This window comes from Agromyces sp. NPDC055658 (genome assembly GCF_053618155.1).
In genome coordinates this window covers 1-57,671 of the sequence record NZ_JBSHHD010000008.1, presented here as the reverse complement: position 1 = coordinate 57,671, position 57,671 = coordinate 1, and the positions used below count along the sequence as shown (strand labels likewise).

The 57,671-nt window shown below is 67.7% G+C and carries 48 protein-coding genes and 2 tRNA genes (1 of these 50 running past the window's edge); 20 read left to right on the top strand and 30 right to left on the bottom strand.

Annotation, left to right across the window (positions count from 1 at the left end; translation table 11 throughout):
• From ACWGPE_RS05700 to ACWGPE_RS05685, 4 genes are all read right to left on the bottom strand, one after another.
• Nucleotides 1-596 carry the 5' portion of a sugar ABC transporter permease gene (locus ACWGPE_RS05700; protein WP_452048312.1) on the bottom strand. The gene continues 355 nt to the left of window position 1, outside the view, so the window shows 596 of its 951 coding nt (coding positions 1-596); the start codon lies at nucleotides 594-596; its stop codon lies beyond the left edge, outside the window.
• Nucleotides 596-2,197 (bottom strand): ABC transporter permease subunit, encoded by a 1,602-nt coding sequence (locus ACWGPE_RS05695; protein ID WP_452048311.1) that lies wholly within the window; start codon nucleotides 2,195-2,197, stop codon nucleotides 596-598. Before ACWGPE_RS05695 ends, ACWGPE_RS05700 begins: the two co-directional genes overlap by 1 nt.
• 90 nt (nucleotides 2,198-2,287) lie before the next feature.
• Nucleotides 2,288-3,535 (bottom strand): sugar ABC transporter substrate-binding protein, encoded by a 1,248-nt coding sequence (locus ACWGPE_RS05690; RefSeq protein WP_452048310.1) that lies wholly within the window; start codon nucleotides 3,533-3,535, stop codon nucleotides 2,288-2,290.
• Between the two features lie 146 nt (nucleotides 3,536-3,681).
• Nucleotides 3,682-4,485, bottom strand: coding sequence for an aminoglycoside N(3)-acetyltransferase (locus ACWGPE_RS05685; protein ID WP_452048309.1), 804 nt, complete (start codon nucleotides 4,483-4,485; stop codon nucleotides 3,682-3,684).
• A 106-nt stretch (nucleotides 4,486-4,591) separates the two neighbouring features.
• Between ACWGPE_RS05685 and ACWGPE_RS05680 the strand changes: the two genes are divergently transcribed.
• A complete protein-coding gene (locus ACWGPE_RS05680; protein WP_452048308.1) occupies nucleotides 4,592-5,443 on the top strand; it encodes an alpha/beta fold hydrolase in 852 nt (283 codons plus the stop codon).
• A gap of 239 nt (nucleotides 5,444-5,682) precedes the next feature.
• On the opposite strand, the gene ACWGPE_RS05675 is transcribed toward ACWGPE_RS05680, so the two are convergent.
• The 16 genes from ACWGPE_RS05675 to ACWGPE_RS05600 all read right to left on the bottom strand — a co-directional run bounded on the left by ACWGPE_RS05675 (nucleotide 5,683) and on the right by ACWGPE_RS05600 (nucleotide 23,327).
• Entirely contained in the window at nucleotides 5,683-6,735 is a 1,053-nt protein-coding gene (locus tag ACWGPE_RS05675; RefSeq protein ID WP_452048307.1) for a LacI family DNA-binding transcriptional regulator, read from the bottom strand.
• Entirely contained in the window at nucleotides 6,732-8,123 is a 1,392-nt protein-coding gene (locus ACWGPE_RS05670) for a glycoside hydrolase family 13 protein (RefSeq protein WP_452046060.1), read from the bottom strand. The genes ACWGPE_RS05675 and ACWGPE_RS05670 overlap by 4 nt, the downstream gene beginning before the upstream one ends.
• Nucleotides 8,123-8,944, bottom strand: a complete 822-nt coding sequence (locus ACWGPE_RS05665; RefSeq protein WP_452048306.1) for a carbohydrate ABC transporter permease — start codon at nucleotides 8,942-8,944, stop codon at nucleotides 8,123-8,125. Before ACWGPE_RS05665 ends, ACWGPE_RS05670 begins: the two co-directional genes overlap by 1 nt.
• Nucleotides 8,941-9,744, bottom strand: a complete 804-nt coding sequence (locus ACWGPE_RS05660; protein ID WP_452048305.1) for a carbohydrate ABC transporter permease — start codon at nucleotides 9,742-9,744, stop codon at nucleotides 8,941-8,943. The genes ACWGPE_RS05665 and ACWGPE_RS05660 overlap by 4 nt, the downstream gene beginning before the upstream one ends.
• Before the next feature lie 173 nt (nucleotides 9,745-9,917).
• On the bottom strand, nucleotides 9,918-11,186 hold the full coding sequence (locus tag ACWGPE_RS05655) for an ABC transporter substrate-binding protein (RefSeq protein ID WP_452048304.1): 1,269 nt from the start codon (nucleotides 11,184-11,186) through the stop codon (nucleotides 9,918-9,920).
• A gap of 25 nt (nucleotides 11,187-11,211) precedes the next feature.
• Nucleotides 11,212-12,993 carry a glycoside hydrolase family 13 protein gene (locus tag ACWGPE_RS05650; RefSeq protein WP_452048303.1) on the bottom strand — a complete coding sequence of 594 codons (1,782 nt, stop codon included), beginning with the start codon at nucleotides 12,991-12,993 and terminating at the stop codon, nucleotides 11,212-11,214.
• Nucleotides 12,994-13,119: 126 nt separating this feature from the next.
• The gene (locus tag ACWGPE_RS05645; RefSeq protein ID WP_452048302.1) at nucleotides 13,120-14,910 is read right to left on the bottom strand and encodes an alpha-amylase family glycosyl hydrolase; all 1,791 of its coding nucleotides are present in this window, start codon (nucleotides 14,908-14,910) and stop codon (nucleotides 13,120-13,122) included.
• A gap of 466 nt (nucleotides 14,911-15,376) precedes the next feature.
• Entirely contained in the window at nucleotides 15,377-15,682 is a 306-nt protein-coding gene (locus ACWGPE_RS05640) for a hypothetical protein (protein WP_452048301.1), read from the bottom strand.
• Nucleotides 15,648-16,652, bottom strand: a complete 1,005-nt coding sequence (locus ACWGPE_RS05635) for a DUF5677 domain-containing protein (RefSeq protein WP_452048300.1) — start codon at nucleotides 16,650-16,652, stop codon at nucleotides 15,648-15,650. Before ACWGPE_RS05635 ends, ACWGPE_RS05640 begins: the two co-directional genes overlap by 35 nt.
• Nucleotides 16,653-16,834: 182 nt before the next feature.
• The gene (gene dnaB, locus ACWGPE_RS05630) at nucleotides 16,835-18,208 is read right to left on the bottom strand and encodes a replicative DNA helicase (RefSeq protein ID WP_231429262.1); all 1,374 of its coding nucleotides are present in this window, start codon (nucleotides 18,206-18,208) and stop codon (nucleotides 16,835-16,837) included.
• 547 nt (nucleotides 18,209-18,755) lie between these two features.
• The gene (gene rplI, locus ACWGPE_RS05625; protein WP_231429261.1) at nucleotides 18,756-19,208 is read right to left on the bottom strand and encodes a 50S ribosomal protein L9; all 453 of its coding nucleotides are present in this window, start codon (nucleotides 19,206-19,208) and stop codon (nucleotides 18,756-18,758) included.
• A gap of 11 nt (nucleotides 19,209-19,219) precedes the next feature.
• Nucleotides 19,220-19,480: a 30S ribosomal protein S18 gene (gene rpsR, locus ACWGPE_RS05620; protein WP_231429260.1), complete on the bottom strand. Its 261-nt coding sequence runs from the start codon at nucleotides 19,478-19,480 to the stop codon at nucleotides 19,220-19,222.
• 68 nt (nucleotides 19,481-19,548) lie between these two features.
• The gene (locus tag ACWGPE_RS05615) at nucleotides 19,549-20,067 is read right to left on the bottom strand and encodes a single-stranded DNA-binding protein (protein WP_231429259.1); all 519 of its coding nucleotides are present in this window, start codon (nucleotides 20,065-20,067) and stop codon (nucleotides 19,549-19,551) included.
• Between the two features lie 5 nt (nucleotides 20,068-20,072).
• Nucleotides 20,073-20,444 (bottom strand): 30S ribosomal protein S6, encoded by a 372-nt coding sequence (rpsF, locus tag ACWGPE_RS05610; protein ID WP_275506992.1) that lies wholly within the window; start codon nucleotides 20,442-20,444, stop codon nucleotides 20,073-20,075.
• 268 nt (nucleotides 20,445-20,712) lie between these two features.
• A complete protein-coding gene (locus ACWGPE_RS05605) occupies nucleotides 20,713-21,672 on the bottom strand; it encodes a hypothetical protein (RefSeq protein ID WP_452048299.1) in 960 nt (319 codons plus the stop codon).
• A 218-nt stretch (nucleotides 21,673-21,890) separates the two neighbouring features.
• On the bottom strand, nucleotides 21,891-23,327 hold the full coding sequence (locus ACWGPE_RS05600) for a CCA tRNA nucleotidyltransferase (RefSeq protein WP_275506990.1): 1,437 nt from the start codon (nucleotides 23,325-23,327) through the stop codon (nucleotides 21,891-21,893).
• Nucleotides 23,328-23,403: 76 nt separating this feature from the next.
• Between ACWGPE_RS05600 and ACWGPE_RS05595 the strand changes: the two genes are divergently transcribed.
• From ACWGPE_RS05595 to ACWGPE_RS05570, 6 genes are all read left to right on the top strand, one after another.
• Nucleotides 23,404-25,869, top strand: a complete 2,466-nt coding sequence (locus tag ACWGPE_RS05595) for a DUF6049 family protein (protein WP_452048298.1) — start codon at nucleotides 23,404-23,406, stop codon at nucleotides 25,867-25,869.
• Complete coding sequence (gene murJ, locus ACWGPE_RS05590) at nucleotides 25,862-27,478, top strand: murein biosynthesis integral membrane protein MurJ (RefSeq protein WP_231429254.1); 1,617 nt, start codon at nucleotides 25,862-25,864, stop codon at nucleotides 27,476-27,478. Before ACWGPE_RS05595 ends, murJ begins: the two co-directional genes overlap by 8 nt.
• A gap of 142 nt (nucleotides 27,479-27,620) precedes the next feature.
• Complete coding sequence (gene trxB / locus ACWGPE_RS05585) at nucleotides 27,621-28,595, top strand: thioredoxin-disulfide reductase (protein ID WP_231429253.1); 975 nt, start codon at nucleotides 27,621-27,623, stop codon at nucleotides 28,593-28,595.
• Nucleotides 28,596-28,658: 63 nt separating this feature from the next.
• On the top strand, nucleotides 28,659-28,982 hold the full coding sequence (gene trxA, locus ACWGPE_RS05580; RefSeq protein WP_231429252.1) for a thioredoxin: 324 nt from the start codon (nucleotides 28,659-28,661) through the stop codon (nucleotides 28,980-28,982).
• Between the two features lie 142 nt (nucleotides 28,983-29,124).
• On the top strand, nucleotides 29,125-30,477 hold the full coding sequence (locus tag ACWGPE_RS05575) for an aminotransferase-like domain-containing protein (RefSeq protein ID WP_452048297.1): 1,353 nt from the start codon (nucleotides 29,125-29,127) through the stop codon (nucleotides 30,475-30,477).
• Nucleotides 30,478-30,528: 51 nt separating this feature from the next.
• Nucleotides 30,529-31,500, top strand: a complete 972-nt coding sequence (locus ACWGPE_RS05570) for a D-alanine--D-alanine ligase family protein (protein ID WP_231429250.1) — start codon at nucleotides 30,529-30,531, stop codon at nucleotides 31,498-31,500.
• A gap of 85 nt (nucleotides 31,501-31,585) precedes the next feature.
• Here ACWGPE_RS05570 and ACWGPE_RS05565 read toward each other — a convergent pair whose 3' ends face one another.
• From ACWGPE_RS05565 to rpmH, 8 genes are all read right to left on the bottom strand, one after another.
• On the bottom strand, nucleotides 31,586-32,569 hold the full coding sequence (locus tag ACWGPE_RS05565; RefSeq protein WP_231429249.1) for a ParB/RepB/Spo0J family partition protein: 984 nt from the start codon (nucleotides 32,567-32,569) through the stop codon (nucleotides 31,586-31,588).
• Nucleotides 32,569-33,462, bottom strand: a complete 894-nt coding sequence (locus tag ACWGPE_RS05560; RefSeq protein WP_275507034.1) for a ParA family protein — start codon at nucleotides 33,460-33,462, stop codon at nucleotides 32,569-32,571. The genes ACWGPE_RS05565 and ACWGPE_RS05560 overlap by 1 nt, the downstream gene beginning before the upstream one ends.
• A 4,032-nt stretch (nucleotides 33,463-37,494) precedes the next feature.
• Complete coding sequence (rsmG, locus tag ACWGPE_RS05555; RefSeq protein ID WP_275506986.1) at nucleotides 37,495-38,130, bottom strand: 16S rRNA (guanine(527)-N(7))-methyltransferase RsmG; 636 nt, start codon at nucleotides 38,128-38,130, stop codon at nucleotides 37,495-37,497.
• Between the two features lie 29 nt (nucleotides 38,131-38,159).
• Nucleotides 38,160-38,657 carry a Jag family protein gene (locus tag ACWGPE_RS05550; protein WP_231429247.1) on the bottom strand — a complete coding sequence of 166 codons (498 nt, stop codon included), beginning with the start codon at nucleotides 38,655-38,657 and terminating at the stop codon, nucleotides 38,160-38,162.
• Between the two features lie 3 nt (nucleotides 38,658-38,660).
• Nucleotides 38,661-39,629, bottom strand: coding sequence for a membrane protein insertase YidC (yidC, locus tag ACWGPE_RS05545; protein WP_231429246.1), 969 nt, complete (start codon nucleotides 39,627-39,629; stop codon nucleotides 38,661-38,663).
• A 9-nt stretch (nucleotides 39,630-39,638) separates the two neighbouring features.
• The gene (gene yidD, locus ACWGPE_RS05540; RefSeq protein WP_231429245.1) at nucleotides 39,639-40,085 is read right to left on the bottom strand and encodes a membrane protein insertion efficiency factor YidD; all 447 of its coding nucleotides are present in this window, start codon (nucleotides 40,083-40,085) and stop codon (nucleotides 39,639-39,641) included.
• Nucleotides 40,078-40,458, bottom strand: coding sequence for a ribonuclease P protein component (rnpA, locus tag ACWGPE_RS05535; RefSeq protein ID WP_231429244.1), 381 nt, complete (start codon nucleotides 40,456-40,458; stop codon nucleotides 40,078-40,080). The genes yidD and rnpA overlap by 8 nt, the downstream gene beginning before the upstream one ends.
• Before the next feature lie 7 nt (nucleotides 40,459-40,465).
• Nucleotides 40,466-40,603: a 50S ribosomal protein L34 gene (gene rpmH / locus ACWGPE_RS05530; RefSeq protein ID WP_022889115.1), complete on the bottom strand. Its 138-nt coding sequence runs from the start codon at nucleotides 40,601-40,603 to the stop codon at nucleotides 40,466-40,468.
• A 438-nt stretch (nucleotides 40,604-41,041) separates the two neighbouring features.
• Between rpmH and dnaA the strand changes: the two genes are divergently transcribed.
• The 11 genes from dnaA (at nucleotide 41,042) to ACWGPE_RS05475 (ending at nucleotide 52,399) form a co-directional block, all read left to right on the top strand.
• Nucleotides 41,042-42,463, top strand: coding sequence for a chromosomal replication initiator protein DnaA (gene dnaA, locus ACWGPE_RS05525; RefSeq protein ID WP_231429243.1), 1,422 nt, complete (start codon nucleotides 41,042-41,044; stop codon nucleotides 42,461-42,463).
• A 460-nt stretch (nucleotides 42,464-42,923) separates the two neighbouring features.
• A complete protein-coding gene (dnaN, locus tag ACWGPE_RS05520; RefSeq protein ID WP_452048296.1) occupies nucleotides 42,924-44,075 on the top strand; it encodes a DNA polymerase III subunit beta in 1,152 nt (383 codons plus the stop codon).
• A gap of 109 nt (nucleotides 44,076-44,184) precedes the next feature.
• The gene (recF, locus tag ACWGPE_RS05515; protein ID WP_452048295.1) at nucleotides 44,185-45,492 is read left to right on the top strand and encodes a DNA replication/repair protein RecF; all 1,308 of its coding nucleotides are present in this window, start codon (nucleotides 44,185-44,187) and stop codon (nucleotides 45,490-45,492) included.
• Complete coding sequence (locus ACWGPE_RS05510; RefSeq protein WP_231429240.1) at nucleotides 45,485-45,973, top strand: DUF721 domain-containing protein; 489 nt, start codon at nucleotides 45,485-45,487, stop codon at nucleotides 45,971-45,973. The genes recF and ACWGPE_RS05510 overlap by 8 nt, the downstream gene beginning before the upstream one ends.
• A 123-nt stretch (nucleotides 45,974-46,096) precedes the next feature.
• Entirely contained in the window at nucleotides 46,097-48,115 is a 2,019-nt protein-coding gene (gene gyrB / locus ACWGPE_RS05505; RefSeq protein ID WP_231429239.1) for a DNA topoisomerase (ATP-hydrolyzing) subunit B, read from the top strand.
• The gene (gyrA, locus tag ACWGPE_RS05500) at nucleotides 48,105-50,723 is read left to right on the top strand and encodes a DNA gyrase subunit A (RefSeq protein WP_231429238.1); all 2,619 of its coding nucleotides are present in this window, start codon (nucleotides 48,105-48,107) and stop codon (nucleotides 50,721-50,723) included. The genes gyrB and gyrA overlap by 11 nt, the downstream gene beginning before the upstream one ends.
• Nucleotides 50,724-50,729: 6 nt before the next feature.
• Nucleotides 50,730-51,134: a DUF3566 domain-containing protein gene (locus ACWGPE_RS05495; RefSeq protein WP_231429237.1), complete on the top strand. Its 405-nt coding sequence runs from the start codon at nucleotides 50,730-50,732 to the stop codon at nucleotides 51,132-51,134.
• A gap of 64 nt (nucleotides 51,135-51,198) precedes the next feature.
• Nucleotides 51,199-51,272 (top strand) — tRNA-Ile (locus ACWGPE_RS05490).
• Between the two features lie 42 nt (nucleotides 51,273-51,314).
• Nucleotides 51,315-51,387 (top strand) — tRNA-Ala (locus tag ACWGPE_RS05485).
• A 120-nt stretch (nucleotides 51,388-51,507) separates the two neighbouring features.
• Nucleotides 51,508-51,897, top strand: a complete 390-nt coding sequence (locus ACWGPE_RS05480; RefSeq protein WP_231429236.1) for a hypothetical protein — start codon at nucleotides 51,508-51,510, stop codon at nucleotides 51,895-51,897.
• Nucleotides 51,898-51,955: 58 nt separating this feature from the next.
• Nucleotides 51,956-52,399 carry an NUDIX hydrolase gene (locus ACWGPE_RS05475; protein ID WP_231429235.1) on the top strand — a complete coding sequence of 148 codons (444 nt, stop codon included), beginning with the start codon at nucleotides 51,956-51,958 and terminating at the stop codon, nucleotides 52,397-52,399.
• 226 nt (nucleotides 52,400-52,625) lie between these two features.
• Here the strand turns inward: ACWGPE_RS05475 and ACWGPE_RS05470 are convergent, their stop codons facing one another.
• Together ACWGPE_RS05470 and ACWGPE_RS05465 are read right to left on the bottom strand one after the other, a co-directional pair.
• Nucleotides 52,626-52,871 (bottom strand): hypothetical protein, encoded by a 246-nt coding sequence (locus ACWGPE_RS05470; RefSeq protein WP_231429234.1) that lies wholly within the window; start codon nucleotides 52,869-52,871, stop codon nucleotides 52,626-52,628.
• Between the two features lie 487 nt (nucleotides 52,872-53,358).
• Nucleotides 53,359-54,060, bottom strand: coding sequence for a TetR/AcrR family transcriptional regulator (locus ACWGPE_RS05465; RefSeq protein ID WP_231429233.1), 702 nt, complete (start codon nucleotides 54,058-54,060; stop codon nucleotides 53,359-53,361).
• A gap of 194 nt (nucleotides 54,061-54,254) precedes the next feature.
• Between ACWGPE_RS05465 and ACWGPE_RS05460 the strand changes: the two genes are divergently transcribed.
• Together ACWGPE_RS05460 and ACWGPE_RS05455 are read left to right on the top strand one after the other, a co-directional pair.
• On the top strand, nucleotides 54,255-55,961 hold the full coding sequence (locus ACWGPE_RS05460; RefSeq protein ID WP_452048294.1) for an amidohydrolase: 1,707 nt from the start codon (nucleotides 54,255-54,257) through the stop codon (nucleotides 55,959-55,961).
• A 19-nt stretch (nucleotides 55,962-55,980) separates the two neighbouring features.
• Nucleotides 55,981-57,630: an ABC transporter substrate-binding protein gene (locus ACWGPE_RS05455; RefSeq protein WP_231429231.1), complete on the top strand. Its 1,650-nt coding sequence runs from the start codon at nucleotides 55,981-55,983 to the stop codon at nucleotides 57,628-57,630.
• Nucleotides 57,631-57,671: the final 41 nt, after the last annotated feature.

Sequence of the window (57,671 nt, the reverse complement as noted above, 5' to 3'; positions counted from 1 at the left end):
CCGTACATGAGGTAGGTGTTCACGCCCAGCGCGCCGCCGAGATAGACGAGGATCAGGCCGAGCTGCGAGTCGAGCCCGATCGCCGGGAAGACGTCGCCGATCGCGGTCATCAGCAGGAAGATCGCGACGACCCCGAGCAACTGGGGGAAGAGCTGCACGATCAGGATCGTGGTGAGGCCGAATCGCCGGCCGCTGAACCGCATCCGCGAGAATGCGTACGCGGCGAGGGCGCCGAGGAAGACCGTTCCGAGTGCTGCGGCGGAGCCGATCATGATCGTGTTCGCGAACCAGGCCGCGTAGGGCTGCGTCGGGTTGGTGAACAGTGCGATGTAGTTGCCCGCGTCAATCGAGGCGAAGAGCCCGTTGGAGCCCACGAGGCTTCCGTTCGGGTTCAACGACGCCGACACGATGTAGAGGATCGGGAACACGGCGATCACGCTCGTGACGACGGCGACGAGGTACTTGGCGGCGAGCCCGAGCCGGCCGCGGCGACGCTGGGACGGTCCGACGTGCACGGCGCGCCGGCTGCCGCCGGGGTTGACCGCCGGGGAGTGGGCGGTGTCGAGCTCGAACGGGTCGGCGGTGATGGGTTCCATCAGTTCAGCTCCTCGAGGGCTTTGGTCCGCCGGAAGCCGACGATCGAGATCGCGGCCACCAGCAGGAAGATGATGATCGAGAAGGCGCTCGCCAGGCCGTAGTCGCGCCCGCTCGTCTCGCCGAACGCGACCTTGTAGACGAGGGTGATCAGGATGTCCGTGGCCCCGACGTTCATGTCGGTGGAGATGTCTTGCGGGCCGCCCTCGGTGAGCATGTAGATCACGTTGAAGTTGTTGAAGTTGAACGCGAAGGCCGCGATCATGAGCGGCGCCATCGTCACCATGAGGAGCGGCAGCTTGACGCGCCGGAAGACGGTCCACGCCCCGGCCCCGTCGACGCGTGCCGCCTCGACGTACTCCTCGGGGATCGACTGCAGCGCCCCGGTGGCGACGAGGAACATGTACGGATAGCCGAGCCAGAGGTTCACCATGAGGATGCTCACCTTGGCGAGCACGGGATCCGTCAGCCAGGGGATGTCGGCGCCGCCCAGCAGCACCTGGTTGATGAACCCGAACTGCGAGTTGAGCATCCCGCTCCAGATGAGCGCCGACAGGAAGGCCGGGAACGCGTACGGGAGGATCACGAGCACCCGGAAGGTCCGGCGGAATCGCAGCCTGGGGTCGTTGAGCAGGAGCGCGAGGAACACGCCGACGGCGAAGGTCGCCGCGACGGTGAATCCGGCGAACACGAAGGTCCAGACGATCACCTGCAGGAGCGGCCCGCGAATCGACTCCTCGGTGAAGGCCGCCACGAAGTTGGCGAAGCCGACGTCGATCTTCCAGCCGGGCATCAGCTCGACGCCCTCCTCGGACACGAAGGCACCGGTGCCTTCGTCGCGATAGACCGTCCCGGTCTCGACGTCGACGAAGGTGTCGGTCGCCTCGTCGTAGTGCATCGAGGCCGAGTAGACATAGGCCTTCGCGCCGTCAGGGGTGCGCAGCGCGCCGTCGTCGAGGTCATCGGAGAGCGGCACGCTCATCGCGGCGATCTCGGACTGCTGCTCGAGCATCTGGGAGAAGTCGAGCGTCTCGTAGCCCTGCAGTGCGACCGCGCGGCCGCCCTCGAATTCCGCGTCGTCCGCCGGTTCGAGGGGCCGCCCGTCTCCACCCACCATGGCGGTGCCGTCCTCCTCGGTCACGAGAAAGGACAGTTCGCCGAAGCGCTCGAGCACGACCATGTCGTACGCCGGCGAGTCGGGCACGCGCGACAGCGACTTCTCGATCAGCACCGAGATCGCGTCGTCCTTGTCGCCCATGTGCCCGTCGCCGTAGTTGGTGAAGGCGATGTAGCCGCTGTAGACCACGACGTAGAGCTGGAAGACCACGAGGAAGACGGTGCCGGGCACGAGGTACTTCGCCGGGAGCATTCCACGACGCAGATAGACCCAGTTGATCGCGGCTGCGGCGAGGAGCACTACGGTGACGACCAGCCACTGCTCGTCCAGTGCGAGCACGAACGCCGCGTAGAGCACGAGTGCGTCGAGAAAGCCCAGGCAGGCGATCTTGACGAGCATCGCGCCCGGGGTTCGCCGCGATCGGGGCGGAGCCGGGCGGGGTGCGGCGGCGGGCGCAGGGGGCGCCTCAGGGGTGGTGGCGGTCATGGTGCTCCATCGACGGCGGCGGCGTGGTCGGGTTCTGGTTCGGGTGGTGCTGCGGGCCGGGGCGAAGGGCAGTGCCCCGACCCGCAGCGGTCATTCCGCGATGTCGGCGGCGATGCGATCCGCCATCGTCTGCCAGGCCTCGGCCGGGTCGCCCGCGGTGTTGTTGACGAGGGCGGCCTCGGTCGCACCCCAGTAGTTCCAGACCGCGCCCATCTCGGGGATGGCCGGCATCGGCACGCCCGTGAGGCCGATCTCGCCGTACGCGCCCACGTCGGGGTTCTCAGCGGAGGCGATCTCGAAGGCCGACGTCAGCGCCGGAGGTCGCCCGCCGGCTTCGTAGAGGGCGAGCTGCACCTCTTCGCTGCCGAGGTAGTTCACGACGAACTCGTTGGCGGCGAGCGCGTTCTCGCTCTTCGCGCTGACGAAGAAGCCCTGCACGCCGACGAAGGGCGTCGGCGCCTCGGGGCCCGCCTGCGGGATCGGGTCGATGGCGTACTCGATGCCCGCCTCCTTGAAGGCCGGGAGGTTCCACGATCCCGAGAGCATGTACGGCGACTTGCCGGCCGCGAACTCGTCACGGGCGATCTCGTTCGTGATGTTGGTGTTGAGCACCCCCTCCTGGCCCCACTCGACGAGCTTCGCCGCGAACACGTCGCCGCCGGGGCTGCCGATGAGCAGGTCGTCGGGGTTGTAGCTGCCGTCGGGGTTGGTGCCGAACAGCGGAGCACCGTACGAGGTCTGCAGCGGGTAGAGGTGGTACGGGTCCGACTCGGGGCCCGAGGGGACGAGCACGGGGTACTGCGCCGCGCCGCTGGCGACCACGGCCTGCCCGGCGGCGACGAGGTCGTCCCAGCTCGCCGGGGTCGACGGCGCGAGAGCGGTGTTGCGAACGAGGGCGATGTTCTCGATCGAGACCGGCAGCCCGTAGGTCGTTCCCTCGTAGCTCATCGCACGGATCGCGACATCGGAGTAGTCGGCCGCGCTGTCGCCCAGCTCGAGCGGAGCGACCACGCCGTTCTGCACGAAGAGCCCGAGCCAATCGTGCCCGCCGACGATGACGTCGGGGCCCTTGCCGGTCGGCACCTGCTTGACGAAGTCCTCCTTCATCACATCGCCGTACTCCTTCTGCACGAGCTTCACCGTGATGCCCTTGTCCTCCTCGAACTGGGCCGCGATGTCCTTCAGCTCCTCCGCCCGGTTCGGGTCGACCCAGACCGTGAGCGTCTGCGAGCCGCCGCCCGAGTCGGACGATCCGCCGCTCGAGCATCCGGTCAGTGCCGCGGTCGCGACGAGACCGCCGACGACCAGCGCCGTGGTGGCGCGGTACTTCACCCTCATTGGTGCTGCCTTTCCGTGTGATCAACAGGCCGCAACCTTGCAAGCGCTTCCAGTATCCGTGGAATCGGGTCGCGCCGATGCGGTGAACAGCATGTTGGCAGAAGTTTGCCTGTCTTGCAAATTCTTTCAGTCGCGTGATTCGATCCTCATGATGACAGTCGCGGTTGGGCGAAATCGACCAGGCGCGCCAGCTCCATCACCCGGCATCGAGCGGCCCCGATCATCACGCTCTGCGCGCCGCCCACCCGATCGAACTCGGCGCCGATGCTCGCGAAGTGCTCGTCGTCAACGACGGGCTCGTCCCAGCCAACCCAGGTGCGTTGCCCGTCGATCAGCAGCGGCGCCCCGTTGCGCACGCGAGCCCTGTCCGGACCTGCCGCCCGGGACTCTGCCAGGTGCAGCGCCGTGCACGACTCGTAGCCGACGCCGAGGAGCACCACCGTGGCGCCAATGGCGTACAGCCGAGCAAGTGGCGAGTGCTCTCCGAACGGCTCATCCAACGCATGCTCGGCGACGATCCCTTCGGCCTCAAGCCCTTGTGCCGCAAAGGAGCGGTGGGGATGAGCACTGCGTAGAACTCCTGGCTGCGCGCGGAACAGTTCAGCGACTCGACCCATCGTTCGCGTCGGCGTCAGCGCTGGGTCGTAGGCGGGAAGGAGTTCCTTGACGCGCGCACGAGACGTATCGTCGAGCGAGGGATCATCGAGGAAGTCCGGGTCGCAGAGGTGCCAGCTCTGAGTGGGCATCACGATGGTTCCCATCGGACCAACCGCGAGACGCAGCGCTTCTATGACTGTTTGCTCACCGCCCACCACGTTTCCGAACGACGACAGTGCGCAGTGCACCAGGACCGCATCGCCCGGTCCGATCCCGAGGGGAAGGAACCCGGTCACGAGATCATCGACACCGAGAGGCTCGACATTCGGCGGAGAGTCTGCAAGATTTTTCATAGCGTGAGTGTTTCGCATCAACGCGTCGGGGGCAAGATCAAGGCTCAGGGTGCCGAGCCCACAGGACGGACGCCCGAAAGCGATTCCGATTGGGGATGAGAGTCCGGTGACGGCTATCGAGGTGGTGGATGATGTAGGTGTCGAGTACGTGCTGCGATCGCGGGGTGACCGCCTTGCGGTTGTGTTCCATGGGGGACACATGCGCGCAGAGCTGGATATCGGTCACGAGACGTTCATCGAGGCCGGCTGGTCGGTGTTGCAGCCATCGAGACCCGGCTACGGTCGCACACCGCTCAGCGCAGGACCCGACAACGCCGCGTTCGCAGATCGGATCGCTTCGCTGTGCGAACATCTGGGTTATCGAGAAGTCGTCGCGGTAGGAGTCTCTGCCGGGGGCCGAACCGCGATGACCTTCGCGGCTCGGCACCCGGAATTAGTCCACGGCCTGATATTGGAAAGCTCCACGAGCTTTCTTCCCTGGCCAGACCGATTCACCCGCGCCGTCGCAAAGATTGCCTTCCGACCTCACCTTGAACGAGGGACATGGGCAATGACGCGATTCCTCTTCAACCGGTGGCCAGCGTTCACGCTGAAGCGGATGCTGTCGTCGCTATCCACGATCCCCGCTTCCACCGCGTACCAACGATTTGATGAGACCGAGCGCACGAAGCTCGTAGATCTACTGTCCCGCATGCGGTCTGGGGAGGGCTTCGCCAACGACCTACGCATGCCCGCTGACGTCACACAGGAGGTCAGACAGCCCACGCTAATCGTTGCGAGTTGCTATGACGCAGTGGTCAGCTGGGAGCACGCGCAGTCGTTGGTAAGCCGCATCAAGGGCGCCGAGCTTGTCCTGACGAACTCGTTGAGCCACCTCATCTGGATCGGCCCCCATTCGGATGAGGAGCAACAGGCTGTAACGTCGTTCCTCGCTCGTCTGCCACAACCCGGGCTCTGAAGAGAACGCAGTCGGGAGCTCGCACCGTTGCCACACTCAGCACCGCGACGGCCATCGCTTTTGATCGCGCCCCGTTGTGCCGCGTAGACGAGCCAGGCGAAGTAGAGCTGTCGAAAAGCGACCGGCGTGAGTCCCGTATGCATCGTTAAGAGAGACTCGATCAAGCAGTCATTACAGCCTCGATCGCGAGCGGGGAGTCCTCAGCGAGGACGTCGCTCGTACTCCCGTCGGCGACCGACCTATGAGCGCCCCGGTGCGGGACCGGTTGAATCGCGCACGAGGAGCACCGTATGCAAGCGCTGATGATGATCCCGGCCGGCGCTGGCAGCAGCGATCGATTCGACGAGGTACTCCGCTGCCAGGCGGCCCTTGGTCTCGATTGGCTGCCGAATGGTGGTCAGCGAAGGTGCGGACCAGCTCGCCTCGGCGAGGTCGTCGAAGCCGGTCACCGAGACCTCTTGGGGAACGGCGACGTCCGCGTCCCGGGCTGCGTCGAGGACGCCGAGCGCGATGATGTCGCTGAAGGCGACGATCGCGGTCGGGCGTTCGGTTCGCGCCCAGAGTTGGTGGAAGGCGGCAGATCCTCCTGCGCGCGTGCACGGCACCTCGAGCACCGTGATCCCGTCGCTCTCGGGAGTCAGTCCACGCGACGCGAGAGCGGCGATCGCACCTTCCATCCGGCGAAGAACCGGGCCTCGCCAGTTCCGGTATCCACCCTCGGTTCCCGTCTCGATTGCAACGATTGCGATACGACGGTGGCCGAGGTTGAGGAGATGCCCGAGGAGTTCCTCCATGCCCTCACTGTCGTCGATCTCCACGGAGGGAACGTCGTCGTGGAGTTCGCTGTCGACGAGGACGAATGGGATGCCTCGTTGTCGGAGGGCGTTCACCTCGCCGCGATCGTGCTCGAGCCCGCTGACGATGAACCCGTCGACCGCTGCGTACGGGATCGTCTTCAGCATCGAGCCGCGCAGAGGTGGTGCGAGCAGGAGAGTGAATCCCTCGCGCTGACACGTCTGTCCGATGCCCTGAAGGAATTGTGTGTAGTAGGGGTTCTCGAGCACCTTGTCGAGCTGTTGAGGAAGGAGCAGCCCGAGACTGTCGGTGCGGCGCGTTCGAAGCATCCGTGCGGCCGGATCCCCCGAATAGCCGAGTTCGGCGGCGGCCTCGAGGATGTTCTTGACCGTGGCCTCCGCCAGCCGATTCGAGTTGTTGAATGCGAGGGAGACGGCAGTCTTCGACACGTTCGCACGGTCGGCGACGTCTTGCATGGTCACTCTGCGGTTCTTCATGGCCGTGCCTCATTCGTGGACGCGTTCAGGTAGCCGACTCCACCGGCACCGAGCACGAGGGAACCGTCCTCGGTGAGTGTCGCATCGCCGGCAACGACTCGCCACACGCGATCGGCGGCGATTTCGGGCAACGCCGCGATCGGAATGCGGGCTCCGTCCCCGCGGTGGACGATCGCGACCGCGGTAGCGCCTTCCTCTGCTCGCCTGATCATCAAGACAGTATCGCCGTTGAAGGCACGGACCTCCTGGGCTCCCCGCCGAAGAACCGGATGCTCCGCCCGCGCCCGGCTGAAGGAACGGATGCCGTCAAGGAGGTCGTGCGACCATTCCGATTCGCTCCACGGCATTGTGCCGCGGCATCCGGGATCGTTCTCTCCGGTCAACCCGATCTCGTCGCCGTAGTAGAGCATCGGAGCGCCCTCGGCGGCGAACAGCAGCGCATACGCCCGGAGCGCGGCGGGCACATTGCCATCGTGGCGAGTGAGAAGCCGCTCCGTGTCATGGCTGCCGAGCAGGTTCAGCATGCCGAAGTGGAACCCGTCGGGGATGCGGGCACGAAGGTCGTTCATTCCCCCGGCGAAGGCCGGCGCGTCAATCGTGCCATCGGCGGTGAACCCGAGGACGAGGTCGCGGAGTGTGTAGTTCATCGTGCCGTCGGCGAGGTCGCCTTGGAGCCACTCCGCCGGGTCGCGCCACTCTTCGGCGACGATGTACAACTGGTCGCCGAGGCCCTTGACGACGTCACGGAAGCCTCGCCAGAATGTGTGGTTGATGAAGTACGGGACGTCGAGGCGCCAGCCGTCGATGCCCTGTCCGATCCAATACCGTGCGACGGAATAGTGATGCGCGCGCACCTCGGGGTTGTATGCGTTCCATTTCGGCAGGTAATAGCAGCCCGAGCACGTGCGGTAGTTCGGTGTTGGATGGGGGGTGACGGGGAAGCCCTCGACCGAGAACCAGTTGACGTACTCGGATGAGGCCTCGTTCTCGACGACGTCACGGAACGCCCAATGGCCGTCGCCGCAATGGTTGAACACGGCGTCGAGCACGACCCGGATCCCGCGGTCGTGGGCGGCGTCGAGGAAGCGGCGGAAGGCGTCGAGGTCGCCGAGTCGGTGATCGATCGTGAAGTAGTCCTTCGCGTCGTACCGGTGGTTCGTGTCGGCCTCGAAGATCGGGGTGAGATAGATCGCGTTCGCGCCGACCGAGACGATGTGATCGAGATGCTCGGTGATGCCTGCGAAGTCACCGCCGAAGAAGTTCTCGCGCGTCGGTTCTGCACCCCAGGGTTCGACCCCTGGCGGGTCGAGCGTGGGGTCGCCGTTGGCGAAGCGCTCGGGGAAGATCTGGTAAAAGGTCGCGTCGGCGAGCCAGTCGGGTGTCGGCATCAGTCTTTCAATCCGGTCGAGGCGATTCCGCGCACGAGTGCGCGCTGGAAGAAGAGGAAGACGACGATGCTCGGGATCGTCGCGGTGAGGGTCCCGGCCATCAGGTAGTTCCAGCTCGTCCCGTAGCGTCCGACGAACGATGCGAGCCCGATCTGGATCGTGCGTACCTCGTCGGTGTTCGTGACGAGGAGCGGCCAGAGGAAGTCGTTCCAGGCGAAGAGGAAGCTGAAGATGCCGAGCGTGGCGAATGCCGGGGTGGACAGCGGCACGATGATTCGGAAGAACGTGCCGATGCGGCTGCATCCATCGATACGTGCCGCGTCCTCGAGTTCCAACGGGATCGAGGCGAAGTACTGGCGGAGCAGGATGATTCCGAAGACATCTGCCAGGCGGGGCACGATGAGACCGGCGTAGCTGTCGATCCAGCCGAGGTCGGCGACGATCGCGTAGGCGGGGATGATCGTCACGAATGTGGGGATCATCAGCGCGGCGAGCAGGACCACGAAGATCACGTTCTTGAACGGGAAGTCGAGCCGGGCGAACGCGTATGCCGCAAGGGCGTCGAGCACGAGATGTCCCGCCACGATCCCGACGGCCATGATGATGCTGTTCAGGTAGTACTGGCCGAAGGGTGCGGCCTCCCACGCGTGGAGGTAGTTCTCCCAATGCCATGAGGTCGGCAGGATCGAGGTGTTCGTGTACGTTTCGGCGCGGCTCTGCAGCGAGGTGGTGAACATCCAGAGGAACGGGACGACGACGAATCCCGCCCCCAGGATGAGGATGAGGTGGCGGCCGAGCGCGAGTCTGCGATGTGGATTCATCGGAGTGACGACCTTCCTGATCCCGACGCGCGCCACTGCACGAGCGTGACGCCGAGCACGAGGAACAAAGTGACGAACGCGATCGCGGTGCCGTACCCGAAGTCGCCGAGCCGGAACGCCTCCCGGTACATGAGCATGCCAAGCACCTCGGTGCCGCCCTGCGGGCCACCGCCGGTCAGCACGTAGACGAGGTCGAAGGCCTGGAAGCTGGTGATGAGCGCCTGCACGACGACGAAGAACGTCATCGGCGCAAGAAGGGGAATCGTGAGGAAGCGAAGCCGTTGGGTCAGGTTCGCCCCGTCGAGCTGCGCTGCTTCGAACACGCCTTGCGGGAGTGCTTGCAGCGCGGTCAGGTAGAGCACGGCGTTGAAGCCCAGGTTCTTCCAGACGGTGAGCAGCGTGAGGGCACCGAGCGCGAGCCAACGGTCCTGGAGCCAATTCGGCCCTTCGATACCGATCTGGGCGAGCAGCGCGTTGACCAGGCCGGCCGGATCGAGCATGTATCTCCACACGATCGCGGCGGCGACGGAGGACGTCACTGCCGGAAGGAAGTACACGCCGCGGTAAAAGCCGCGACCGCGGAGCGGTGCATCCAGGAGCAGGGCGATGGTGAGGCCCGATGCGACCGAGAGGAGGCATACGCCGACCGCGTAGATGCACGTTACGAGCAGGCTGTTCCAGAACTCGGGGTCCTGGGCGAGGCGGATGTAGTTGTCCAGGCCGACGAACTCCTTCACCGGGTCGAACCCGTTCCAGGAGGTCAGGCTGATGTAGCCGGCGGAGACGATCGGGTAGAGCACGAATACGCCGATCACCGCGAGGGCGGGCAGGAGGAAGAGAACCGCGGTGAGGATCTGCTCGCGCTCATAGCGGCGCTGCCGACGCGGTTTGTCCGTTCGGGTCGCTCGGGGGGGCCCGCCCGGGACGCTCGCGCGTCCCGGACGGGTGGTGCTAGTCATTGTCACGGATCGTGTCAGCCGTTCGCGATGACGTCGTTGACGGCCTTTTCGGCGTTGGTGAGGGCGTCCTCGACACTCGCCTGGCCGCTCAGCGCTGTCTCGATCTCCTGAGCGAAGGCGAGGGAGATCTTCGGGTACAGGGGGGTGTTCGGACGGGCGTGTGCGTCGGCCATCTGCTCGACGTACGGCAGTAGCCGCGGCTCGGTGGTGTTCACCCAGTCGAGGTAGTCGCTGCTCGTGGCCACGGAGTTCGTGACCGGGAGCATGCCCGTCGTCTCACTCCAGCTCGTGACCTGTTCGGGCTCCAGGAACCAGGCGAGGAAATCTGCGGCTGCCTTCGACTCTGCGTCTGAGTTGTCGAAGACCATCGCCTGCTCGCCGCCGAGGTTGGTCGCGGGGACTCCGTCGCTGGGGTACGGGGCCTTGCCCACCCCGAAATCGAAGGGCGGGTCCGCCGCCCAGATGCCGACCATCCACGAGCCTTCCTGCGCGGAGCCGCCCTGACCCTTCTCGAATTCGCCCCACTTGGCGTACGGGCTCACGCCGGAATCGATGAGGTCGACCCAGAACTGCAGCGCCTTCTCGCCCTCGGGCGTGTTGAACGCGGCCGCGGAGTTGTCCTCGGTGAGGAACTCGCCGCCGGCCTGCCAGAGGTTGACCTGAAAGTTCCAGGTCAGGCCCTCGCCGTTGTCGCCCGCTTGCGTGAACAGGTCGTAGCCGGGCTTGCCGGTCTTCTCGAGCACAGCCTTGCCCGCCGTCATGAGCTCCTCCCAGGTCGTCGGGGGCTGCTCCGGATCGAGGCCAGCCTCTTCGAACAGGGTCTTGTTGTACATGTAGGCGAGGTTGTTCGCCGACACCGGGACGGAGACCTGCTTTCCGTCGATCGTCCCGAAGGAGGTGAGCGCGGGGTTGATGTCAGCGATCGTGGACTCCGGAAGGAGGTCGGAGAGATCGGCGAGCGAGCCGATCTGTTCGATCTGCGGCACCCAGACGAGGTCGCCGATCGCGATGTCCGGGAGCGTCTTCGAGGTCGCCGATGCCCGAAGCTTGGTGAGGAAGTCAGCGTTCGGCACGTTCGACGTGCTGATCTTCACGTCGGGGTGGGCGGCGTTGTACTCCTCCGCCATGGCGTCGAAGGTGTCGGCGTTGGTGCCGTCCCAGTAGTGCCACACGGTGACCTCGGTCACGTCGCTACCGTCGTCTCCGGCGGCGCTGCAGCCGGCGAGTGCAAGCAGTCCGACGGCTGCGCCGATCGCGGCGATGGTGAGTGTTCTGCGGTGCATCATTGCTCCTTGGGTATGAACGGCGCTACTGCGCCACGGTGTGCAGGTTTGGTGCTTGCGAGCCGAAGCCGGCTCCGGGGGTCGCGTGGGCAGCCGCATCTGCACGCGCGGGGCTGAGCGCGAACCAAGCCGCGCTGTCGACCGGGACGACGTCGCTGCCGCCCGCGGAAGTTGCTGTGGACACGATCACGGGGCCGAAGCCCCACTCCGAGGGGATGATCGCCGGCTGGACGCCAAGGTTGACGACGCATGCCCCGCCACCTCGCGTGAATGCGAGGAACTGCGGGTCGCCGGTCTCCAGCCATGTCATTGATTCGGAACCTCTGAAGAGTTCCCGGCGCTGCCGAACGAGTCGCTGGTAGAGGTGGAGTGTCGAGTCGGGGTCGTCCTGCTGCGTGTCGGCGGCGAAGGCCTCGAACCAGTTCGGTTGGGGGAGCCACGGCGCTGCGGAACCTTGAGGGGTGAAGCCGAAGTTCGGTTCTCCGGCCGCCCACGGCAGAGGAACGCGGCATCCGTCTCGGCCGAGCTCGCGTCCAGCAGAGCGCAGCCAGATCGGATCCTGCCTCGCACTGTCGGGCAGATCGAGGACCTCGGGGAGACCGAGTTCCTCCCCTTGGTACAGGTACGCGGTCCCGGGGAGTGCGAGCAGGAGCGCCGCCGCGGCGCGTGCCCGGCGAATGCCGCGGTCGAGGTCCACTGTTCCGCGCCGGCGGGCCGCCGCGATCATGTCGGTCGGCTCCGGTGCGTCGAGCGATTGCTCCTGCCCGTACCGGGTCACCGTCCGGTGCACGTCGTGGTTCGAGAGCGTCCAGGCCGGCGCGCCACCGTCCGCCGAAGCGGTGGCCAGCCCGGTCTCGATCGCGGCACGCAGGCGAGGGCCGTCCCACGGCTGCACGAGTAGCTCGAAGCTGAACGCCTGGTGCAGCTCGTCGGGGCGGAGATAGGCGCCGAGCCGTTCGACCGACGGGACCCAGATCTCTCCGACGAAGTACTTCGGCTCGGGGTGACGGTCGCCGATCGCGCGCCATGAACGGAAGATGTCGTGCACTTCGGGTTGGTCCCACATGTCGTAGTTGTGGCCGCCCGAGCCGTCCTCGGCGCCGGGCCAGTCGGCGAGTTCGACGGATTTGACGTGTCCGTGCGCCACGTCGATCCGGAAGCCGTCCACGCCAAGTCCGAACCAGAACGTGAGCACCTCATCGAAGTATGCGGCCACCTCCGGGTTTCTCCAGTTGAAGTCCGGCTGCGCGCGGTCGAACGCGTGGAGGTACCACTGTCCGGGTCGACCGTCCGCCTCGATGATGCGCGTCCATGCTGGCCCGCCGAAGACGCTCTGCCAGTTGTTCGGCGGCTGGGCTCCGTCGGCACCCCGGCCGTCTCGGAAGATGAAGCGCTCCCGCTCTGGGCTTCCCGGGGCTGCAAGCAACGCTGCTTTGAACCAGTCGTGCTGGTCGGAACAATGGTTCGCGACCATGTCCATGAGGACCCGGATGCCACGGGCGTGCGCGTCTTCGACCAGTCGCGCGAGGTCGTCCACCTCGCCATATGCAGGATCGATCGCGAAGTAGTCGGCGATGTCGTAGCCATGGTCTCGCTGCGGCGACGCGTAGCACGGGTTCAGCCAGATGGCGTCGACACCGAGCGAGGCGAGGTCCGGGAGCGCCGACCGGATGCCGGGGAGATCTCCGATTCCGTCGCCGTTGCTGTCTCGGAAGGAGCGCACGTACACCTGGTAGACGACGGCGTCCTCCCACCAGCGTGTGGCTGTGGAGGGAGCCACGATCCGCTCCGTGCGGGATGCGTCCATGAATGGGTTCCCTGGGCCGGCGGTGTGTGCCGCGAGGGTTGGTGTCATCGGGTTGTCCTGATTCTGTTCGGGGCCGTCCGGGCGGCGTCGGTTGCGGCCACGCCGCCCGGACGGGGTCGATTGGGCCTAGAAGGTCGGATAGATGTCGATCACGTCTCCGCCGGTGCCCGAGTAGTTGCCGCCGGTCGACCAGGTGACGTCGTCGATCAGGGGCTTGAACTCGAAGGTCTCGCCGTCTGGGATGCGCTCGAGCTCGAACTCCCAGATATCGGTAGCCACGTTTCGAGCGCCGCGACCGTCCGTCCACGTGAACGGGTACTCGTCGCCGCGGATGGTGATCGAGTGGCCCAGACCGGTGTTGTAGTGCACCCGGATCTTGGTGGTGTTGCGCGCTTCAGGGCTGTACGTCGACACCGGTGTGCCGGGTGCGTAGACCTTCGTCTCGTGTTCGCCCATACTCACGGTGATCTGCTTCCCTGTCGCACCGCCGGACGTGACTGTGACCGTGTCGCTGGTGTTCATGAGGTTGGTGAGCACTGTGCCGACCGCGATCGAGCTCTCCGCTCGCAGCGGAATCGTGCGGTTCTGCGTCGTCCACGAGTTCGAGGAGATCGTGATCGCCTCGGCTCCGGTGCTGTCGACGCGACGGGAGAACCCGTACACGTTGGTGTCCGACCACATTTCCCGCTGGGTCCCGACCTGGAGAGCGGGGTAGGCCTTCTTGATGGTGGTCAACCGCTGGATGTGCTTGTACAGGTTCGACGTCTGGTCGAAACTCGTCATGTCCTTGCGATTGTCCTTGTTGGCGATCGGCACCTCGTACGGGTTGCCGTTGCCGTCGTCGGCCTGCTCGGTGCCGTAGTAGATCACGGGGATGCCGCGGCTGGTCAGGAGGAAGGTCAGCCCCGACCGGAGTCGCTGATAATTGTCGTCCGCCCAGGTGAGGAAGCGCGCCCGGTCGTGGTTGTCCAAGAACGTCTCGAGCCGGTTCGGGTTGGCATACTTGTAGTCCTGATCGAAGAGGTCACCAAGGGCGTTCATGTTCGTGTCAGCTGAGAACGCCTCCCGGACGGTGAAGAAGTATGGGAAGTCGAGCACACCCCACTCGTAGTCCTGGTATTCAGAGACGTAGTCCACGTCGCCGACGAAGACTTCGCCGAAGGTGGGCACGCCCATCTCAGTCTCGAAGTCCTCGAGCCAGGGCTTCGGCACGGAGCGTGCCGCGTCGACGCGGATGCCGTCGAAGCCGAGGTCGACCCAGTCCTTGTACGTGGTCATCAGGTAGTTGGACACCGTCGTGTTGGACTGGTCCAGGTCGTCGAGCCCGCCGAGGTCGCAATTTTCGATCTGCGTCTGCGTCTCCAGGCCGTTGAACAGGCAGTCACCGTTGTGGTGGAAATAGGAGGAGTTGTCGAGCGGGCTCGCCGGCTTGTAGGTGCTCGGCGAGTACGTCGTCGACGTCCCCGCGAGGTAGTCGGCAGTGTGGTTCGGCACCACATCGAGGATCATCTTCAGCCCCAGGCCGTGTGCCGTGTCGATGAGGGTCTGCAGCTCCGCGGTGTCGCCGAAGTGTTCATTCGGCGTCGCGAAGTCCTTCGTGAAGTAGCCGTGATAGCTCGCCTCGAGACCGTCGCGCGAGAGCGGTTGCTGCTCGGATACCGGCGAGAGCCAGATGGCCGTGACGCCGAGGTCGGCGATGTAGTCGAGCTCGTCTGTCAGCCCGGCCCAGTCGCCGCCGTGGTAGAAGCCGAGGTCGTCGGGGTCGTACTCACCAGCACCCTGGTCGTTGTTGGTGGCGTCGCCGTCCTTGAATCGGTCGACGAGCACCTGGTAGATGACGTCGCCCTCAGCGAGCGGGCCGGGGGACGGCGGCGGATCGGCGTATGCGGGAGTGGCGGCCATCGGTGCGACGAGCACGCCGCCTACGAGAGCGAAACCCGCGGCTGAGGCGATGGAGCGACGAATGCGAGCTGCTGATTGTGCCCGCGATCTGGACTTCAACATGCGTAACCATCCTGACTTCTCTGTCCGATGTGCGTCCTCGGCCGCGAAGGTGCACGTTTACTAAACCGATACAACAGCACCACGGCGCCCGCGTCAAGGACTACATCTATTTGGGCGCGTCCAGATCTGGAAGCGCTTGCTGCGGCATGCTCCCCCTGTCGGACGAGGCAGCGGATAAGGCAGCAGCTATGCAGTGCGGATCGTGTCCTCGATCCTGCTCGCAGCTGACGACTACCGCGAACCGGTGGCAATCACCGGGGCGCTCGACGAGAAGGGACCGGCAACCTCGCGGTCATCTATGACCGGTTCGTCGTCGTTGTCGACGTCGTTGAACTGACGGCACAGGGTGGCGAGATCAACGTCACCGTCCAGTTGAGCGTCAATCTGGCCGCCGCTGTTTGTCGATGAATCGGGCAGCGTGACGCACCTGTCGCAATGTCACGCCCGTGTACTTGTCGGGCCGGATCACGAGCACGGCTGGTTCGAGCCCGGCGCGCGCCAGACCTCGCATCAACGTCGAACGCACAGCCATATCGTCGATCCAGACGACGGTTTCGACGCCAGTAGCGGCGACCGTCTTGACAATCGAACGGGCTCGCCAGCCTCGATCCCAGTCGTCCTCGTCCGGCAGGTATGGGGCCTCGAATCGACTACCCAGGCGGAACGCCCTTGAACGCATCGACACCGCGCATCGCAAGATCGGCGAGGGCGGCACCGGTAAGACAGATGAGCTTGCCGAACTCATTGAGCTCCGGTTCGAACCCCATGTGCGTTGCCCCTGCGACGACTGCGATGGAGCGTAGGGTCGGTACAGCGACCGTGGGGATCTCGTCAGTCCTCGGACCAGCCAGGAGTTCGACGCCGTTGCGCAGAACCGATGTACGAACTGCTCCCGCGTCGCCGTGCACATGTCCGTGAGCGCCATGTTGCACGAGGAGTCGCATGTTGGACTGTCGCGTGAGTTCTTCGAGTCGCGTGAACGTTGGCTCCAAGTACTTCCCGTCCCGTCTGCGCTTCATCAGTGGCGTCGCCCAGGCGTACGGTCTAGCGAAGCCCATTGGCTCATCGGCCAGCGTGTGAGCTCGAGTGAGATCGGCCACAAGCGCCATACGCTCGGCGCGCTCCTCGTCTGATGGCGCGTCCGGATGAGGCTGCCGATAAAACTCCTCCAGTCGCGTGAGCTGGGTGACAATACCGTGGTCTAGGTAGCGCCTCGCGATTTGCGCGCCACCTTCAGCCACAGCAATGGCTGTCACCGCAGTCTCGTGGAGCGCCCGCCAGCGAGCGGCCGCCCCCGCAAGGTAGCCAGCGCGCAGGAGTTCACGAATCTCCCTTAGGGTCAGCGTCGCCGCACATTGGAGGAGCAACAGAGCTTCGCGCGTGTCTGAATGGGCATCCTTGAGCTCCGAACGGGGAAACATGAGCGCCGCGCTCTGCTCCATCGAGTTGATGACCGCGTCGACGACGGTCCAGCCACGAGCCCAGATATGGGAGATATCCTCGGCAAACGCCGTGTCCTTCTCTGCGCGGGCTTGACGACTCTCGCGCGCGGCACGAAGGAAGTCCTCAGCGAGCAGTGGCGCAGTCTCCATCAAGAAGGCACGCTGTCGCCTGAACTCCTCGGGCTCGTCCTCTGCCGTCAGCGCATCGTTCATATGGCCTGTAGTTCCCGACGGTGCGGATCAGTCGCGCTCCCCATCTGAGAGTCTGCCCCTTCACTGAGAACCTACATCGAGCTCACCGCCACGCTCCGCCATCTAGGTTGTCCCAATCGCCAAACGGGACAATCTACGTGGCGCTAAGACAACCTAGTCAGTCACCCGTCAAAACGGCCCGGCTACACCTGCACCATGTCGGCGAACCGCGAGAAGTGCCCGTGGAAGGCGACCGTGATCGTACGCGTCGGACCGTTTCGGTGCTTCGCCACGATCAGGTCGGCCTCGCCGGCACGGGGGCTGTCTCGCTCGTAGGCGGCCTCGCGGTGCAGCAGGATGACCATGTCGGCGTCCTGCTCGATCGAACCCGACTCGCGCAGGTCGCTGATCGCGGGCATCTTGTCGGCACGCTGCTCGGGGCCACGGTTCAGCTGCGACAGCGCGATGACCGGCACCTGCAGCTCCTTCGCGAGCAGCTTCAGCGCACGCGAGAACTCCGACACCTCTTGCTGGCGGCTCTCGACGCGCTTGCCGCTCGTCATGAGCTGCAGGTAGTCGATGACCACCATCTTGAGCCCGACGCGCTGCTTGAGCCTGCGGCACTTCGCGCGGATCTCGACGAGCGTCATGTTCGGCGAGTCGTCGATGTAGAGCGGGGCATCGTTGATGCGACCGCGGGTCGAGGCGATGGTGGTCCAGTCGCGCGAGTCGACGGTGCCCTTGCGCATGTTCTGCAGCGGCACGGATGCCTCGGCCGAGAGCAGGCGCATCGCGATCTCGCTCTTGCCCATCTCGAGGGAGAAGAACACGGCAGGCAGGTCGTTCGTGATCGCCGCAGCCCGAGCGAAGTCGAGCGCGAGCGTCGACTTTCCCATCGCGGGTCGGGCGGCGACGATGATCATCTGCCCGGGGTGGAAGCCGTTGGTCAGGTCGTCGAGATCGGCGAAGCCGGTCGGCACGCCGACCATCTTGCCGTCGGTGTGCTTCGCGGCCTCGATCTCGTCGATCGCGACGCCGATCGCGTCGGAGAGGGGCACGTAGTCTTCGGTCTCGACCGAGCCGGTGACCGAGTAGATCTCGGCCTGCGCGTTGTTGACGAGGTCGACGACCTCGCCCTCGCCCTGGTAGCCCATCTGCACGATGCGGGTGCCCGCCTCGACGAGGCGGCGCAGCAGCGCGCGTTCGGCGACGATCGAGGCGTAGAAGCCGGCGTTCGCCGCGGTCGGCACGAGGCTCGTGAGCGTGTGCAGGTACTCGACACCGCCGGCGCGCTGCAGGTCGCCCGTCTTCGTGAGCTCGTCGGTCACGGCGATGACGTCGGTCGGCTCGCCGTGCGAATAGAGCGTCAGGAGGGCGTTGAAGATGACCTCGTGCTTGGGCACGTAGAAGTCGACGCCGCGGATCGTCTCGATGACGTCGGCGACCGCGTCTTTCGAGAGCATCATGCCGCCGAGCGCGCTCTGTTCGGCGAGCAGGTCGTGCGGCGGAACGCGTTCGCCCCGTCGGGCTCCCTCGTCGTCGACCGGTTCGGCGAGCCCGATGTGCGCGATCGACAACTTGGTGACCTCCGATTCGGCTCGGGCGGGCGAGCGACCCGCGCCCGCTCTTCAGCCTCGCCGTGACCACTGACATGGACTCGGCGACCGCGAGAGAACCATCTGATCGAGGGACGCTGCTTCACGATATGGAAGGCTCGTCCACAGCACAAGCCAGCCTGTGGATAACTCTGGGGAGAATCTGGGCGAAACGCCGACCAACATGTGCACTCAGCCTGTGGACAACTGTGGAATTCTTGTGAATTACACGGGTTGAATTCTGACTTGATCAGGGATTCAAGAATTCCACACCTGTGGGGGAGAACTTCTTTTCGAGATCTTCACACACGGTTCTCCACCTGTGTACAACCATCTCAGGAAACCCGCATGCGGGGTTGCGGCCGACCATCGAACGGGTGTAGAAAACGCGACCCTTCCGACGGTCTCCGAGCGCCCCGCCACGGGGGACGCCGACGCCGTGCCGCGCCCGCCCGAGGCATCCCCGAAAACGACGAAGCGGCGGCCGGGAGCCGAAGCTCCCGACCGCCGCTCGCGATCGTTGCGAAGGCTACTTCGCGGCGACCACCTGGAGGGTGATCGTCGCGGTGAGCTCGTCGTGCAGACGAACCGTCGCCTCGTGGTCGCCGACCGACTTGATCGGCGACGGGATCTGGATCTTGCGCTTGTCGACCGTGCCGAGGCCGGCGGCCTCGACCGCAGCCGCGACGTCCGACGTCTTGACCGAGCCGAAGAGACGGCCGCCGAGGCCGGCCTTGACGGCCAGCCGGACCTTGCCCTCTTCGAGCTTGGCCTTGAGGGCCTGAGCGTCTTCGAGCGAGTGCAGCTCACGAGCGGCACGCGCCGCCTTGATCTGCTCGACCTGCTTCTCGCCACCGCGGGTCCACGGCGTGGCGAAGCCCTGGGGAACCAGGTAGTTGCGCGCGTAGCCGTTCTTGACCTCGACGACGTCGCCGGCCGTGCCGAGGCCGGTGACCTCGTGCGTGAGAATAACCTTTGCCATTGTCGTGCTCCTTAGCGGCCGGAGCCCGAGTAGGGCAGGAGGGCCATCTCGCGCGCGTTCTTCACGGCGCGGGCGATGAGGCGCTGTTCCTGCACGGAGACGCCGGTGATGCGACGGGCACGGATCTTGCCGCGCTCCGAGATGAACTTGCGAAGGGTGGCGACATCCTTGTAGTCGATGACGCCGACCTTGATGGACTTCGCGGGGGCGGCGTTCTTCGCGCCCTTGCCGCCGCGAGGCTTGCGGCGGTCGCCGCTGCTCTTTCCAGCCATTTCTGATCCTGTCTAGATGTTGCGGGTGTCGGTGGGCGGCCCGGCCGCCTCACTCACCCGCGTGAGTGTTAGAAGGGCGTCTCGTCGCCGTAGTTGGTGCCGGGGGTGTTCCACACGTCGCCGCCGCCGCCCTGAGGGGCGGAAGCCGGCGCGCTGGGAGCCCACGCGTCGTCGGACTGGCCGCCCCCGAAGGAGCCGCCGCCGCCGACCGCACCGCGGTTCGACTGCGCTCGAGTGACCTGGGCGGTCGCGTACCGGAGCGAGGGGCCGATCTCGTCGACCTCCAGCTCGATGGTGGTGCGCTTCTCGCCTTCCTTCGTCTCGTAGGAACGCTGCTTGAGACGCCCGGAAGCGATGACCCGAGAACCCTTGGTGAGCGATCCGGCGACGTGCTCGGCGAATTCACGCCAGCAGCTCGCGCGCAGGAACAGCGCTTCACCGTCCTTCCACTCGTTCGCCTGACGGTCGAACGTACGAGGAGTGGAGGCGATGGTGAAGTTGGCAACCGCCAGACCGTTCTGCGTGTAGCGCAGCTCGGGATCTGCAGTGAGGTTGCCCACCACGGTGATGATGGTCTCGCCGGCCATGGGGACTAGGCGTCCTTCTTCGCAGCGGCGGCGGCCTTCTTGGCGGCCTTCGCCTCCTGCGCCTTGGCGTACGCGGCGACCTGGGCGATCGCCTCTTCGGCGCGGAGCACCTTCGTGCGCATGACGGCCTCGCTGAGGTTCAGCTGGCGGTCGAGCTCGTTGGTGGTCGCCGACTCGGCGGTGAAGTCGACGACGGCGTAGATGCCCTCGGACTTCTTGTTGATCTCGTAGGCCAGGCGACGACGTCCCCAGATGTCGACCTTGTCGACGGTGCCGCCATCGTTACGGATGACGTTGAGGAACTTGTCAAGGCTGGGAGCAACGGTGCGCTCGTCGATCTCGGGATCGAGGATGACCATCAGCTCGTACTGGTGCATGACTAACCCACCTCCTTCGGACTCAGCGGCTACAGGATCTCTGCAGCAGGAGGGTTGTGCATACGTCGCGTCGTGGAGGCCGCGCAATGCGGCACACGGGCAACCTGTCAATGGTAACGGATGCCTCGCGCTCGCGCCATTCGAGCCCGCACCCGCACCCGCACCCGCACCCGCGAATGTTCCCGTTTCGACCGAGCGTCGCCGCGAGGGGGGTACTTCTCGGCTGGAAAGGCCACACTCGTGCGGTGCGAGCGGAAGAGCAACACCGTCACCGCCGCTCGCGGAGCGGGCGCAGCCCCGCACGGCGGAGTTCGGCGTCGAGCAGTGGGGGCCGTACGGCCGCCGTCCAGTCCCAACGGGCTCCGAACGGGCGATGATGACGCACGCGGTTCTCACGCTCCTTCTCGAGCAGCACCGCCTCGGCCGTCGTGCGCCCCTTCAGGTACTCGGGCCGAACGTACTTGCCGCGTCCGTCGAATTCGCCGAACACCCCGAACTCCGTCCAGTCGAAGTCGACGATGTCGCGACCGCCTCCTGGTCGTGGGAATGCGACCTGCAGCTCGGGTGCCGGGTAGCCGAGCAGATGCATGTTCGCGCGACTGACCGATTCACCGGGCGAGCCCGACCTGGGGTCGCCGAACGCCACGGCGATGCGCGCCGAGCGCACCCCGCGCCGCCCGGGAATCGCCTCGATCGCCTCGAGCAGGTGCTCGCGCGAGACGCCCGCGAGCGCCGGATGATGCGGATGCATCGTCGCCGCGCCGAGCGCCACGTCGACGACCGCGACCGCCGCGGCGAACGGGAGCGCCCGTACGAGGTCCACGACGGTTCGCCGGAAGCTCGTCACGAGGAACCCGTCGTGCTCGACGGTCTCCTCGTCGGCGACCGGCTCGTGGTGCCACGTGACGCCGTTCTTGCTGCGGACCCCGGAGCGCTCCGGCGCGACGAGATGGACGGCGCCGTGGTGCGGGCCGACGATCGGCAGGCCCCAGACGACGCCGGCCGACACGTTGCAGAGCACCGCATCGACTCGCCGCGTCTCGAGCACGGCGCTCACCCTCATCAGGTATCGCTCGTCGTGTCCCGCCGACCGCCACGTCTCCGAGTTCACGAAGACACCGCGGCGCAGGCGCGTGAGCTCGCCCGAACTCGCTCGCGGGTCGCGTCCTTCGAGCGCGAGCGCCCGCGTCGTGACGAGCTCTGCCCGGCGCCGGTCCGTTGAATCCACGCCGCAACGCTGGCACGAATCGCCACCTCCGCCCGCGACTGAACCCGCTCCGTGCACCGTCTGGCCGAAGCATCCGGTGTGGAGGACCAGTGACGACGACGCGTGCGCGGCGAGCGTTGCCGGGCCCGCCGAAGGTTGCCGGTCTCGCCGCCACGCTCGGTCGAAACGGTCACACTCGCGTGGCCGCCGCGCGGCGCGCGCTGCGCGCCCGGCGCCCGCTACTGCTCGCGCGCGGCCCACCAGGCGAGCAGGCGCTCGCGCGCGGCCTCCTCGCCGATCGGACCCTCGTCGAGCCGCACGTCGAGCAGGTACTTGTACGCCTCGCCGACCACCGGGCCCGGCCGGATGCCGAGCGCGGCCATGATCTGCTGGCCGTCGAGTTCGGGCCGTACCGAGGCGAGCTCCTCCTCCTCGGCGAGCCGGGCGATGCGCTCCTCGAGGTCGTCGTACGCGAATGCGAGCTGGTCGGCCTTGCGGCGATTGCGGGTCGTCACATCGGCCCGCGACAGGATGTGCAGGCGCTCGAGCTGCTCGTCCGACCCCGCGTCGCGCACGTAGCGGCGCACGGCCGAGTCCGACCACGAGGCATCCGCGTAGCCGAAGAATCGCAGGTGCAGCTCGACGAGCCGCCCGACCGCCGCAACGGTGTCGTTGTCGAACCGCAGCGCCCGCAGGCGCTTCTTCGCGAGCTTCGAGCCGACGACGTCGTGGTGGTGGAAGCTCACCGCCCCGCCCGACTCGTACCGGCGGGTGGCGGGCTTGCCGATGTCGTGCAGCAGCGCGGCGAGGCGGACGACGAGGTCGGGCGATTCGAGCACGCCGCGCGAGATCTCGTAGTCGATGGCCTGCTCGAGCACGGTGAGGCTGTGCTCGTAGACGTCCTTGTGGCGGTGGTGCTCGTCGCGTTCGAGGCGCAGCGCCGGCACCTCTGGCAGCACGCGATCGGCGAGCCCGGTGTCGACGAGCAGGCGGATGCCTCGGGCCGGCGACCTCGTCGACAGCAGTTTCGACAGCTCGTCGCGAACGCGCTCGGCCGAGATGCGGTCGATCTCGGGTGCGAGCGCCGACATCGCCGAGAGCGTGCCCTCCTCGACGTCGAAGCCGAGCTGGGCGGCGAACCGTGCGGCGCGCATCATGCGGAGCGGGTCGTCGCCGAACGACTGCTCGGGCGCGGAGGGCGTGCGCAGCACCCCGGCGAGGAGGTCTTCGATGCCGCCCGACGGGTCGACGAGCTCGAGCCGGGGCAGGCGCAGCGCGAGCGAGTTGACGGTGAAGTCGCGGCGGGTGAGGTCGCCCTCGAGCGAGTCGCCGAAGACGACCTCGGGCTTGCGCGACTCGCCGTCGTACGAGTCGGCCCGGTACGTCGTGATCTCGACGGTCTCGCCGGCGATCTTCGCGCCGATCGTGCCGAACTGGCGGCCGATGTCCCAGTGCGCCTCGGCGATCGGCTTGACGATCGCGAGGATCTCGTCGGGCGTCGCATCCGTCGTGAAGTCGAGGTCGTTCGTGGACCGCCCGAGGAAGGCGTCGCGCACGGGCCCGCCGACGAGCGCGAGTTCCCGTCCGGCGCGCTCGAAGGCGGCCGCGAGCGGTGCGACGGTCGGCGAGGCCGCCGACTCGGCCAAACGGTCGAGGGCTGTCGCGACACTCTGCATGCCCCCTATGTTAAGCGGGCGTCGTGCGCCGCCGTTCCGAGCGGATGCCCCGCCCCCGACCCGTAGAATCGCCTGCATGGCAGCCGACTCGACCCCTGCGCGCGCGCGCGGCGATCGGCTCACCCACCGTCGGGGCGTCGTGCTCGGCGTCGCCGCCGCCTCGGTGATCGCGGTGATCGCCGCCCCCCTCGGCGCGCTCGCCCTCTCCGGCGGAGCCTCGTCGGCCGGGATCGGCGACGCCGCCTCAGCGCAGGCACGTGCGCAGGCCGAAGCCGTTGCGTCCGCCGAGGCGGAGGGCGTCAGGCTGCACCTCGCGCCCGCGACGTCGACGACGATCGACCCCCGCAGTCCGCTCACCGTGCAGGTCGAGCTCGACAACGCCACGGCCGAGCAGCTCGCCGCCGGCACGCTGCGGCTGACCCGGGCCGAGGAGCCGATCGACGACGCCGACGAACTCGACGCCTGGTTCGGGGTCGGCGACGGCACGCCGCCGTCCGCCGTCGAGCTCGGCACGGCCGAGTCCCGCGCGACGAGTGCCGGCGGATCGACCACGGTCACGTTCACGGTCCCGTCGAGCGCGCTCGGTGACCCCACAGCGCCCGTCATCGGGCTCGGCGCGGAGCTCGTCGTCGACGGCACGGTCGTCGCGACCGGCGCCGACGCGTTCGCGACGCCCACGGGCACCGCCGGCGCGAAGACCACGGTCGCGTTCGCGTATCCGCTCACCATCCCCGAGCAGACGACGGGCATGATCGACGCCGCGACCCTCGAGGAGTGGACGGCGCCGCTCGGCCTCCTCAGCCGGCAGCTCGACGCCGTCGCCGACCGGCCCGTCGCCATCGGCATCGACCCGCGCATCATCGCGTCGATCCGTGCGCTCGGCAGCGCCGCTCCCGAGTCGGCGACCGCGTGGCTCGCACGGCTGGGCACGGTCACGAACGAGATCTTCCCCCTGGCCTACGCCGACGCGGATGTCGCGCTGCAGGCGCAGCTCGGACTGACCACGATGCTCGCGCCCACGAGTTTCAGCGACGTGCTCGACCCGTCGTCGTTCACGACGCCGATCGAACCCGAGCCCGGCACGGATGAAGGCGAACAGGCGCCGATCGACGAACCGACGCCCACGGCCGACGCGACCGTGCCGGCCACCCTCCCCGCGACGACGACGCCCACCGACGGCCCTGCCGACACGCCGACGCCGACGCCGACCGAGACGCCGGCGGTGCCCGGCGAGGTGCCATCGACCGAGGCGCTGCTCGAGTGGCCGTACACCCGCACCGATCTCGCCTGGCCGGCCGACGACACCGTCGCCACCGGCGACCTCGGCCGACTCGACGCCGCCGGTCTCACGACGACGATCCTCGCTCCCGGCAACGTCGCGCCCACCGACTCGGCCGTCTCCGCGACGGCCTCGATCGACGGCTCGACGGCACTCGTCGCCGACGCGAGGATCACCGCGCCGTTGCGCGAGGCATCCGCTGCCGGAAGTGACACGGCGTGGCGCTCGGCGACGGGGCAGCTGCTCGCCGAGTTCGCCGTCGCGCCGGCCGCGGGCGGGCCGGCCCTGCTCGCGACCTTCGACCGCGATGCGGGCGAGCACTCCGTGCGGGTGGCCGCGACGCTCGGGCAGCTGACGAACGACGCGTCGGTGCAGCCGACCGGCCTCGCCGGAGCGATCGGGGCTCCGCCGGTGGCGCGCACGCTGGTCGACGAACAGGAGGACCCGCAGCGCACGACGACCGCTCAGCGCATGCTCGACCTCGAGGCCGAGGTGGGCCAGTTCTCGACCGTGCTCGACGATCCGCGCCTCCTCACCGGCCCGGTGCGCCGCGACCTGCTCGCGCTGTTCGACGTCGCCTGGCTCGCCGACCCCGCTGCCTGGGACGCGGCGGCCGCCCAGTGGCTGGCCGACCGCCGAGCGACGCTCGCGGGCGTCTCGGTCGTGCCGTCGTCGAGCGTCAACATCTTCGCCCGCGAGTCGCCGTTGCCGATCACCGTGCTCAACGCGCTGCCGTACCCGGTGACGGTCGTCGTGTCGGCGGACCCGTCGAACGGTCGCCTGGTGGTCGAGGAGAGCGTCACCGAGACGATCCCCGCCGAGTCGCGCAGCACGGTGCAGGTCCCGATCGCCGCCGGCGTCGGCCGCGGCGAGGTCACCATCGCGATCTCGCTGGCCTCCCCGACCGGGGTCGCCATCGGCCGTACCGTCTACATCAGCGGCAACGTCCAGGCCGACTGGGAGGGCCTCGGCGCCGTCATCCTGGCCACCGCCGTCGTGCTCTTCTTCGGGTTCGGCATCTGGCGCAACATCCGCCGCCGGCGCAAGCAGCGCGCGGCCGAGGCGAGCAGTGCGATTGCGGAGAGCGGGGTAGCGAAGTCGGCGGAGGCCGGCGGTGCCGCCGACGCGGCGGAGATCGCGGATGCCGCGGCTGCGGTCGAAGCCGGCGACGATGCCGGAGAACGCGAAACCGCCCGAGCCGGTGTCGACACCGCAGAGCGCGCCGACGAGACCCAGGACGACGAGGACCCGAAGCGTGACTGACGACCATATCGGCAAGGCGAGCCTGTTCCTGGCCTCGGGAACGCTCGTCTCCCGCATCCTCGGGTTCGTCAAGGCGATCGTGCTCGCGGGCACCATCGGTGTCGTCAGCTCGGTCAGCGGTGACGCGTTCGCCGTGGCGAACGGGCTGCCGAACACCGTCTACGTCATCGTCGCGGGCGGCGTCCTGAGCGCCGTGCTCGTTCCGCAGATCGTCCGTGCCTCGGCACACGCCGACGGCGGAAGCGGCTACATCAACAAGCTGCTGACCCTCGCGATGGTGATCCTGCTCGGTGCGACGGTCGTCGCCACGGCACTGGCCCCGCTGCTCACCACGCTCTACGCCGGCACGAACAAGACGATGCTGCCGCTTGCCATCGCCTTCGCGTGGTGGTGCATGCCGCAGATCTTCTTCTACGGCCTCTACACGCTGCTCGGCGAGGTGCTCAACGCCCGCCGCAGCTTCGGCCCGTTCACCTGGGTACCGGTGCTCAACAACGTGGTGGCCATCGCCGGCCTCCTCGTCTTCGGCCTGATCTACGGCTTCGACCCCGACGGCCAGCGCGAGGTCGCGGACTGGACGAGCGGCATGGTCGCGCTGCTCGCCGGCTCTGCGACGCTCGGCATCGCCGTGCAGGCGCTCGTGCTGTTCTGGTTCTGGCGTCGCGTGGGCCTCCGCTTCCGGCCCGACTTCGCCTGGCGGGGCGCTGGCCTGCGCGCGGCCGGCAAGCTCGCCGGCTGGACCTTCGGCATGCTGCTGCTCACGACCTTCGCCGGCATCGTGCAGTCGCGCGTGCTGTCCATCGCGTCCGGCTACGGCGCATCGGTCGCAGCAGTCGACACCGCCTGGCTCGTCTTCATGCTGCCGCACTCGGTCATCACGGTCTCGATCGCGACCGCCTACTTCACGCGCATGAGCGAACACGCCGCCCGCGACGATCTCGGTGAGGTCCGCTCCGATCTCTCCAGTGCGATTCGCGGCGTCCTCGTCATCCTCATGCTCGCGGCAGCAGGACTCATGGTCGTCGCGTACCCGTTCGGCGCGGTGTTCCAGACCGGACTGGCCGCGGCATCCGCGATCGGCAACATCCTCATCGCCTTCGCCCTCGGACTCGTGCCGTTCAGCCTGCTGTTCGTCGTGCAGCGCACGTTCTACGCGCTCAACGACACCCGCACGCCCTTCTTCTTCACGCTCTTCCAAGTGGTCGTGTTCACGATCGCCGCGTTCACCTGCCTCATCCTGCCGCTCCCCTGGATCGGCGTCGGCGTCGCGCTCGCGACCACCGTCGCCGTCATCGCGCAGTTCATCCTCGCGACACTGCTGCTGCGTCGTCGGCTGACCACCCTTGACGGTCGACGGATCGGGGTGGCGATCGTCCGCTCGCTCATCGCGCTCGTCCTCCCGGTCGCCGCGGGCCTCGTGCTGCTCGTCGTGCTCGGCGGAACCAGCCAAGGCGGTTTCGCCGTGTCCGGCAGGTTCGGCGCCATCGTCTCGATGGTCGTCATCGGTGCCGTGATGTCGGCGCTGTACTTCGGCGGCCTCTGGCTGCTGCGCTCGCCCGAGTTCCGCGGCTTCGCCGAACCGGCACTCGCCCGACTCCGTCGGCGCTGACGTCCGGGATCGCGCGTCGGCCGCGGCATCCGTCACACGGGCGTCGCGTTCGGGCCGCCGGAATACGCGACGCCTAGACTGTGTTGACCATGGCGTGACATCCGGATGCCTCGGATGCCACTTGCACGAGAGGGAGCACCCGTTGCGCGACATCATCATCATCGGTTCGGGCCCGGCCGGGTTCACCGCCGCGATCTATGCGGCCCGCGCGCAGCTGAAACCCCTGCTCATCGCGAGTTCCGTCGAGATCGGCGGTGAGCTCATGAACACCACCGAGGTCGAGAACTACCCCGGCTTCCCCGAGGGCATCATGGGCCCCGACCTCATGACGGCGTTCCAGCAGCAGGCCGAGCGCTTCGGCACCGAGGTCGTGTACGACGACGTGGTCGAGCTCGAGCTCGAGGGTCCCGTCAAGCGCGTCAAGCTCGGCAACGGCGGCGTCGAAGAGGCGCGCACGATCATCTACGCCACGGGCTCGGCCTATCGCAAGCTCGGCCTGCCCGAGGAAGACGTGCTCTCCGGCCACGGCCTGTCGTGGTGCGCGACCTGCGACGGCTTCTTCTTCCGCCAGAAGACGATCGCGGTCGTCGGCGGCGGCGACTCGGCGATGGAGGAGGCGACGTTCCTCACCCGCTTCGCCGACAAGGTCTACGTGATCCACCGCCGCGACTCGCTCAAGGCGTCGAAGATCATGCAGCAGCGGGCCTTCGACAACGAGAAGATCGAGTTCATCTGGAATGCCGAGGTCGCCCGCCTGCTCGGTGAAACCGCCGTGACCGGTGTCACGCTGCGCGACACCGAGACCGGCGCGGAGCGCGACCTGCCGCTCGACGGCCTGTTCGTCGCGATCGGCAACGACCCCCGCACGCACCTCGTGCACGGCAAGCTCGACTTGACGCCCGAAGGCACGGTCGCGGTCGCCGGCCGCAGCTCCAAGACGAGCATCGAGGGCGTGTTCGCCGCCGGCGACGTCATCGACCCGCACTACCGCCAGGCGATCACCGCCGCCGGTTCGGGCGCGGCCGCCGCGCTCGACGCCGAGCACTACCTCGCCTCGATCGGCAACGAGAACGCGGCCGAGGCCGTGCTCGAGAGCGAGTTCGCCGTCGTCGACTGACACGAGGCATCCCATCGACACCGGATCAGCCGGTATCACGACGTTTCAACCAAGGAGAACGCAATGAGCGCACGCGCTGTGACCGAGGCCACCTTCGAGCAGGAGGTGCTCAAGAACGACAAGCCCGTGATCGTCGACTTCTGGGCCGAGTGGTGCGGGCCGTGCCGCGCGGTCAGCCCGATCCTCGACCAGATCGCGACCGAGCACGCCGACAAGATCGACATCGTCAAGCTCAACGTCGACGAGCACCCGAGCCTCGCCATGAAGTACCAGATCACCGCGATCCCCGCGTTCAAGGTGTTCCAGGGCGGCGAGGTCGTCAAGAGCTTCGTCGGCGCCAAGCCAAAGCCGGCCCTCGAGGCCGACCTCGCCGCCTACATCTCGTAGTCGGCGGTCGCATCGTACGAAGGACCCGTCCGGCACCAGCCGGGCGGGTCCTTCGTCGTAGCGGGATGCCTCGTGCCGCGTGCACCGCGCTCGGACACGGGCTCCCGTAACCCGTCGATCCGCCGGTTCTCCGGCAACTAGCATGGAACTCCTGAGCAGAACGGATAGCGCAGTGACCTCTGACGGCGTCCCCCAGCGGACCGGCAACAATCTCGACCCCTGGTACGCGAATTACGCCGAGCGAGCCGCCGGGTTCGCCGCCTCAGAAGTCCGGGCCCTCTTCGCCGTCGCCTCGCGCCCCGAGGTCGTCTCGCTCGCCGGCGGCATGCCGTTCGTCTCGGCGCTGCCGCAGGACCTGATCACGTCGTCGATGGACAAGGTCATGCGCGAGCAGGGCCCCGTCGCCCTCCAGTACGGCGGGGGAGCGGGCGTTCCGGTGCTCCGCGAGCAGATCCTCGAGGTGATGGCGATCGAGGGCATCGACGGCACGGTCGACAACGTCGTGACGTCGACCGGGTCGCAGCAGGCGCTCGACTTCGTCGCGAAGCTGTTCCTCGATCCTGGCGACGTCGTGCTCGCCGAGGCGCCGTCGTACGTCGGCGCGATGGGGGTGTTCCGCTCCTACCAGGCGTCGGTGGTGCACGTCGCGATGGACGAGAACGGGCTCATCCCCGAGGCGCTGCGCCAGACCATCGCGCACCTGCGCGGGCAGGGTCGGCGCATCAAGTTCCTGTACACGATCCCGAACTTCCACAACCCGGCCGGGGTGACGCTGTCGGCCGAGCGCCGGCCCGAGATCCTCGAGATCTGCCGGGCGAACGAGATCCTGGTGCTCGAGGACAACCCCTACGGGCTGCTGCACTTCGACGAGCCGGCACCGAACGCGCTCCGTTCGCTCGACCCCGAGGGGGTCATCTACCTGGGTTCGTTCTCGAAGACGCTCGCGCCCGGGTTCCGTGTCGGCTGGGCACTCGCGCCGCACGCGATCCGCGAGAAACTCATCCTCGCGGCCGAGTCGGCCGTGCTGTCACCGTCGTCGTTCAGCCAGCTCGTCGTCTCGGAGTACCTCGCCACCGCCGACTGGCGGGGCCAGATCGACACCTTCCGCGGCGTGTACCGCGAACGCAAGGATGCGATGATCGAGGCGCTGGGGGAGTACCTGCCGCAGTTGTCGTGGACGAACCCGAACGGCGGGTTCTACGTGTGGGTCACGATGCCCGATGTCCTCGACTCGAAGCAGATGCTGCCGCGCGCGGTCAAGGAACTCGTGGCGTATACGCCCGGAACGGCATTCTTCGCCGACGGCCGCGGTCGTCACGCCATGCGCCTGTCGTTCTGCTACCCGACGCCCGAGGCCATCCGCCTCGGCGTCCGCCGCCTCGCGACGGTCGTCAACGGCGAACTCGACCTGCTCGACACCTTCGCTGGAACGGGCACGCTGCGGCTGCCGCTGACCCCAGGCGTCGAACAGGCGCCCCCATCCGACCTCAAGTAGCCCGCGAACCAAACCGTCACGTCGATTCGAGCACTGGAGAAACCCCTGATCATGAGCGAATCTGCTGGTCTTCTCGTCGTCGTCCTCGCCGGCGGCATCTCGCATGAGCGCGACGTCTCACTTCGTTCCGGGCGACGCGTCGCCGATGCGCTCACGGCGGCCGGGCACCGCGTGGTCCTGCGCGATCCCGATGCCGGGCTCCTGCCGTACCTCGCGGCCGAGCGTCCCGATGTCGTATTCCCCGCGCTGCATGGATCGAGCGGAGAGGACGGCTCGCTGCTCGACCTGCTCGCCGCGCTCGACCTCGCGACCGTGGGCTCGACCGGTGCCGCCGCCCGGCGCGCCTGGTCGAAGCCGGTCGCGAGCTCACTGGTCGCGGGCGCCGACGTCGCGGTCCCCGAGTCGATCGTGCTCTCGCACGAGGCCTTCCGCGAACTCGGTGCGGCGAGCGTGCTGCGGGTCGTGCGCGAAAGGCTCGACGGCGACCTGGTCGTGAAGCCCGGCTCCGGCGGATCGGCGCAGGGCGTCTCGATCGTCGACCACCCCGACGCGCTCGCTCGCGCGATGGTCGAAGCCTTCACGTACGACGACATCGCCGTCGTCGAGCGCCGCATCGTCGGCACCGAGATCGCGATCACGGTCGTCGACACCGGCGACGGGCCGGCGACGCTGCCCGCGGTCGAGATCGAACCGACGGCCGGGGTGTACGGATTCGACGCGCGGTACAACGCGGGGGAGACCACGTTCTACGCACCGTCGCGACTCGGCGACGACGCACTCGCGAACGCGACGGCGGCCGCGATCACCGCACACTCGACCCTCGGACTCCGCGACCTCTCGCGCGTCGACTTCATCGTGGATGCCGCGGGCACACCCTGGTTCCTCGAGGCGAACGTGCTTCCGGGGCTGACCGAGACCTCCCTCGTCCCACTCGCGATCGAGGCATCGGGATCGACGGCCTCGACGTTGTACAGCGAACTCGTGCGGGCGGCGCACACTCGTCAGGCGGCTCGGCGAGCGTGACGAACGAGGGCCCGTTCCACTGGAACGAGCCCTCGAAATCGACGGTTTTCAGTTCGTCAGGAGCCATTCTCCCGACGAGTCGTGATCACACGCCGTCGAGTTCCTCGCCCAGCTCCGTGAGAATCCGGCGAAGGTCCTGAACGGTCGCGAAATCGATGCTGATCTGGCCTTTTCTGGCACCCAAAGCGATCTTGACCCGCGTGTTGAGCCGATCGCCGAGTCGGGTCGCCAGATCGTCCAGGAAGTCCTGTCGCTTGCCGGCGGATGGCTTCACTCGCGCGGCCGCCTTCGGCTCCTGCGAGGCGATCGACTCGGCGGCGCGCACCGAGAGCTCTTCGTTCACGATCTTGTCGGCGAAGCGCTGCATCTCGGCGGCGTCACCGACCGAGAGGATCGCGCGAGCGTGCCCGGCGGTGAGCACGCCGGCTGCCACGCGGAGCTGCACGGGCTCGGGGAGCTTCAGCAGGCGAAGCGTGTTCGAGATCTGGGGACGCGAACGCCCGATGCGGTTCGCCAGTTCCTCCTGCGTGATGCCGAAGTCGGCCAGCAGCTGCTGGTAGGCCGACGCCTCTTCGAGCGGGTTGAGCTGCGATCGATGCAGGTTCTCGAGCAGCGCATCGCGCAACATGTCCTCGTTGGCGGTGTCCTTGACGACCGCCGGGATGGTGTCGAGGCCGGCGGCCTTCGTCGCACGGAGCCGACGCTCGCCCATGACGAGCTCGTACTTGCCGGGCTGGTCGGGGTGCGGGCGCACGACGATCGGCTGCAGCACGCCGAACTCTCGCACGCTGTGCACGAGCTCGGCCAGATCGTCGGGGTCGAAGACACTCCGCGGCTGCACGGCATTCGGCACGATGTCGTTCGGGTCGAGGCGCGCAAGCCGCGCACCGGGAACGGTGACCAGCTCTTCGGCGGACGCCGCTTGCTCGACCGCAGCCACCGCCGTGGCCGGCGTCGAGTCGGCGTCGGGGAAGAACACATCGACCGGGCGATTCGCCCTCGTGCTCTCATCGACTGTCGGAATGAGCGCGCCGATGCCCCGCCCGAGTCCGGTTCGCTTGCTTGCCATCAGTTCGACTCCTCGGTCTTCGCAGCGCCACGTCGGGCGATCTCGGCTGCCGCCTCACGGTACGAGAGCGACCCGCTCGACGCGAAGTCGTAGCTGATCACGCTCTGGCCGTAGCTCGGTGCCTCCGACACACGAACCGATCGGGGAATGATCGTCTCGAGCGTCTGGGTGGGGAAGTGGTCGCGAACCTCCTGCGCCACCTGCTGTGCCAGGTTGGTGCGGGAGTCGTACATCGTGAGCAGGATCGTCGAGAGTCGCAGCTCGGGATTGAGGTGCTTCTCGATGAGCTCGATGTTGCTGAGCAGCTGCGAGAGCCCCTCGAGTGCGTAGTACTCGCACTGGATCGGGATGAGCACCTCACGAGCTGCCACGAACGCGTTGATCGTCAGGAGTCCGAGCGACGGCGGGCAGTCGATGAAGACGTAATGGTACGGCTCGTCCATCGAGGCGAGGTGGGCGTCGAGCGCACGGCGGAGTCGCTGTTCGCGGGCGACGAGCGAGACGAGCTCGATCTCGGCGCCGGCCAGGTGGATGGTCGCCGGCACGCAGTCGAGGTCGTCGTGCTCGGTCGACGGCTGGATGACCTCGGCGAGGGGAAGGTCGGAGACCAGCACCTCGTACACGCTCTTCTTCTCCGAGCGGTGGTCGACGCCGAGGGCCGTCGACGCGTTGCCCTGCGGGTCGAGGTCGATGACGAGCACTCGGGCTCCCGAACGCGCAAGCGCGGCCGCGAGATTCACCGCGGTCGTCGTCTTGCCGACGCCGCCCTTCTGATTCGAGATGGTGAGCACGCGAGTCTGCGCCGGACGGGGGAGCACAGCCTCCTCGAGCGCGATGCGCCGACGGGTCTCGTCGGCAAGTTCGTAGGCCAGGGGAGTTCCTCCGTGATCGATCGATGTTTCACGTGAAACATCGGTGGTGGCATTGGGCTGCGTTGCAGGCGCTGCGGGCGCCTGCGCGGATGACTCGGTGGGCGCCGCGTCCTCGGCGGGAGTGGTCGGCTCGGCGGGAGCGCTGGTCTCAGCGAGCGCCACGTCAGGCGCGACCGCCACGGCCGGCACCTCTTCCTCGGGCGCGGGCTCCTCGGGCGCGGGCTCCTCGGGCGCGGGCTCCTCGGGCGCGGTCGCCGCTGCGACCTGCGACATCGGTGCCGCCGTGAGTTCGACCTCGGCGAGCGGCTGCTCACCGATTCGTGCAGTTCCGTCGCTCGCGGGAGCACGCTCGATGTCGTCGGTGCCCGCCTCGGCGACCGGCGATGGTGCGCTTGCAGCGGCCGAACGCTCGTCGGGCTTCTCTTCCCGTACCGCGACAGGCTCGGCGTTGGGGTCAGCGTGCAGCGCCGTTGCGGTGTCGACCGCGGCGTCTCCGACGATTTCGCGGATGAGGTCCTCGAGCAAGCGGTCGGGCCCGTGATCGGCATCGAGAGGGTGCCCGCTCGAGCCCTCCGTCCGCTCGCCCTCGTCGGTCAGCGCGGCCGCGGTCGCGGCATCCCAATCGATCGCCGCTGACGGCCGCGGATCCGCTGGGTACGCATCGACACGCGATTCGGGAGCCGCCGGAACGGCCTGGTGCGGACCTGCACTGATTGGCGGCTCGGTCACCGACGCTGCGAGTCGTTCGATGCCGGACGTCTGCTGTCCGGGCGGCAGGTCAGCCGGGGGAGTCGAGCTGTTCGAACCGCTGCCCTCAGGGGTCGGGTCGACAGGCGGTTCATTCTGGTGGGAACGTCGACGATGGAACCATCCTCGTCCTCCACCAGGTGTCATGCCGTCGTCTCCCAACCGCCGCCGATCGGCCGCAAGTGGATGTCGCGACCCGAGAGTCAAGCTTAACCGTCCCGACCGACCAGCGCCCGCGAAACCGCGGTTCGAGAGAAGACTGCGCTCACCGGTGCTGCCGTTTCACGTGAAACAGCGCGGCGGGTGCACTGGATGCTCAATGTTTCACGTGAAACGCCACCAGATCGTCCCTCAGCTGCCGACGCTCGGAGTCCCCGATCCGGGGCAGGTCGCGTGGCCCGCTCGCCCGAGTCACCCGCCGCCGGCGGCTTTGAGCGGAGCGGTGTCGAGGGCGCACCAAGACGAGTGGCAAGTGCGGCGATCGTCATCCCGCCTGGCCGGGCGGCATCGACGTCGGCGTGCCCGTGAGTCGCCGCGTGCCAACACGATGTCGCGAACCGGATCAGGCTCGGCTCTTCGCGTGAGGTGCTCGACCATTGGCTCACGTGGCGCCGGTTCGCCGGGCGGGCAGTCCGGCCCGAGGAGTGCCGTCCTCCCGCGACCTCCGTCCTGGTGAGCGCGGAGGCGAGTTCGCCGATCTCCCGGAACCAGGCCGAGCGAGCTCGCCGTTCAGTGATCGGGGAATGACCACCACTGCCACGAGCGAGCGTGATGGCTCGGGTCGCCGAGTTGAGCTCTTCGGAGCGGAGACGATGTCCAGACTCGATCATCGTGCAGTCGCTGCGTGGTCAGGTTCGTCGGCAGGAGGTCATGACGGGATCGCGGTCACACCGATCGACCCTGCCGTGCGAAGTCGGAACCACGGGGAGTCCGAATCCTCGCCGCAGGCTGGAGCTCAGTTCGGCGCCCGGCCATCGCGCCGCTGAGCATGCGCGTGGGGGAGTGGCACTCGCATGTCTGGCGCCTGATGTTTCACGTGAAACGTCGCGAGTACTTTCCCGAGTTGCCGAAGCTCCCCTGGCTGTCATGGCATCACGCCCAATCGATGCCGGAGCACGCGAGCGCTCCACGCTCGCACCCATCGATGTGGTGACGCCAGCCGAATCCGTGACTGCGTGCACCTCAGCGGCACGGCGCATTCGCCGTTTCACGTGAAACGAAGTCCAACTGCCCACCATCAGCCACTCGCATCGGAGACAATACCTGGCGGAGTCGGGAGACTGTGTGCGCTCGGGGACGAACGCATTCGATCATCGGTCACCGACTCCGCCAACTGACTGACACGAACGGCTCGCTCACCGATCCGAGGGGCGGGGGACGTGAACGGGGTCGCACAAATTTGCCGCTGGAATCGAGATGTCGACCGACGAGACCCGCCTCAATCGGCCCTCAGGCGACTGTCGAGCACTCCCGCCGGCCAGCCCTTCGCGTCAGCTTCAGCAGTGCGCTCTGCCCTGCAGGGTCGAATGCCACGTGATGGCTCTCGAAGGCTGAGGCCACCCGCCGGCCATGGGGGAGCGGCCGATCAGCTCGGGATGCGCCAGACCGCAACCGCGGGGCACTCGCCCAAGGTGCCCGCCGTCGCTCTCACGAGGCGGTCAGACCGGCCGCACCCGAAGCTGACCCGCCTCACGGCGGCCCGGTCGAGCCACGAACCGTTCCGACCATGTGATCCATTTCAGCCGCAGAGCCTCCCAACTCGGGCCGCCGCTTTGGGCCGAACGGCCCGAGGGTCCGACATCCAACGTGACCGCGCGGCCGCAACGCGCCCAGCAGAGCGAGCGGCATCCGGCGACCTCCCCACACGAGTTGCGACGTCCGCTCTCGGTACGAAGCCCTGACCGGCCGCATCCTGAACGAACGGCGACCACGATCGGCGCACTCGATCTGCCTCACTGTGCAGATCACCGTGCATCCACGACGCGCTCGGCGATCCAATCGGGCACGACCGACGGTGCAGCGAAGGATCGGGGGGCGCATCGAAGGAGTCAACCCAACGACCGTGCCGAGTCGCTCTTTTGAACGAGTCGCACCGGGGAAGAGCGACATCGCTCGCATCACGCACGCGGACTCCCCAGCTCTCCCACGCGCCCGTCGCCCGTCCAGAGATGGACTCGATCGCCTTGGAACCCGGTGTCGCGCGACACTCAAGATTCGCCCCACACCCCCCAATTCACCGACCGCTCCAACGAAACGGAGGCCGGCTGGACGAACTCCCGGGGCAGACACGCGTGGCCTTTGGGCCGCCAGTTCAGCCAAGCACCGTCCCACGTCCCCCTGACGTCTCGACCTCCCTGATGTGCCTCATCGCGGCTGCGCCCACCCGGATGCCGTCCGCGCGACCAAGCGATGGTCGCGTCGACGCCACCGTTTCACGTGAAGCACATGTGCGACCCATCAGGACGACCAACCCGTTCTGCTCCCGCCGGCGACTCAGCATCCACCGGCCGGCCACGATCAGGTTCATGAAGTACCCGTGCCGTGGCGACTCGTCGCGAACGTTCGCCCCGGGCGCTCGGCGCGACGATTCCGGCGGCATTGGTCCGTGCTGGAGCGGGCATCCAAGCCCCACTGCTGTACTGGTCGACCCAGCACTGCGCCAACAGGGCTGGCGCATCCTCGCGTTCGACCGAGATCGCGCAATACGAGCGCTGCTGCAAGGGTTCGTGGCCGCGGCGGTGACCGAGCTGTTCGATCGGGTGAGGGAACGCGTCGACTTCAGGTCACGAAGCCCATCGGCCCGCACACCCCGCCCGAACGCACGCGTGATCGCGCGCGGCGTCCTCGGCGCCTGGCTCACGCTGCCACTCGCAAGGCCCGTGATCATCGACACCTTGAATGGCAGACCGAAGATCGTCTCGCCGCCGGTGGCACAGACGACTCCTCCTCGCCGCGGGGGAGCGCAGTGTGGCGACGGGTGCAAGCACGCTGACGATGGGCGACGGCAGGCACAGTCCCGTCCGGCACGGGTGTGGCACGCGTCACCGCTCAGACACGGGAAGGTGATCGATATGGACCCGCGCACGCGAAGCGGACGCGAACGTACATGCCCGCGACTGCTCACGACACGACACCGAAGGACCGCCGCCTGGGGGACTACACGACACCGCGGGAAGCGGCGAGTCTCCAGCCGAGGCCGCGATAGAACCCCGCGCTCGACAGCTCGCCGGCACCTGCCACGCGTTTCACGTGAAACGACAGGGTCCGCAGAGCACGGCGGTGCAGCCGACCGCTCGATTCACCCGATCAGTCGACTACGGCGCGGAACACGCGGGTGACTTCCGAGTCGGGCACGACGCCCTCACCCAGCAGAAGCACCTCGACGTCGCGCAACCGGTACTTGCGAATGACCTTCTCGGCCTTGCCGATCTCGCCGTCGACGCCTGCGCCCTTCATCAGCACGAGCTCGCCGCCGGGCCGAACCAGGGGAGCGGTCACGGGAATCAGCGTGCGCAGTGCGCTCACGGCTCGCGCGGTCACCTGGTCGAGCGACTCGAACAGCTTCGACTCCTCGGCTCGCGCGCGCACGACCGTCACGTTCGAGAGGTCGAGTTCCCTCGCCTGTCGCTCGAGCCACGCCACCCGACGCTCCATCGGCTCGATCAGCACGAATTCGACGTCGGGGCGTGTGATCGCGAGCACGATGCCGGGCAGCCCGGCACCGGAGCCGACGTCACCGACGCGGCCGGGTCGCAGCAGCGGCGCCACCAGCGCGCTGTTGACGATGTGCCGGGTCCACAACCGGGGAAGTTCGAGCGGGCCGATCAGGCCGAGCTCTTCACCATGGCGCGCAAGGGCGGCGGTGAACGCACGGCCCTTCTCGAGATGCTCGCCGAACAAGCCTGCGGCGGCTGCGGGTTCGGGTTCGAGTCCGTCGGTCATCGTTTCACGTGAAACGTCGGGCGTCGGCGTCAGCCGACTCGGGTGATGACCGTGTGACGCTCCGAGCCCTCGCCGCGCGACTCCGAGTGGAAACCCTGCTCGGCGACGAGGTCGTGCACGAGCTTGCGCTCGTACGACGACATCGGGGGGAGCGAGGCCTCGGCCGCGCCGCCCTCGATCCGCTCGACCGCGCGCGTCACGAGCGTCGCGAGCTCGTCGCGGCGCGCGTCGCGCGAGCCGCCGATGTCGAGGATCAGACGTGAGAACGAGCCGGTCTTCGTCTGCACCGCCAGGCGAGTGAGCTCCTGGAGTGCGCTCACGGTCTCGGGCTTCGAGAGCAGGCGCAGGTTGGCACCGTCACCGGCGTTCACCGAGACGTACGCACGGCCGTTCCGGGCGTCGATGTCGATGTCGCCGTCGAGATCGGTGATGTCGAGCAGTTCCTCGATGTAGTCGGCCGCGATGTCGCCCTCTTCTTCGAGCTGGGCGGTCGAACGCTCTTCGGCCTCGTGCTGCACGTCGGTCATGGTCTACTTCCCCTGCTTCTTGGCGCGCGACTTGCTCATAGGCTGCTGGCGCTGAGTCTTCTTCTCTTCGACGACGATCGTCGTTCCCTCGTCCTTGTCCTCGACGACGAGCTTGCCCTTCTTGGCAAGGCGGGCCTCGCGCGCCTTCGCCGCCTCGCTGCCGGGAGTCGGCATGTTGCGGATGACGACGAACTGCTGACCCATGGTCCAGAAGTTCGAGACGAGCCAGTAGAACATGACGCCGAGCGGGAACGCGACGCCCGAGAAGGCGAACACGAGGGGGAGGAGGTACAGCAGGATGCGCTGCTGACGGAACATGGGGCTCGCCTTGGTCTCGGGCGACATGTTCTTCGACACGATCTGCAGCTGCGTGATGAACTGCGACGCCGTCATGAGCACGATCATCGCGAGGGCGATGAGCATCGTGTTGATGCTGAACGGCTGGCCCGCGACCATGAGGTTCCACTCGCCGATGAAGGTCGAGTTGAGCGGGGCACCGAGGAACTCGGAGTTGGCGAACGAGTTCGCGAGCTCCTGGGTGAGCAGGCCGACACCGGCCTTGTCGTGCTGCGCGTCGTTGAGCACCGAGAACAGTGCGAAGAAGATCGGCATCTGCAGCAGCAGCGGCAGGCACGACGACAGCGGGTTGGTGCCCGTCTTCTTGTAGAGCTCCATGGTCTCGCGCGACATGGCCTCGCGCGAGAGCTGATCCTTCTTGCCCTTGTACTTGTCCTGGATCTTCTTGAGCTGCGGCGCGACCTCGAGCATGCGGCGCTGGCTCTTGATCTGACGCACGAAGATCGGGATGAGGGCCGCACGCACGACGAGCACGAGGCCGACGATCGACAGCACCCAGGTGACGCCGGCGTTCGGGTCCATCCCGATGAAGTCCCAGAAGGAGTGGAAGGCGACGAGGATCAGCTCGACGGCCCACTTGATGGGCCAGAGGATCAGGCCGATGAGTTGGTCCATGGGTGGCGGTCAGTCCTTTCGGGACGGGCTGGGGGAGGAGATCATGGCGGCTGCGGCGGGCTGCACCCGCTGCGCCGAGAATTCGAAGGATGCCTCGTGGCCGGTGTGCGACGCACCGTGCACGTGAGCGGCCGGAGCCGAGGCATCCGCCTTCACGTAGCCCGCGGGGAGCACCCAGCCGAAGCGGGTCACGCGGTACCGGTCGTGGCGAGCCGGGCGCACGTCGTCGATGCCGCCGGGCGACCACGGATTGCAGCGGAGGATGCGCCAGCCGGTGAGCAGCGACCCGATGACGAGACCTCGCTGCTGCACCGAACCGAGGCCGTACGCCGAGCACGACGGGTAGTAGCGGCAGACGTCGCCGTAGAGGGGCGAGATCAGCTTGCGGTAGCCGCGGATGAGGAGCACCCCGAGGTTGCGGGGGATGAGTACGACGAAAAGGGCGAAGTCACGCATGCGACTCGCCCTGTTGCTGTTGCGCCGGCACCGACGTGCGCACGCGGCGCTTCTCGATCGCGCGGATCACGTCGGCCCGGAGCGAGGCCCAGTCGGCCTCGGCCGCCGACGGGAGTGCCCGCACCACGACGTCGGTGCCCGCGAAGCCGTCGCCGAGCACCTCGTGGCACGCCGCCTTCAAGCGGCGGCGGACGAGATTGCGACGCACGGCGCCGCCCACCTTCTTCGAGACGATGAAGCCGAAGCGCGCGTCGGTGCCCGACTCCCGTGAGCGCATGTAGCTCACGGTGTGGGCACCGGCGACCTTCGCACCCCGGCGCACGATGACTCGGTAGTCGTCGGCGCTCGTGATGCGATTGGCTTTGGCGAGCACCGACGAATTACGCGGACAGTTCGGTGCGGCCCTTGGCGCGGCGCGCCGACAGGATGGCACGGCCCGCGCGGGTGCGCATGCGAAGGCGGAAGCCGTGCTTCTTGGCACGACGACGGTTGTTCGGCTGGAACGTACGCTTGCTCATTCTTCTTCTCCGGCTGTCGAATCTCCTCGCCGGGAAGTGGCTGCGACAGGTGCTGCAGCGCGGCGGCGGGAAAACTGGGTGCCCGAAAGGGCTGGGGTCAACTGATTAAAACTACGGCCTCGACGGCCGCCGGTCAAACCGACGGGAGCGCACGAGCGCGCAATTCGAACCCCACAGTATCGCTCGAACCTCGATGCATCCTGTGGAACGACACGCCCGCGATGTCGGATCCTCCGATCGGCATTTGTCGGGGGCGGCATCCTCGGATAGCGTTTGACACCAGTTATCCCCAGCTTCGTGCGCGGAATCCCGGGCGAGTTCCCGAATCTCCCCACAGGCAGTGGAAAACGCTGTGAACACACGCCTCGCGCCGCTCGCTTCGTCGATGGGGGATCGATGAGCGGCACACGAGAGCACCGAACTTGATTGCGGGGAACGATGACAGAACAGCCCATTTCCGAGACGTGGGCGACGATCCTCGATCGACTGTCTGACGACGACGCGATCACCCCGATGCTCCAGGGTTTCCTGAACCTGGTCGAGCCGAAGGGCATCGCGGCCGGCACGTTCTACCTCGAGGTGCCGAACGACTTCACCGCGAGCATGCTCAACCAGCGGATGCGCGTCTCCCTCCTCTCTGCGATGAGCGCGGTCGAGGCGCCGTCGCCGGTCACCTCCTTCTACGTCGTGGTGAACCCCGAGCTCGAAGAGGTGAGGGCCGCCGCCGAGCAGCAGGCCGGCTACGCGAACGAGCCCGACCCCGTCGAGCTGCCGGCGTCGCCGCAGTCGGTGTTCGAGAACACGAGCCCGGTCTCGCCGCGCGACACCCGCCTCAACCCGAAGTACTCGTTCGACAGCTTCGTCATCGGCCAGTCGAACCGCTTCGCGCATGCCGCGGCCGTCGCCGTCGCGGAGGCGCCGGCGAAGGCCTACAACCCCCTCTTCATCTACGGCGACTCCGGCCTCGGCAAGACGCACCTCCTGCACGCCATCGGCCACTACGCGATGAGCCTGTATCCGGGCATCCGCGTGCGGTACGTCTCCTCCGAGGAGTTCACGAACGACTTCATCAACTCGATCGCGAACAACCGCGGCTCCCTCTTCCAGCAGCGCTACCGCAACATCGACATCCTGCTGATCGACGACATCCAGTTCCTGCAGGGCAAGGCGGAGACGCAGGAGGCGTTCTTCCACACCTTCAACACCCTGCACGACCACAACAAGCAGGTCGTGATCACGAGCGACGTGCCGCCGAAGCACCTCACCGGCTTCGAGGACCGCATGCGCAGCCGCTTCGAGTGGGGCCTCATCACCGACGTGCAGGCGCCCGACCTCGAGACGCGCATCGCGATCCTTCGCAAGAAGGCGCAGTCCGAGCGCCTCCAGGTGCCCGACGACATCCTCGAGTACATGGCGTCGAAGGTCTCGTCGAACATCCGCGAGCTCGAGGGCACGCTCATCCGCGTCACCGCCTTCGCGAGCCTCAACCGCACGCCCGTCGACATGCCGCTCGTGCAGACCGTGCTGAAGGACCTCATCACCGACGACAGCGACAACGTGGTCGCGCCGGTCGACATCATCACGGCGACGGCCGACTACTTCAAGCTCACCGTCGACGACCTGTACGGCTCGAGCCGTTCGCAGGCCGTCGCGACCGCCCGGCAGATCGCGATGTACCTCTGCCGCGAGCTCACGAACCTCTCGCTGCCGAAGATCGGCCAGCTCTTCGGCAATCGCGACCACACCACGGTGATGTACGCGAACAAGAAGATCTCGGAGCTCATGAAGGAGCGCCGCTCGATCTACAACCAGGTGACCGAGCTCACCGCGCGCATCAAGCAGACCGCGCGCTACCGCTGAGTCCGTTTCCACCCTTCTGCAGCGCCCCTGCAGACCATCTCCGAACGGTTCCCACAGTTGTGGAGAACCTGTGGATTGTTAACGAGCAACCGCGTCACGACTGTTGACACTGTTCGGTCGGCTGTGCAGAACACCGTTCGGCGTTCTGCGCGCACTCGAGGCATCCGCGCTCGAATCCACACGGTGTGCACAGATGCGATCGGCTGAGATCGGCACCGTTCCGCGGGTCTCCGAACACCATCCACAGTTTCCACAACGGTTAACACCGTTAAGAGAGAGTGGTTAAAGGGGTGATTCCCACAACCTCGAGGTCGAGGTGCGTCGAGCGCCGGGCGACCCGGTCGATGGTGGATGCCGCGCTGCGCCGTTCGATCGGACGGGTGAGCCGGATTCACCGGCATCACGATCGGCTCTGCGGATAGCATGGGAGCCACCAAGCGACATCCACGACGGGAGAACCGTGAAGTTCCAGGTCAATCGCGACGTCTTCAGTGAGGCCGTTTCCTTCGCCGTCAAGCTGCTGCCGCAGCGCACCACGCTGCCGATCCTCTCGGGCGTGCTGATCCAGGCGAACGCCGACGGCCTCGTGCTCTCCTCCTTCGACTACGAGGTGTCCTCCCAGACCGAGATCCAGGCCGACGTCGAAGAGCCGGGCACCGTCTTGGTCTCCGGCCGGCTCCTCGCCGAGATCGCCGGCCGCCTGCCGAACGCGCCCGTCCGCGTCGCCACCGAAGAGAGCCGCATCTCGGTGAGCTGCGGCTCGGCGAGCTTCACGCTCCTGTCGATGCCGGTCGAGGAGTACCCGTCGATCCCCGAGATCGGCGAGCAGTCGGGTCTCGTCCCGGCCGAGGAGTTCGCGGCCGCCGTCGCGCAGGTCGCCGTCGCCGCGTCGCGCGACGACGTCACCCCGGTCATCACGGGGGTGCAGCTCGAGGTGCGCGAGAACAGCCTCGGACTCGTCGCGACCGACCGCTACCGGGTCGCCGTGCGCGAGATCGACTGGGACGGCGGCAATGTCGGCGGCGATGGCGACACGGTCACCGCACTCGTCCCCGCGCGCACCCTGCAGGAGGTCGGCAAGACCTTCGGCCACTCCGGCAACATCTCGGTGGCCATCACGAACCGCGACGACCGCGAGCTCATCGCCTTCAGCGCCGACAAGAAGACCGTCACGTCGCTGCTCATCAAGGGCAACTTCCCGCCCGTGCGCCGACTCTTCCCCGACACGGTCGACAACTACGCCGTCATGAACACGGCCGACCTCATCGAGGCCACTCGCCGCGTCGCCCTCGTGCTCGAGCGCGAGGCCGCGCTGCGGTACAGCTTCACGGCCGACGGGCTCACCCTCGAGGCGATCGGTTCGGAGCAGGCCCAGGCCTCCGAGTCGATCGACGCGATCCTCACGGGTGACGACACGGTCGTCTCCCTGAAGCCGCAGTTCCTGCTCGACGGCCTCGGCGCCGTCCACTCCGAGTACGTGCGCATCTCGTTCACGAAGACCGAGAACCCGAACAAGCCGGGCCCCGTGCTCATCACGAGCCAGACCTCGCGCGAGCAGGCCGGCTCCGACAGCTACCGCTACCTGCTGCAGCCGAACCTGCTGCTGCGCTGAGCGCGCGCCACACCTTCAACCGGCCCTTCAACCGGCGCGGATGTCTCGGCGCCGGCGTGTCGGCGGCCGCGGGTAGCGTTGTCGTGGTCGATCGAGAGGAGTGGTGCCCGTGCACGTCGCACGCCTCTCATTGACCGACTACCGCAACTACGCCCGCGCCGAGCTCGAACTCGGCCCCGGTGCGACGGTGCTCGTGGGTCGCAACGGGCAGGGCAAGACCAACCTCGTCGAGTCGATCGGCTACCTCGCGACGCTCGGCTCGCACCGGGTCTCGAGCGACCAGGCCCTGATCCGGGCGGGTGCCGACGCGGCCATCGTGCGAGCTCAGCTCGCGCACGGCGACCGGCGCGTGCTCGTCGAGCTCCAGCTCAACCGGCAGGGTGCGAACCGTGCGCAGCTCAACCGCTCGCCGGTGAAGACGCGCGAACTGCCGCGCTACGCGCACAGCGTGCTGTTCGCCCCTGAAGACCTCGCGATCGTGCGCGGCGAGCCGGGGGTCCGTCGTCGCATGCTCGACGAGCTGCTGGTGCAGCGCTCACCTCGCCTCTCCGGGGTCATGGCCGACTACGACCGGGTGCTCAGGCAGCGCAACTCGCTCCTGAAGAGCGCGCGGGCCCGCGGACTGGCGGCCGACAAGCTCACGACCCTCGACATCTGGGACGAACGGCTCGTCGCGCTCGGCACCGAGATCATCGACCAGCGCATCGCACTCGTCGCCGAGTTGGGCGACCCCGTCGCCGCGGCGTACCGGTCGATCGTCGACGCCGACCACCGGCCGGAACTGCGCCCGGTGCTGTCGGTCGACGGGGCCGACGTCGACGGCGACGGGGCGGCCGGTCTCGATCGGGGAGCCGGTGGTGTCGTCGCGGCGGAGCACAGCGACGACGCGCATCGAGACCGGGCGGGCGCCACTCGACCAGCGGGGTCCACCGCTGACCGGTTCGCCGCCGCGCTGCGTGCGCTCCGCGGCAAGGAGCTCGAGCGCGGCGTCACGCTCGTCGGGCCGCACCGCGACGACGTGCTGCTGCTGCTCAACGGACTGCCGGCGAAGGGCTATGCGAGCCATGGCGAATCGTGGTCGTTCGCGCTCGCGATCCGGCTCGCCTCGGCCGAGCTGCTTCGTCGCGACTCGTCGACCGGCGATCCCGTGCTCGTGCTCGACGACGTCTTCGCCGAGCTCGACCGCCTCCGGCGGGAGCGCCTGGCCGAGGCGATCGGCGGATTCGAGCAGGTGCTCGTGACCGCTGCCGTGCTCGAAGACGTGCCGACGCCGCTCACGGCGCGTATCGTGCACATCGAGGCCGGGCGCATCGTCGACGGCGAGGCGACGCTCGGGCAGCAGGGTGAGCGCGGCGGCGAGTCCGACGACGCCTCGGTGTCCGTCGCCGAACACGAGGAGGGGGCCGCCGATGACTGACGTCTCCGAGGCCGCCCGCGTGTACCGGCACTTCCGCGAGATCTTCGGCGGTGAACCGCGTGTGCGACCCGGCCGCGCTCGAGTCCGCACCCGCGACGAGTCCGGCAGCCAGCCGTTCACCCCCGGTCGCGACCCGAAGCCGCTCGCCGCGACTCTCGACGGACTGAGTTCGCAGCTCGGCTGGACGGGCCCGCTCTCGCAGCACGACGTGCTCGCGTCGTGGGCGGAGATCGTCGGCGACGAGACCGCGCGGCACTCCGAGGCGATCGCGATCGAGGGCGGCGTGCTGCAGGTCAAATGCGAGTCGACCGCGTGGGCGACGCAGCTTCGACTGATGCGCACGCAGCTCGTCACCGAGATCGTCTCGAGGTTCCCCGGCGCGGGGGTCGAGACCATCCGCTTTCAAGGACCCGACGCCCCCACCTGGAAAAGGGGTCCCAGATCGGTTCCAGGGCGCGGTCCTCGCGATACCTACGGCTGAAGAGGCGAAAACGGTCGCTCGACCTGAGTTATCCCCTGAGAAGGCCCGTCGGCGGCCGGTCGGGACACTTGGTTTGATAGGATCGAACGTCGCCAGAACGACGGTTTGGAGCCCGATTCACCCATGACAGCGGAACCGACGAAGGCCCAGAGCGCGCCCGAATACGGCGCAGACGCGATCCAGGTTCTCGAGGGCCTCGAAGCGGTACGCAAGCGGCCCGGCATGTACATCGGATCGACCGGGCCCCGAGGGCTCCACCACCTCGTCTACGAGATCGTCGACAACTCCGTCGACGAGGCGCTCGCGGGCTATGCGACCGACATCGACGTGACGATCCTGCCCGACGGCGGTGTCCGCGTCGTCGACAACGGGCGAGGCATCCCCGTCGACGTCCACAAGACCGAGGGCAGGTCGACCGTCGAGGTCGTGCACACCGTGCTGCACGCCGGCGGCAAGTTCGGCGGCGGCGGATACGCCGTCTCCGGCGGACTGCACGGCGTCGGCGCATCGGTCGTGAACGCACTGTCCAGCCGGTTCGAGGTCGAGGTGCGCCGGCAGGGCCACGTGTGGCGCCAGGCGTACGAGATCGGCGTGCCGATGGCCCCGCTCTCGCAAGACGAGGCGAGCGATGCGACCGGCACGACGACCACCTTCTGGGCGAGCCCCGAGATCTTCGAGACCGTCGAGTACGACTACGAGACGCTGCGCACCCGCTTCCAGCAGATGGCGTTCCTCAACAAGGGCCTGCGCATCACGCTGACCGACCTGCGTGCCGGCCACGTGGTCGTCGACCCCGACGACACCGCAGAGGTCGAGGCGGACGCCGCGTCGTCCGGCCCGCGCACCGACACGTTCCTCTATGAACGCGGTCTCAGCGACTACGTCGAGTACCTCAACAAGTCCAAGCGGTCCGAGCTCGTGAACGACGAGATCATCTCGTTCGAGGCCGAGGACACCGAGCGCAACATCGCGCTCGAGGTCGCGATGCAGTGGACGACGGCGTACACCGAGTCGGTGCACACCTACGCGAACACGATCAACACGCACGAGGGCGGCACCCACGAAGAGGGCTTCCGGGCCGCGCTCACGACGCTGATCAACCGCTACGCCCGCGAGAAGAACATCCTCAAGGAGAAGGACGACAACCTCTCCGGCGACGACGTGCGCGAGGGGCTCACCGCGGTGATCTCGGTCAAGCTCGGCGAACCGCAGTTCGAGGGCCAGACGAAGACGAAGCTCGGCAACACCGAGGCCAAGTCGTTCGTGCAGAAGGTGACCGGAGACCAGCTCGGCGACTGGTTCGAGCGCAACCCCACGCAGGCTCGCGACATCATCCGCAAGGCGATCCAGGCGGCGACCGCCCGGCTCGCGGCGCGCAAGGCGCGCGAGGCGACCCGGCGCAAGGGCCTGCTCGAGTCGGGCGGCATGCCCGGCAAGCTGAAGGACTGCTCGTCGAAGGACCCGTCGCTCAGCGAGATCTTCATCGTCGAGGGCGATTCGGCCGGCGGATCGGCCGTGCAGGGGCGCAACCCCGAGACGCAGGCGATCCTGCCGCTGCGCGGCAAGATCCTCAACGTCGAGAAGGCCCGCCTCGACCGAGCGCTCGCGAACAACGAGGTCCAGGCGATGATCACGGCGTTCGGCGCCGGCATCGGCGAGGACTTCAACACCGAGAAGGCCAGGTACCACAAGATCGTGCTCATGGCCGACGCCGATGTCGACGGCCAGCACATCACGACCCTGCTGCTGACGCTGCTCTTCCGCTACATGCGGCCGCTCATCGAGCTCGGCTACGTGTACCTCGCGCAGCCCCCGCTCTACCGGCTGAAGTGGTCGAACGCCGACCACCAGTTCGTCTACTCCGATCGCGAGCGTGACGCCCTGCTCGTCGACGGGCAGGCGAAGGGGTGGCGCATCCCGAAGGACAACGGGATCCAGCGCTACAAGGGTCTCGGCGAGATGAGCTACCAGGAGCTCTGGGAGACCACGATGAACCCCGAGACCCGCACGCTGCTGCAGGTCACCATGGACGACGCGGCCGCCGCCGACGAGATCTTCTCGACCCTGATGGGCGAAGACGTCGAGAGCCGCCGAAACTTCATCCAGAAGAACGCGAAGGACGTGCGTTTCCTTGACATCTGATGTGATCGAACCCGGCGACAACGGCGAGGGCCCCGGCATCCACGGCAGGATCGACCAGGTCGACCTGCAGCTCGAGATGCAGCGCTCGTACCTCGACTACGCGATGAGCGTGATCGTGGGCCGTGCCCTGCCCGACGTGCGCGACGGGCTGAAGCCCGTGCACCGCCGCGTCATCTACGCGATGTACGACGGCGGGTACCGTCCCGACAAGGCGTTCTCGAAGTGCGCCCGCGTCGTGGGCGACGTCATGGGCCAGTTCCACCCCCACGGCGACACCGCGATCTACGACGCGCTCGTGCGCCTCGTGCAGCCGTGGAGCCTGCGCTACCCGCTCGCGCTCGGCCAGGGCAACTTCGGCTCGCCCGGCAACGACGGCGCCGCCGCTCCGCGATACACCGAGACCAAGATGGCTCCGCTCGCGCTCGAGATGGTGCGCGACATCGACAAGGAGACCGTCGACTTCCAGGACAACTACGACGGTCGCACCCAGGAGCCGTCGATCCTGCCGGCGCGGTTCCCGAACCTCCTCGTCAACGGTTCCGTCGGCATCGCGGTCGGCATGGCGACGAACATCCCGCCGCACAACCTCCGCGAGGTCGCGTCGGGCGCCCAGTGGTACCTCGAGAACCCCGAGGCATCCCGCGAGGAGCTGCAGGAGGCGCTCCTGCAGCGCATCAAGGGACCCGACTTCCCGACGGGTGCGCAGATCCTCGGCGTCAAGGGCATCACCGACGCCTACCGCACGGGTCGCGGCTCCATCACGATGCGCGCCGTCGTCGACGTGGAGGAGATCCACGGCCGCACCTGCCTCGTCGTCACCGAGCTGCCGTACCAGGTCAACCCCGACAACCTCGCCATCAAGATCGCCGACCTCGTGAAGGACGGCAAGGTCTCGGGCATCGCCGACATCCGCGACGAGACCTCCGGCCGTACCGGCCAGCGCCTCGTCATCGTGCTCAAGCGCGATGCGGTCGCGAAGGTCGTGCTGAACAACCTGTACAAGCACACCCAGCTCCAGGAGAACTTCGGCGCGAACATGCTCGCGATCGTCGACGGCGTGCCCCGCACGCTCTCGATCGACGGCTTCATCGCGCACTGGGTCGACCACCAGATCGAGGTCATCGTCCGTCGCACGCAGTACCTGCTGCGCGAGGCCGAGGCGCGCATGCACATCCTGCGCGGCTACCTCAAGGCGCTCGACGCGCTCGACGAGGTCATCGCCCTCATTCGCGCCTCGGCCACGGTCGACGTCGCCCGAGACGGCCTGAAAGAGCTGCTCGACATCGACGACCTGCAGGCCGACGCGATCCTCGCGATGCAGCTGCGCCGACTCGCCGCGCTCGAGCGCCAGAAGATCATCGACGAGGCGAACGAGCTCGAGGCGAAGATCGCCGACTACAACGACATCCTCGCGACGCCGGCGCGCCAGCGCACGATCGTCTCCGAGGAGCTCGCCGAGATCGTCGACAAGTACGGCGACGAGCGACGCACGCACATCATGCCCGGGTTCGACGGCGACATGTCGGTCGAAGACCTGATCCCCGAAGAGGAGATGGTCGTCACGGTGACCCGTGGCGGGTACGTCAAGCGCACCCGCAGCGACAACTACCGGTCGCAGCACCGCGGCGGCAAGGGCGTCAAGGGCGCGCAGCTGCGCGCCGACGACGTGGTCGACCACTTCTTCGTGACCACGACCCACCACTGGCTGCTGTTCTTCACGAACATGGGCCGGGTCTACCGGGCGAAGGCGTACGAGATCCAGGAGGCCGGCCGCGACGCGAAGGGCCAGCACGTCGCGAACCTGCTCGAGATGCAGCCCGATGAGGAGATCGCCGAGATCCTCGACATCCGCGACTACGAGGCGGCGAAGTACCTCGTGCTCGCGACCCGCGGCGGGCTCGTCAAGAAGACCGAGCTGACCGCGTACGACACCAACCGCTCGCGCGGCGTCATCGCGATCAACCTGCGCGACGGCGACGAGCTCGTGTCGGCGATGCTCGCCGACGAGCACGACGAGATCCTGCTCGTCTCGAAGAAGGGCATGTCGCTCCGCTTCGAGGCGACCGACGAGGCGCTGCGCCCCATGGGTCGCTCGACCTCGGGCGTGAAGGGCATGGCGTTCCGCGACGGTGACGCCCTGCTCGCGGCCAACGTCGTGCCCGGCTCCGGCCTCGAGTCCGGCACCGTGCCCGATTCCCGTGAAGCCGCCGAGAATACGGTGGATGCCTCGGCCGAGGCCGACGGCGACCAGTACGTGTTCGTCGTCACCGAGGGCGGCTACGCCAAGCGCACCGCGGTCGACCAGTATCGCCTGCAGAACCGCGGCGGACTGGGCATCAAGGTCGCCAAGCTGAACGAAGATCGCGGCGACCTCGCCGGCGCCCTCATCGTCGGAACCGACGACGAGGTGCTGGTGGTCCTTGCCAGCGGCAAGGTGGTACGCTCCGATGTCGCCGAGGTCCCCGCCAAGGGCAGGGATACGATGGGCGTCGTCTTCGCGAAGTTCGCGATGGACGACCGGATCATCGCCATCGCGAAGAATTCCGAACGGAATCTCGTGGAGGAGGCCGCCGAGTCCGAAGCGGCCGAGCCCGCGGGAGAGGAGTAATCGTCTATGAGTAGCGTCGCCGAGAAGCTGGCCCGCAAGTCGAGCAAGCGCCCGCCGGCCAAGCAGGTGCGCCTGCGGCTCGTCTACATCGACTTCTGGTCGGCGGTGAAGCTGTCGTTCCTGGTCGCCGTGTGCCTCGCGGTCGTGTCGATCGTGGCGACCTTCCTCATCTGGACGGTGCTGAACTCGACCGACGTCTTCGACAAGCTCAACGAGCTCGTGAAGGACGTGGCGGGCACGGGCGGCGACCTGTCGTCGGTGCTGTCGCTCGGCAACGTCATGGGCTTCGCGATCGTCGCGTCGCTCCTGAACCTCGTCGTGACGACCGCCCTCGGTGCGATTCTCGCGGTGCTCTACAACCTCAGCGTGAAGATCACGGGCGGAATCCTGGTCGGCTTCACGAACAACTGAGCCGGCTTCGGCTCGATTCGGACTTTCGCCCGGAGTCGGGTAGTCTGTCCTTCGGCCGAAATTCGGGGATATAGCTCAGGCGGTTAGAGCGCTTCGCTGATAACGAAGAGGTCCGAGGTTCAAGTCCTCGTATCCCCACTCCACAACTCCACATCGCAGGTGCCGTACGGCACCTGCCCGGGGGCCTTAGCTCAGTTGGTAGAGCGCCTGCTTTGCAAGCAGGATGTCAGGAGTTCGAATCTCCTAGGCTCCACCCTCGCTCCGCCGAATCGGCGTGATTTCCACCCGCCGTCAAGACGCCGACTCCGGTAGCCTTGAGCCAAACGAGATCGGCGATCCCGGCTCGTCTCGATCACAGCGAAAGGCGACCGCGATGAACATGTGGAGCAACTTCTGGGACATCTTCAGCGGGCTCTTCGGCGTCTTCGTCTTCGTGGCGTACCTCGCGGTGCTGCTGACCATCATCCTCGACCTCTTCCGTGACCCGAAGCTCGCCGGCTGGGCGAAGGCGGTCTGGCTGATCTTCCTCGTCTTCGTGCCCTTCCTCACGGCACTCGTGTACGTCATCGCCCGTGGCCGCGGGCTCGCCCAGCGTGAGCGGGCGAAGCGCGGACTCGAGCAGGAGTACATCGACGACCGGGGCAACGTCTCGCAGGCGAGCGTCACTCCCGAGGTCGCGAAGGCGCAGGGACTGGGCGGCGATCCGACCGTCAGCCGCTCGTCGTTCGACTCCGTGCAGAACGACTCGATGATCCAGAGCTGAGGCCGAGCTCGGCGACACCGGTCGAGCGCGTCGCCGACCGCCCGGGTAGGGTGACCGAATGGACATCCGCATCGCCGCGTACGCCGTGATCATCCGCGACGGCGAGATCCTGCTCTCGCACTGGAACGAGCACGGTCGCTCGGGCTGGGCCCTCCCCGGCGGCGGCATCGAGGGCGACGAGCACCCGGTCGTGGCCGCACGGCGCGAGGTGGCGGAGGAGACCGGCTACGAGGCATCCATCGATCGCCTGCTCGGCATCGACACGATGGTCGTTCCTGCGGCGAAGCGGCACACGGGCGCAGTACCGCTCTACGCGATGCGCGTCGTCTACCGGGGGCGCGTCGTCGGCGGTGAGTTGCGCAACGAGGTCGGCGGATCGAGCGACGAGGCACGCTGGGTGCGACTCGACGAGATTCGACGGCTCAAGCGCGTGAGCCTCGTCGACATCGCGCTGCGCCTGAACGACGCCGAACCCGCCGACGGGGTGCCGCCGACATCGTGATCCGGCACCCGCAGTCCGGGAGGGCTCTGGGGGTCAGGCCGTCGGCCGCGCCGGCACGACATCGACGTTCCGGCCGAGGCCGAACCGCCGGTGACGCGCCGGCGCGGTGGTGCCGGACCGCTCGGCTGAGGCATCCCGGCCGGGCGAATGGGGGGACGGCGCCGCCGCGAGGGCGACGGCGCCGTCCGCTGGGGTGATCATCGTGCTGGCCATGGGTATCGGCCGATCACAGGTGGGGGGCGATGAGAGCGACCCGCTGGAGGTCGCCGCCACGGACCCGGTGCGCGAGGCGCGTGTTCTGCTGTCGCAGCATCACGGCGTCGTGCGAGAGGCGCTCGCTCTGACGGCGGCTCCACGCGATGAGCGCGAGGCCGGCCCGCAGGGCGATGCGCTCGTTGAGTCGGCGCGCCTGGGCGCGCATCTCGGTGGCCTGTCGCTGCGACTGGCCGAGGGCGAGAGAACTGGTGTTCACGGTGTGTCCTTCATTCAGGGTGTTGGGAGGGTGCACCGGTCGGTGCGGAGAGCGTCGCCGCGGTCGCGGCGACGTCGTCGAGGGGTGATGCGGCGACGGCGGAAACGCTGTTCCGGTCACCGGGAGGCGGCGAAGGCCGCGGACCGACGAGGTGGCGGCGAGGCATCCGAGCGTCGGTCGCCCGATGCGTCGGGCATGACGGATGCTGCGGACAAGCCGCGGCTCGCACCTCGAAGGTGGCTGGCGAACGCGCTTCAGCGCGTGACGCCGGGGCGGAGAACTAGCAGGCCGGAGCGGTGAGGAGGATCACCGAGCGGCCGGCCGTGAATGCTGGCGTGAAGATGTACTTCATCATCGGGATCAACTCCTCTCTTCGTCTCCGGTGCGATTCGCACCGAGATCAGACACTAGCGGGGAACTCACGCCGACCGCAAGGCGTTTTCTCAGATTTCTCGGAAATCAGTGCAGGCCCTGAGCCCGGGTCGCGTCAGGCGAGGTCGGCGGCGGTGCGCTCGGCCGACTGGATCACGGCCTCGACACCGAGCATGAACAGCTCGCGGTCTTCCAGGTCGAGCAGTCGCGTGTTGATCGAGGTGATGAGCGGGTAGCGTCGCGGGTCGGCGAGCAGCGGCCCTTCGAACCAGGGACTCGGCGCGTCGTCGGCGATGCCGTGCTCGCGCTGCTCGCCGCGGGCCCGCGCGATGCCGGCGGCGCTCGAGAGCATGTGCGACGCGAGCAGCGCGTAGTGGCGAACGAGGTCGTCGCCGGTGAGCCCCGCACGACTGAAGCAGTCGAGCATGAACTCGATCGCGTCGAGCTCGCCGGTGCCGTGCGTCGTGAGCACGGTCGCCTCGACGCCGACCGGAGGATGGCCGGCGATCTGCTCGAGCGTGCTCGCCGCCAACTGCCGGAGCCTGCCGCGCCAGTCGTCGGCGTCGGCGGTCACCGCGAGGAGACTGCGCCGGGTGAGTTCGTCGAGCAGCGCCTGCATGAGTTGGTCTTTGTTGCGGAAGTGGCGGTAGATGGCGGTCGGGTCGGCACCGAGGTGCGCTCCGAGCTCGCGCACCGAGAGCGAGGTCGTCGAGGCGGCGGCGAGTTCGAGACCGGCCGCGATGATCGAATCGCGATCGAGCCTGGTCTTGCCGCTCGAGCCGGAGGCGTCGCGCCGTCGCGTGGTGCTCGTCGGCATCTGGGCTCCCTTCGGCTGCTGTGCCATTCATGCTGCCACGCCCGCGACCCCTGTGTCGCGAAGACCTCGCGAGCGTGGCAGCCCGCCCAGCATAACAATCGGATCAATCGTGATGTCAACACTGTTGACATCACGAAGGGGCCCGGGCTAGTGTCACCACGTCCGACGCATTCGATGAGGAACGAGGGGCCGAGTTGCCTGTTGCCGACGTGCTGTTCACCGGCGGAGCCGTGTTCACCGGAACGGGGGAGCCCCTGCACGGGCACGCCGTCGCCGTGACGGGCGGCCGCATCGCCGCGATCGTGCCCGAGAACGAGGCATCCGCCCTCGTCGGCGAGGGCACGCGCGTCGTCGAGCTGGGCGGTGCCCTGCTCAGCCCGGGCTTCCAGGACGCGCACATCCACCCGGTCGGCGGCGGCGTCGAGCTGCTGCAGTGCAACCTGACCGAGGCCGAGAGCGCCGACGAGGCCGTCGCGACGATCGCCGCCTACGCCGCGGCCAACCCCGATGAGCCGTGGATCCTCGGCGGCGGCTGGTCGATGGACCACTTCCCGGGCGGCGCGCCCGTGCGGGGGCTGCTCGACGCGATCGTGCCCGACCGGCCCGTGCTGCTCGTCAGCCGCGACCACCACAGCGCATGGGCGAACACCCTCGCCATGCGACTCGCCGGCATCGACGCCGAGACCGCCGACCCCGTCGACGGACGGGTCGAGCGCGAGAACGACGGGCACCCTGCCGGCACCTTCCACGAAGGTGCCGCCGACCTGTTCTCCGACGTCCGGCCGGGCACCGACCCCGAGCTCGTCTACCGGGGGCTCCTGCGTGCGCAGGACGAGCTCATCGCGCTCGGCATCACCGGCTGGCAGGACGCCCTCGTCGGAACGATGAGCGGCGTGCCCGACGCGCTCGACGCCTACCTGCGGGCGATCGACGAAGGCACGCTCAAGGTGCACGTCGTCGGCGCCCAGTGGTGGGAGCGCTCGCGCGGCATCGAGCAGGTCGACGAGATGATCCGCCTTCGTGAGGAGATCCGCGCCCGCGGCCACGAGGAGCGGTTCTCGCTCGCCACCACGAAGATCATGGTCGACGGCGTGGCCGAGAACCAGACCGCCGCGATGCTCACGCCCTACCGCGACGGCCACGGCCACGACACGCACAACCACGGGCTCTCGTTCGTCGACCCGGGGCTGCTCGCCGAGGCCGTCACCGCGCTCGACGCCGCCGGGCAGCAGGTGCACTTCCACGCCCTCGGCGACCGTGCGGTGCGCGAGGCGCTCGACGCGGTGGCGGCGGCACGCGAAGCGAACGGGCCGAGCGACGGCCGGCACCACCTCGCGCACCTGCAGATCGTGGCCGAGGCAGAGACCGCCCGGTTCGCCGAGCTCGACGCGATCGCGAACATCCAGGCGCTCTGGGCGACCCACGAGGACCAGATCGACGAGCTCACCCTGCCCTTCCTGCAGGACGGCCAGGAGGCGCGCCAGTACCCGTTCGGCGAGCTCGTCGCGCGCGGGGCACGACTCGCGGGCGGCAGCGACTGGCCCGTGTCGACGGCCGACCCGATGGCCGAGATCCACATCGCCGTCACGCGCGTCGCCCCCGGCGTCGATGCCGAACCGCTCGGCGGTGCGCACCAACGGCTCGACCTCGCGACCGCGCTGGCCGCGTACACGTCGGGGACCGCGTACGTGAACCACCGCGACCACGACACCGGGCACATCCGCGAGGGCTACCTCGCGAACCTGGTCGTGCTCGAACCCGATCCCTTCACCGTTCCCGCCGAGGACCTCCACCGCACCACGGTGGCCTCGACGTGGATCGAGGGCGAACCGGTCTACTCCCGACAGGCCGATGCCCTGCCCGGCACCACCCCTTCCACCGAACCGTCCCTCACCGCCTGACCCCGAGGAGGCCCCTCCGATGTCCAACTTCCGAACCCCCGCCGGCCGGCGCAGCGTCGCGCTCGTCGCCGGCGCCGCGGCAGCGCTCCTGGCGCTGACCGGCTGCACCGCCGACTCATCCGACGAGGAGCCCACCGGCGCCGATTGGGAGATCACCGACACGACGCCGGCGCCGTCGGGCGACATCGACTCGTTCAGCTGGGCCAGCTACGCCGAGCCGTACTCGCTCGACTACGCCTACGCGTTCGACTACGCCGACAACCAGGTGCTGTCGAACGTCTGCGAGTCGCTGCTGCGGCTCAACCCCGACTACACGCTCTCGCCGGGCCTCGCCGAGTCGTACGAGCAGACGAGCGACCTCACGTGGGTCTACAAGATCCGCGAGGGCGTCACCTTCCACGACGGCAGCCCGCTGACGGCGGCCGACGTCGTCGCGTCGATGAACCGCATCATCGACCCGGCGGTCGGCTCGTCGTGGTACTCGGTGTACCAGAACGTCGCATCGATCGAGCAGACGGGCGACATGGAGGTCACCGTCACGACGACGATTCCCGACTCGCAGTTCAACCAGGGCCTCGGCGGCTCGGCCGGCGTCATCGAATCGGCGAAGACGCTCGGCGAGAAGGGCGCCGACTACGGCAACTCGACCGGCCTGGTGAACTGCACGGGTCCCTTCGAGATCAGCGAGTGGAAGTCGGGCGAGTCGATCACGCTCAGCCGCTACGACGACTACTGGGACGACTCGCTGAAGGCGAAGGCCGGCGAGGTCGAGATCGTCTTCATGAACGACTCGACCGCGCGCACGAACGCGCTCAAGTCGGGCGACGTCGACGGCGGCTACATGCTGCCGGTCGACGCGATCGACCAGCTGCGCGACTCCGACAACGGCGATGTGTACTTCGGCCTCACCTCGGCGGTGTCGAGCCTCATCGTCTCGAACCTCGAGGGACCGCTCGGCGACCAGCGCGTGCGCCAGGCCCTGCTCATGGCGCTCGACCGCGAGGGCATCCTGGATGCCGCGGCGAAGGGCTATGGCGAGGTGACGAATGCGCTGACCACCGAATCGGTCTGGACCGGTGCGACGGACGCGACTCGCGACGAGGCGTTCAGTGGGCTCGAGGAGTACCCGAACGACCTCGAGGCCGCCAAGAAGCTCGTCGAGGAGGCGGGGGCGACCGGTGAGAAGATCACCTTCGCGACTGCGCCGATCGGCAACGACTTCAATGTGATCTCGCAGGCGACGGTCGCGGCCGCGCAGTCGATCGGCCTCGAGGCCGAGATCGAGACGGTCACGCCGAACGCCTACACCGCGCTCTTCAGCGACCCGAGCGCTCGCGAGGGCATCGACATGTTCTACACGGTCTGGTACCTCTCGAGCCCCGACCCGCTGGAGATGTACGGCGTGCTGCGCACCGGTGAGTTCAGCAACTACGGCAACTGGTCCGACCCCGAGTACGACGAGATCGCCACGCAGGCGGTCGGCACGTTCGACTCGGAGGAGCGTGCGAAGCTCACGAGCGAGCTGCAGCACATCGCGAACGAGCAGCTGCCGTGGCTGCCGCTCTACACCGGACCGATGACGATGTTCATGAGCGACCGCATCACCGGCGCCTCGCCGTCGATCGCGTTCCTGTACTACCCGTGGGCGGCGACCATTGGCGCTCGATAGTTCCACCAAGGCGGTCGCCGCGCAGCGCGCGGCGGCCGCCG

Coding starts and splice junctions, on each gene's coding strand:
- rpsR (WP_231429260.1), bottom strand. CDS start 19,480: ATGGCTGGAAAGAGCAGCGGCGACCGCCGCAAGCCTCGCGGCGGCAAG.
- ACWGPE_RS05650 (WP_452048303.1), bottom strand. CDS start 12,993: ATGGACGCATCCCGCACGGAGCGGATCGTGGCTCCCTCCACAGCCACA.
- ACWGPE_RS05480 (WP_231429236.1), top strand. CDS start 51,508: ATGAACATGTGGAGCAACTTCTGGGACATCTTCAGCGGGCTCTTCGGC.
- rplI (WP_231429261.1), bottom strand. CDS start 19,208: ATGGCAAAGGTTATTCTCACGCACGAGGTCACCGGCCTCGGCACGGCC.
- ACWGPE_RS05465 (WP_231429233.1), bottom strand. CDS start 54,060: ATGCCGACGAGCACCACGCGACGGCGCGACGCCTCCGGCTCGAGCGGC.
- trxA (WP_231429252.1), top strand. CDS start 28,659: ATGAGCGCACGCGCTGTGACCGAGGCCACCTTCGAGCAGGAGGTGCTC.
- ACWGPE_RS05655 (WP_452048304.1), bottom strand. CDS start 11,186: ATGCACCGCAGAACACTCACCATCGCCGCGATCGGCGCAGCCGTCGGA.
- ACWGPE_RS05565 (WP_231429249.1), bottom strand. CDS start 32,569: ATGGCAAGCAAGCGAACCGGACTCGGGCGGGGCATCGGCGCGCTCATT.
- ACWGPE_RS05695 (WP_452048311.1), bottom strand. CDS start 2,197: ATGACCGCCACCACCCCTGAGGCGCCCCCTGCGCCCGCCGCCGCACCC.
- ACWGPE_RS05495 (WP_231429237.1), top strand. CDS start 50,730: ATGAGTAGCGTCGCCGAGAAGCTGGCCCGCAAGTCGAGCAAGCGCCCG.
- ACWGPE_RS05595 (WP_452048298.1), top strand. CDS start 23,404: ATGGCAGCCGACTCGACCCCTGCGCGCGCGCGCGGCGATCGGCTCACC.
- rpsF (WP_275506992.1), bottom strand. CDS start 20,444: ATGCACCAGTACGAGCTGATGGTCATCCTCGATCCCGAGATCGACGAG.
- ACWGPE_RS05690 (WP_452048310.1), bottom strand. CDS start 3,535: ATGAGGGTGAAGTACCGCGCCACCACGGCGCTGGTCGTCGGCGGTCTC.
- ACWGPE_RS05475 (WP_231429235.1), top strand. CDS start 51,956: ATGGACATCCGCATCGCCGCGTACGCCGTGATCATCCGCGACGGCGAG.
- yidD (WP_231429245.1), bottom strand. CDS start 40,085: ATGCGTGACTTCGCCCTTTTCGTCGTACTCATCCCCCGCAACCTCGGG.
- yidC (WP_231429246.1), bottom strand. CDS start 39,629: ATGGACCAACTCATCGGCCTGATCCTCTGGCCCATCAAGTGGGCCGTC.
- ACWGPE_RS05615 (WP_231429259.1), bottom strand. CDS start 20,067: ATGGCCGGCGAGACCATCATCACCGTGGTGGGCAACCTCACTGCAGAT.
- ACWGPE_RS05665 (WP_452048306.1), bottom strand. CDS start 8,944: ATGAATCCACATCGCAGACTCGCGCTCGGCCGCCACCTCATCCTCATC.
- dnaA (WP_231429243.1), top strand. CDS start 41,042: ATGACAGAACAGCCCATTTCCGAGACGTGGGCGACGATCCTCGATCGA.
- ACWGPE_RS05510 (WP_231429240.1), top strand. CDS start 45,485: ATGACTGACGTCTCCGAGGCCGCCCGCGTGTACCGGCACTTCCGCGAG.
- ACWGPE_RS05670 (WP_452046060.1), bottom strand. CDS start 8,123: ATGCCGACACCCGACTGGCTCGCCGACGCGACCTTTTACCAGATCTTC.
- rsmG (WP_275506986.1), bottom strand. CDS start 38,130: ATGACCGACGGACTCGAACCCGAACCCGCAGCCGCCGCAGGCTTGTTC.
- gyrB (WP_231429239.1), top strand. CDS start 46,097: ATGACAGCGGAACCGACGAAGGCCCAGAGCGCGCCCGAATACGGCGCA.
- ACWGPE_RS05635 (WP_452048300.1), bottom strand. CDS start 16,652: ATGAACGATGCGCTGACGGCAGAGGACGAGCCCGAGGAGTTCAGGCGA.
- ACWGPE_RS05455 (WP_231429231.1), top strand. CDS start 55,981: ATGTCCAACTTCCGAACCCCCGCCGGCCGGCGCAGCGTCGCGCTCGTC.
- ACWGPE_RS05675 (WP_452048307.1), bottom strand. CDS start 6,735: ATGAAGAACCGCAGAGTGACCATGCAAGACGTCGCCGACCGTGCGAAC.
- ACWGPE_RS05550 (WP_231429247.1), bottom strand. CDS start 38,657: ATGACCGACGTGCAGCACGAGGCCGAAGAGCGTTCGACCGCCCAGCTC.
- ACWGPE_RS05570 (WP_231429250.1), top strand. CDS start 30,529: ATGAGCGAATCTGCTGGTCTTCTCGTCGTCGTCCTCGCCGGCGGCATC.
- rpmH (WP_022889115.1), bottom strand. CDS start 40,603: ATGAGCAAGCGTACGTTCCAGCCGAACAACCGTCGTCGTGCCAAGAAG.
- ACWGPE_RS05575 (WP_452048297.1), top strand. CDS start 29,125: ATGGAACTCCTGAGCAGAACGGATAGCGCAGTGACCTCTGACGGCGTC.
- ACWGPE_RS05685 (WP_452048309.1), bottom strand. CDS start 4,485: ATGAAAAATCTTGCAGACTCTCCGCCGAATGTCGAGCCTCTCGGTGTC.
- ACWGPE_RS05600 (WP_275506990.1), bottom strand. CDS start 23,327: ATGCAGAGTGTCGCGACAGCCCTCGACCGTTTGGCCGAGTCGGCGGCC.